This window comes from Arthrobacter sp. ISL-48 (assembly GCF_018613805.1).
Taxonomy (GTDB): Bacteria; Actinomycetota; Actinomycetes; order Actinomycetales; family Micrococcaceae; genus Arthrobacter.
In genome coordinates, this window is sequence record NZ_JAGGPL010000013.1 from 112,151 (window position 1) to 169,023 (window position 56,873).

At 63.9% G+C, this 56,873-nt stretch carries 50 protein-coding genes and 2 pseudogenes (2 of these 52 running past the window's edge); 28 read left to right on the plus strand and 24 right to left on the minus strand.

Features of this window, described 5'->3' with window-relative positions; all coding sequences use genetic code 11:
- The 4 genes and pseudogenes from J7E83_RS12950 to J7E83_RS12970 form a co-directional block, all read left to right on the plus strand.
- Positions 1–482 carry the 3' portion of a fumarylacetoacetate hydrolase family protein gene (locus J7E83_RS12950; protein WP_214962690.1) on the plus strand. Its footprint begins 457 nt before the window's first position, so the window shows 482 of its 939 coding nt (coding positions 458–939); its start codon lies off the left edge, out of view; it ends in the stop codon at positions 480–482.
- Between the two features lie 67 nt (positions 483–549).
- Positions 550–1,488 carry a zinc-binding alcohol dehydrogenase family protein gene (locus J7E83_RS12955; RefSeq protein ID WP_214962692.1) on the plus strand — a complete coding sequence of 313 codons (939 nt, stop codon included), beginning with the start codon at positions 550–552 and terminating at the stop codon, positions 1,486–1,488.
- Between the two features lie 8 nt (positions 1,489–1,496).
- Complete coding sequence (locus J7E83_RS12960; RefSeq protein ID WP_214962694.1) at positions 1,497–1,712, plus strand: hypothetical protein; 216 nt, start codon at positions 1,497–1,499, stop codon at positions 1,710–1,712.
- A gap of 513 nt (positions 1,713–2,225) precedes the next feature.
- Positions 2,226–3,393: pseudogene (locus J7E83_RS12970) on the plus strand (arylsulfotransferase family protein).
- Between the two features lie 2 nt (positions 3,394–3,395).
- Here J7E83_RS12970 and J7E83_RS12975 read toward each other — a convergent pair.
- The 4 genes from J7E83_RS12975 to J7E83_RS12990 all read right to left on the minus strand — a co-directional run bounded on the left by J7E83_RS12975 (position 3,396) and on the right by J7E83_RS12990 (position 5,547).
- Positions 3,396–3,911, minus strand: a complete 516-nt coding sequence (locus J7E83_RS12975; protein ID WP_214962700.1) for an NUDIX domain-containing protein — start codon at positions 3,909–3,911, stop codon at positions 3,396–3,398.
- A 2-nt stretch (positions 3,912–3,913) separates the two neighbouring features.
- Positions 3,914–4,423 carry an NUDIX hydrolase gene (locus J7E83_RS12980; RefSeq protein WP_311379666.1) on the minus strand — a complete coding sequence of 170 codons (510 nt, stop codon included), beginning with the start codon at positions 4,421–4,423 and terminating at the stop codon, positions 3,914–3,916.
- 129 nt (positions 4,424–4,552) lie between these two features.
- Complete coding sequence (locus J7E83_RS12985) at positions 4,553–4,876, minus strand: hypothetical protein (RefSeq protein WP_214962709.1); 324 nt, start codon at positions 4,874–4,876, stop codon at positions 4,553–4,555.
- An 83-nt stretch (positions 4,877–4,959) separates the two neighbouring features.
- Complete coding sequence (locus J7E83_RS12990) at positions 4,960–5,547, minus strand: TMEM175 family protein (protein WP_214962711.1); 588 nt, start codon at positions 5,545–5,547, stop codon at positions 4,960–4,962.
- A gap of 142 nt (positions 5,548–5,689) precedes the next feature.
- Here J7E83_RS12990 and J7E83_RS12995 point away from each other — a divergent pair, with 142 nt between their 5' ends.
- Positions 5,690–6,298, plus strand: coding sequence for an NUDIX hydrolase (locus tag J7E83_RS12995; protein WP_214962713.1), 609 nt, complete (start codon positions 5,690–5,692; stop codon positions 6,296–6,298).
- A gap of 304 nt (positions 6,299–6,602) precedes the next feature.
- Here J7E83_RS12995 and J7E83_RS13000 read toward each other — a convergent pair whose 3' ends face one another.
- The 4 genes from J7E83_RS13000 to J7E83_RS13015 form a co-directional block, all read right to left on the minus strand.
- The gene (locus tag J7E83_RS13000; protein ID WP_214962715.1) at positions 6,603–8,159 is read right to left on the minus strand and encodes a collagen-binding domain-containing protein; all 1,557 of its coding nucleotides are present in this window, start codon (positions 8,157–8,159) and stop codon (positions 6,603–6,605) included.
- 272 nt (positions 8,160–8,431) lie between these two features.
- Entirely contained in the window at positions 8,432–8,929 is a 498-nt protein-coding gene (locus J7E83_RS13005) for a GNAT family N-acetyltransferase (protein WP_214962717.1), read from the minus strand.
- Positions 8,930–8,979: 50 nt separating this feature from the next.
- Positions 8,980–9,663, minus strand: a complete 684-nt coding sequence (locus tag J7E83_RS13010) for a DUF4166 domain-containing protein (protein ID WP_214962720.1) — start codon at positions 9,661–9,663, stop codon at positions 8,980–8,982.
- Between the two features lie 2 nt (positions 9,664–9,665).
- Positions 9,666–10,472, minus strand: coding sequence for an SRPBCC family protein (locus J7E83_RS13015; RefSeq protein ID WP_214962722.1), 807 nt, complete (start codon positions 10,470–10,472; stop codon positions 9,666–9,668).
- A gap of 78 nt (positions 10,473–10,550) precedes the next feature.
- Between J7E83_RS13015 and J7E83_RS13020 the strand changes: the two genes are divergently transcribed.
- A complete protein-coding gene (locus J7E83_RS13020) occupies positions 10,551–11,048 on the plus strand; it encodes a DinB family protein (RefSeq protein ID WP_214962724.1) in 498 nt (165 codons plus the stop codon).
- A gap of 26 nt (positions 11,049–11,074) precedes the next feature.
- Here the strand turns inward: J7E83_RS13020 and J7E83_RS13025 are convergent, their stop codons facing one another.
- Complete coding sequence (locus J7E83_RS13025; protein ID WP_214962726.1) at positions 11,075–11,251, minus strand: hypothetical protein; 177 nt, start codon at positions 11,249–11,251, stop codon at positions 11,075–11,077.
- Between the two features lie 110 nt (positions 11,252–11,361).
- On the opposite strand from J7E83_RS13025, the gene J7E83_RS13030 reads away from it, so the two are divergent.
- The 4 genes and pseudogenes from J7E83_RS13030 to J7E83_RS21530 all read left to right on the plus strand — a co-directional run bounded on the left by J7E83_RS13030 (position 11,362) and on the right by J7E83_RS21530 (position 13,694).
- A complete protein-coding gene (locus J7E83_RS13030) occupies positions 11,362–11,619 on the plus strand; it encodes a hypothetical protein (RefSeq protein ID WP_214962727.1) in 258 nt (85 codons plus the stop codon).
- Between the two features lie 122 nt (positions 11,620–11,741).
- Positions 11,742–12,698 (plus strand): alpha/beta fold hydrolase, encoded by a 957-nt coding sequence (locus tag J7E83_RS13035; RefSeq protein WP_251043835.1) that lies wholly within the window; start codon positions 11,742–11,744, stop codon positions 12,696–12,698.
- Between the two features lie 52 nt (positions 12,699–12,750).
- Positions 12,751–13,185 (plus strand): annotated as a pseudogene (locus J7E83_RS21525) (alpha/beta fold hydrolase); the annotation flags it as partial.
- Between the two features lie 17 nt (positions 13,186–13,202).
- Positions 13,203–13,694: a hypothetical protein gene (locus J7E83_RS21530; RefSeq protein ID WP_311379683.1), complete on the plus strand. Its 492-nt coding sequence runs from the start codon at positions 13,203–13,205 to the stop codon at positions 13,692–13,694.
- A 12-nt stretch (positions 13,695–13,706) separates the two neighbouring features.
- Here J7E83_RS21530 and J7E83_RS13045 read toward each other — a convergent pair whose 3' ends face one another.
- Positions 13,707–14,486 (minus strand): aspartate/glutamate racemase family protein, encoded by a 780-nt coding sequence (locus tag J7E83_RS13045; protein ID WP_214962728.1) that lies wholly within the window; start codon positions 14,484–14,486, stop codon positions 13,707–13,709.
- 124 nt (positions 14,487–14,610) lie between these two features.
- On the opposite strand from J7E83_RS13045, the gene J7E83_RS13050 reads away from it, so the two are divergent.
- From J7E83_RS13050 to J7E83_RS13060, 3 genes are all read left to right on the plus strand, one after another.
- On the plus strand, positions 14,611–15,435 hold the full coding sequence (locus tag J7E83_RS13050) for a MurR/RpiR family transcriptional regulator (RefSeq protein ID WP_214962729.1): 825 nt from the start codon (positions 14,611–14,613) through the stop codon (positions 15,433–15,435).
- A gap of 137 nt (positions 15,436–15,572) precedes the next feature.
- Entirely contained in the window at positions 15,573–17,144 is a 1,572-nt protein-coding gene (locus tag J7E83_RS13055; RefSeq protein ID WP_214962730.1) for an NCS1 family nucleobase:cation symporter-1, read from the plus strand.
- Positions 17,145–17,285: 141 nt separating this feature from the next.
- The gene (locus J7E83_RS13060; RefSeq protein WP_214962731.1) at positions 17,286–17,846 is read left to right on the plus strand and encodes a DinB family protein; all 561 of its coding nucleotides are present in this window, start codon (positions 17,286–17,288) and stop codon (positions 17,844–17,846) included.
- Positions 17,847–17,901: 55 nt separating this feature from the next.
- Here J7E83_RS13060 and J7E83_RS13065 read toward each other — a convergent pair whose 3' ends face one another.
- From J7E83_RS13065 to J7E83_RS13075, 3 genes are all read right to left on the minus strand, one after another.
- A complete protein-coding gene (locus J7E83_RS13065) occupies positions 17,902–18,351 on the minus strand; it encodes a GNAT family N-acetyltransferase (protein WP_214962732.1) in 450 nt (149 codons plus the stop codon).
- Between the two features lie 201 nt (positions 18,352–18,552).
- Positions 18,553–28,317: a family 43 glycosylhydrolase gene (locus tag J7E83_RS13070; RefSeq protein ID WP_214962734.1), complete on the minus strand. Its 9,765-nt coding sequence runs from the start codon at positions 28,315–28,317 to the stop codon at positions 18,553–18,555.
- Positions 28,318–28,538: 221 nt separating this feature from the next.
- Positions 28,539–29,900 (minus strand): MFS transporter, encoded by a 1,362-nt coding sequence (locus tag J7E83_RS13075; RefSeq protein WP_214962735.1) that lies wholly within the window; start codon positions 29,898–29,900, stop codon positions 28,539–28,541.
- A 199-nt stretch (positions 29,901–30,099) separates the two neighbouring features.
- On the opposite strand from J7E83_RS13075, the gene J7E83_RS13080 reads away from it, so the two are divergent.
- Positions 30,100–31,350, plus strand: coding sequence for an Nramp family divalent metal transporter (locus tag J7E83_RS13080; protein ID WP_214962737.1), 1,251 nt, complete (start codon positions 30,100–30,102; stop codon positions 31,348–31,350).
- Positions 31,351–31,414: 64 nt separating this feature from the next.
- Here J7E83_RS13080 and J7E83_RS13085 read toward each other — a convergent pair whose 3' ends face one another.
- Entirely contained in the window at positions 31,415–31,768 is a 354-nt protein-coding gene (locus J7E83_RS13085) for a GNAT family N-acetyltransferase (protein ID WP_214962739.1), read from the minus strand.
- Between the two features lie 68 nt (positions 31,769–31,836).
- Positions 31,837–33,030, minus strand: coding sequence for a serine hydrolase (locus J7E83_RS13090; protein ID WP_214962742.1), 1,194 nt, complete (start codon positions 33,028–33,030; stop codon positions 31,837–31,839).
- A gap of 210 nt (positions 33,031–33,240) precedes the next feature.
- Between J7E83_RS13090 and J7E83_RS13095 the strand changes: the two genes are divergently transcribed.
- The gene (locus tag J7E83_RS13095; protein ID WP_214962744.1) at positions 33,241–33,570 is read left to right on the plus strand and encodes a DUF6457 domain-containing protein; all 330 of its coding nucleotides are present in this window, start codon (positions 33,241–33,243) and stop codon (positions 33,568–33,570) included.
- Positions 33,571–33,688: 118 nt separating this feature from the next.
- On the opposite strand, the gene J7E83_RS13100 is transcribed toward J7E83_RS13095, so the two are convergent.
- On the minus strand, positions 33,689–36,001 hold the full coding sequence (locus tag J7E83_RS13100) for an FdhF/YdeP family oxidoreductase (protein WP_214962746.1): 2,313 nt from the start codon (positions 35,999–36,001) through the stop codon (positions 33,689–33,691).
- Positions 36,002–36,245: 244 nt separating this feature from the next.
- Between J7E83_RS13100 and J7E83_RS13105 the strand changes: the two genes are divergently transcribed.
- The 3 genes from J7E83_RS13105 to J7E83_RS13115 all read left to right on the plus strand — a co-directional run bounded on the left by J7E83_RS13105 (position 36,246) and on the right by J7E83_RS13115 (position 43,155).
- Entirely contained in the window at positions 36,246–38,075 is a 1,830-nt protein-coding gene (locus J7E83_RS13105; RefSeq protein ID WP_214962748.1) for an ATP-dependent DNA helicase RecQ, read from the plus strand.
- Between the two features lie 130 nt (positions 38,076–38,205).
- Positions 38,206–39,402 carry a TerC family protein gene (locus J7E83_RS13110; protein WP_214962751.1) on the plus strand — a complete coding sequence of 399 codons (1,197 nt, stop codon included), beginning with the start codon at positions 38,206–38,208 and terminating at the stop codon, positions 39,400–39,402.
- A gap of 87 nt (positions 39,403–39,489) precedes the next feature.
- Positions 39,490–43,155 carry a TM0106 family RecB-like putative nuclease gene (locus J7E83_RS13115; RefSeq protein WP_214962753.1) on the plus strand — a complete coding sequence of 1,222 codons (3,666 nt, stop codon included), beginning with the start codon at positions 39,490–39,492 and terminating at the stop codon, positions 43,153–43,155.
- A 39-nt stretch (positions 43,156–43,194) separates the two neighbouring features.
- Here J7E83_RS13115 and J7E83_RS13120 read toward each other — a convergent pair whose 3' ends face one another.
- The 4 genes from J7E83_RS13120 to J7E83_RS13135 form a co-directional block, all read right to left on the minus strand.
- Positions 43,195–43,488 (minus strand): acylphosphatase, encoded by a 294-nt coding sequence (locus tag J7E83_RS13120; RefSeq protein WP_214962755.1) that lies wholly within the window; start codon positions 43,486–43,488, stop codon positions 43,195–43,197.
- Positions 43,489–43,493: 5 nt separating this feature from the next.
- Entirely contained in the window at positions 43,494–44,039 is a 546-nt protein-coding gene (locus J7E83_RS13125) for a YceI family protein (RefSeq protein WP_214962757.1), read from the minus strand.
- A gap of 111 nt (positions 44,040–44,150) precedes the next feature.
- Positions 44,151–44,945: an alpha/beta fold hydrolase gene (locus tag J7E83_RS13130; protein ID WP_214962759.1), complete on the minus strand. Its 795-nt coding sequence runs from the start codon at positions 44,943–44,945 to the stop codon at positions 44,151–44,153.
- 37 nt (positions 44,946–44,982) lie between these two features.
- Positions 44,983–45,969, minus strand: a complete 987-nt coding sequence (locus J7E83_RS13135) for a glycosidase (protein ID WP_214962761.1) — start codon at positions 45,967–45,969, stop codon at positions 44,983–44,985.
- A gap of 420 nt (positions 45,970–46,389) precedes the next feature.
- Between J7E83_RS13135 and J7E83_RS13140 the strand changes: the two genes are divergently transcribed.
- The 3 genes from J7E83_RS13140 to J7E83_RS13150 are packed head-to-tail and all read left to right on the plus strand — an operon-like array spanning position 46,390 to position 48,628.
- Positions 46,390–47,064: an HAD family hydrolase gene (locus tag J7E83_RS13140; protein ID WP_214962763.1), complete on the plus strand. Its 675-nt coding sequence runs from the start codon at positions 46,390–46,392 to the stop codon at positions 47,062–47,064.
- A 26-nt stretch (positions 47,065–47,090) separates the two neighbouring features.
- Positions 47,091–48,197: an alanine racemase gene (locus J7E83_RS13145; RefSeq protein WP_214962765.1), complete on the plus strand. Its 1,107-nt coding sequence runs from the start codon at positions 47,091–47,093 to the stop codon at positions 48,195–48,197.
- Positions 48,198–48,247: 50 nt separating this feature from the next.
- Complete coding sequence (locus J7E83_RS13150) at positions 48,248–48,628, plus strand: RidA family protein (RefSeq protein WP_214962767.1); 381 nt, start codon at positions 48,248–48,250, stop codon at positions 48,626–48,628.
- Positions 48,629–48,647: 19 nt separating this feature from the next.
- Here the strand turns inward: J7E83_RS13150 and J7E83_RS13155 are convergent, their stop codons facing one another.
- Positions 48,648–49,667 carry an adenosine deaminase gene (locus tag J7E83_RS13155; protein WP_214963019.1) on the minus strand — a complete coding sequence of 340 codons (1,020 nt, stop codon included), beginning with the start codon at positions 49,665–49,667 and terminating at the stop codon, positions 48,648–48,650.
- A 341-nt stretch (positions 49,668–50,008) separates the two neighbouring features.
- Here J7E83_RS13155 and J7E83_RS13160 point away from each other — a divergent pair, with 341 nt between their 5' ends.
- The gene (locus J7E83_RS13160; protein WP_214962769.1) at positions 50,009–50,650 is read left to right on the plus strand and encodes a transglycosylase family protein; all 642 of its coding nucleotides are present in this window, start codon (positions 50,009–50,011) and stop codon (positions 50,648–50,650) included.
- A 127-nt stretch (positions 50,651–50,777) separates the two neighbouring features.
- Here the strand turns inward: J7E83_RS13160 and J7E83_RS13165 are convergent, their stop codons facing one another.
- Positions 50,778–51,368 (minus strand): hypothetical protein, encoded by a 591-nt coding sequence (locus tag J7E83_RS13165; RefSeq protein WP_214962771.1) that lies wholly within the window; start codon positions 51,366–51,368, stop codon positions 50,778–50,780.
- 157 nt (positions 51,369–51,525) lie between these two features.
- On the opposite strand from J7E83_RS13165, the gene J7E83_RS13170 reads away from it, so the two are divergent.
- The 6 genes from J7E83_RS13170 (at position 51,526) to J7E83_RS13195 (ending at position 56,019) form a co-directional block, all read left to right on the plus strand.
- Positions 51,526–52,446, plus strand: a complete 921-nt coding sequence (locus tag J7E83_RS13170; protein WP_214962773.1) for an MSMEG_6728 family protein — start codon at positions 51,526–51,528, stop codon at positions 52,444–52,446.
- Positions 52,447–52,449: 3 nt separating this feature from the next.
- The gene (locus J7E83_RS13175) at positions 52,450–53,310 is read left to right on the plus strand and encodes an SDR family oxidoreductase (protein WP_214962775.1); all 861 of its coding nucleotides are present in this window, start codon (positions 52,450–52,452) and stop codon (positions 53,308–53,310) included.
- 77 nt (positions 53,311–53,387) lie between these two features.
- A complete protein-coding gene (locus J7E83_RS13180) occupies positions 53,388–53,798 on the plus strand; it encodes a DUF1622 domain-containing protein (RefSeq protein WP_214962777.1) in 411 nt (136 codons plus the stop codon).
- Between the two features lie 10 nt (positions 53,799–53,808).
- Complete coding sequence (locus J7E83_RS13185; RefSeq protein WP_214962779.1) at positions 53,809–54,099, plus strand: maltokinase N-terminal cap-like domain-containing protein; 291 nt, start codon at positions 53,809–53,811, stop codon at positions 54,097–54,099.
- Between the two features lie 75 nt (positions 54,100–54,174).
- The gene (locus tag J7E83_RS13190; RefSeq protein ID WP_214962781.1) at positions 54,175–54,441 is read left to right on the plus strand and encodes a hypothetical protein; all 267 of its coding nucleotides are present in this window, start codon (positions 54,175–54,177) and stop codon (positions 54,439–54,441) included.
- Between the two features lie 78 nt (positions 54,442–54,519).
- On the plus strand, positions 54,520–56,019 hold the full coding sequence (locus tag J7E83_RS13195) for an HNH endonuclease signature motif containing protein (protein ID WP_214962783.1): 1,500 nt from the start codon (positions 54,520–54,522) through the stop codon (positions 56,017–56,019).
- Here J7E83_RS13195 and J7E83_RS13200 read toward each other — a convergent pair.
- Together J7E83_RS13200 and J7E83_RS13205 are read right to left on the minus strand one after the other, a co-directional pair.
- On the minus strand, positions 56,016–56,336 hold the full coding sequence (locus J7E83_RS13200) for a hypothetical protein (protein ID WP_214962785.1): 321 nt from the start codon (positions 56,334–56,336) through the stop codon (positions 56,016–56,018). The two genes, J7E83_RS13195 and J7E83_RS13200, sit on opposite strands and share 4 nt — an antisense overlap.
- 117 nt (positions 56,337–56,453) lie before the next feature.
- On the minus strand, positions 56,454–56,873 hold the 3' end of the coding sequence (locus tag J7E83_RS13205; protein ID WP_396020544.1) for a Tex family protein. It continues 2,001 nt past the right edge of the window; only the last 420 of its 2,421 coding nucleotides appear in the window; its start codon lies beyond the right edge, outside the window — the gene reads right to left on this strand; it ends in the stop codon at positions 56,454–56,456.

Consider the following 56,873-nt stretch of genomic DNA (forward strand, 5'->3'; position numbering starts at 1 on the left):
CGTTCGTCATCGGCCGGCGCGGCCGGAACATTCCGGTGGAACGGGCCCGTGAGCACATCGCCGGCTACACAATTGCGTTGGATCTCTCGGCCCGCGACTGGCAGCGCCATCCCAAGCACCTGGTGAAGTTCGACCTGTTCGGCGGCAAGGTCTTCGACGACAGCTGTCCGCTCGGGCCGGAAATTGTGCCGGCCCGCTTCGTCGACGACACCAGCCTGCAACTGGAGTTCTGGCTCAACGGCGAGCTCCGTCAGAACGCCAATACCTCCGACCTGATTTGGCCGGTGCCCGAGCTGGTCTCCCGGATCAGCGAGCACGTGACCCTCGAACCGGGCGACGTCGTCCTCACCGGCACCCCCGCAGGGGTCGGTCTCAGCACCGGCACCTGGATGCATGCCGGCGATCAGCTCAAAGGGAAGATCAGCGGCCTCGGATCAATCAGCGTACAGATCATCCCTGCGGACACCGACCGGCAGAGCTGAAGCTCCCCCGCCGGCCACACATGGCCGCCCGCGCACCCACTCACACCCCAGACATCAGGAGCACACCATGAAGGTAGCCGTTCTGACCCAGACCGGAACAACGCCCGCCTACGCAGATTTTCCCGACCCCCAGCCCAGCAGCGGCCATGTCGTCGTCGACGTCACCGCTGCCGGTGTCCACCATCTCGACCTGGCCAAGGCATCCGGCGCCTTCGGCGATCCCGGCACAATGCCGTACGTGATCGGTGCAGACGGCGTCGGCCGGACTGCCGCAGGCCGCCGGGTCTTCTTCACCTCGCCGGTGGCGCCTCACGGCTCCTGGGCCGAGCGAACGCTGGTCGCAGAGCAGGACCTGCTCGACCTCGCCGACGGCGTCGACGACGTCACCGCCGCCGCGCTGGGCAACACGGGGCTGGCCGCCTGGCTCGCCCTCACATGGCGCGCCAACCTCCAGCCCGGCCAAAATGTCCTGGTCCTCGGCGCGACCGGGGCGCTCGGATCCGTCGCTGTCCAGTTGGCCAAGGCCCTCGGTGCGGCCACGGTGGTTGCCGCCGACAGGAACCCTGACAGGCTGGCCCGCTCCAGGGAGCATGGTGCCGACGCCACCGTGACGATCACACCGGACACCGACCTGGTGGGCGCATTCCGCGACGTCGTCGGCGAGCGCGGCTTCGACGTCATCATCGATCCGGTCTGGGGCGAGCCTGCCCTTGCTGCCATGCACGTCGCCGCCCGGGGCGCCCGTCACATCCAGATCGGACAGTCCGCCGGGGCCACCATCCAGCTGCCCGCCGGGATCATCCGCGCAGCACGCCTGGAGATCCTCGGGTTCGCGCACATCGACCCACCGGTCCAGGTCCGCCGCGACGCATACCTGAAACTGACCGAGCTTGCATCCACCGGCGCTTTGACCATAGACACCATGACCGTCCCGCTCAGCGAGTGCCGGCGGGCTTGGGAGCTGCAGCAGCAGGGCGCCCCGAGCAAGCTTGTCTTAACCCCGTGAGGGGCCAGATGACCCGCAACGCCGTAGAGATCAGGATCAACAACCGGAATGAGCTCCAGGACGAACTCGACCAAGCCCTCGAGGGAGCGGTGCGGGAGGCACTCAAGAACCCGGGGCGCGGAGTGCTGGTGACCAGGCATGACCACCGGACGTTTACCGTGGAGCTGTCCCTCGACGTTCCACACGGGACGATCTCCGAATTGGACCTCTGCCCGTCCGCATGAGGACGACCAACCAGGAGCGACGCATCGCGTGGGACTCACAGCCAGCACAAGGGCAGCGGCCAGATGTCTCCGAGCCTGGGGGCAAATGATGCAAAGATGAAAACCACGGAAGAACCCGATCATCACCCGCAGCTGGTCCCTCCGGCGTCGTGGCTGCACGGCATGGTCAGCCGACGGTCCATGCTCGCGAGTACGGGCCTGGCCGGGATTGGCGCACTGGGGGCCGGCACCTTCGCCGGCAGGGCCCTGCTCCCCGATCGGATGTCATCGACGACGGCGACGCCCCCAACGGCCACAGCATCGCCGTCGGCAGGTCAGCCGTCCGGGAGCGATGCACTACCCGACCGGGTCTTCCTGAGCACCAAGCTCACCACTCCCCACGTGACCAGCTGGGGTGCGGGCCAGACAGCTCCCGGACTCGTCTTCGCAACCCCGCAGGGGCACGGCTCCTCGGCCGTCATCCTCGACAGCGCCAGCCGGCCGGTCTGGATGGAGCCGAGCGGCGCCGGGGCGATGGACCTGCGGGTGCAGACCTTCGAAGGCAAACCGGTCCTCACCTATTGGCAGGGGACCAGCGAGGGCGGCCACGGCGCCGGAAAGGGAATTATCCTGGACACGGCCTACCGGACCGTCGCGTCCATCAGTGCGGGGAATGGTCTCAGCATCGACCTGCATGAATTCAGGCTCACCGACGCAGGAACAGCGCTGCTACTCGCCTATCCGACAGTGCAGGCGGACCTCAGTGCCGTCGGAGGTCCCGCCAAGGGGTACCTGCTCGACTGCCACGTGCAGGAAATCGACGTGCGCAGCGGTGCCGTCCTGCTTGACTGGGCAAGCGTCCGAGCACATCGGCCTAACGGAAACGTACGCCACTCCCGGCGGGAAGCTGTCGAAGGATGGGAGCAGCATGGACAACGCGTTTGATGCCTTCCATCTGAATTCCGTCGACGACGACGGGGATGCGCTGCTGGTCTCCTCCAGGCACACCCATACCCTCTACCAGATCGGCCGCAAGTCAGGGGAAGTGCGCTGGCGGATGGGCGGCAAAAAGAGCGACTTCGCCGTGGCGGATCAGGCGGTTTTCGCGTGGCAGCACGACGCCCGCCGACGCTCCGCCACGTTGATCAGCGTCTTCGACAATCACTTCGCCGAGGAGACGTCCGGTACCTCCCGGGGACTCTTGCTCGCCGTCGACGAGGAGGCGAAGACTGTGACCCTCAAGCAGGAGTTTGCCAACGCCGGGCACGGCGGCAACGCCGAAGGAAACGTCCAGCTGCTCGCCAACGGCAACGTGATGGTCGGCTGGGGCGCGGACCCCTCCGCGACCGAATTCACGGCAGACGGGACTGCCGTCTTCGAGGCCGCGGGACTCGGCAACGGCTGCTACCGGGTCTACAGGTTCCCGTGGACGGCTCAGCCGGACACGCCACCCAGCATGGCGGTCAAGAACGGCGCCGGTCAGAGCATACAGGTGTTCGCCAGCTGGAACGGGGCCACCGAGGTCGCCTCCTGGCGGGTTCTGACAGGTCCGGACAGCAGCGCCCTCGCGGCCGCCGGAACGGTGCCCAGAAGTGGATTCGAAACCATGGTGGCCGTGGCCAGCGCTAAGTACGCTGCCGTCCAGGCCTTAGCCTCGGACGGGTCAGTCCTAGGCACCTCCGCAGTGACCGCTGCGTCGTAGGGTCACGAATTGAGTGACCAGGAATGCGCCAGGTGCAGGGCGACCGGCAAAAGATCAGAATGACCGGCGATTAGTTGTTCTTGAAATGAGATTTCAGTCCACGAGAATTCCGCAACAATGTCCGGCTGGTCGGCTCTGCGCTCTATCTGAGTCCACCTGCCTGTCGGAAAGTCGTCTGCTTCCGCTACTCCCAGGAACCAGCTTCGAATCTGGATTTCGGGCTTGTACCGGCTCATGTCGTAAACGCTGTCCGCAAAATGGAAGAGCGATATCCTTCGATTCAGTCCTGTCTCTTCCTGGAGTTCCCTAGAGGCTGCTTGGGGAGGAGTCTCTCCATCTTCAATGGTTCCCGCCGGCACCTGCCGACCTGCTTCCGGAAAGTCCGGCTGTGTGAAGGTGATGTATTTATCAAGGTCGCCATTGAGTATGTAGATTGCGACCTTGCCCACGGCCGGCAACGACGACGTGGCAGGAATGCTGAACGCCGTCATGGCCCCCTTCGCGTGCTGATCTGCCATTGCTAATTTCCGCCGTTCCTGATGCCATTTACCGCCGCCGCCTCCGGATGACTCTCACAGGCAGTCCTGGAAGCAATGGCGGCATCCAGGGGGCTCGTGTTGTCTTCTACCGGGGTTGTTGGCGTCCACCAGAGGAAGGCGGTGGCCTCCTCGTTCTCCGTCAGTTCGGGGAGCGACCCAAGCCGAGTGGAATACACCGCAGCATATTCAAGACGGTCGGGACGCCTTAGGGAGAACAACGTCCGGGCTTCGAAGTTGAGGTCCTGGGCAAAAATGCCGGTCTCTTCAGCTAGTTCACGGAAGGCGGCTTGCCGGGGCGTCTCGTCACTCTCGATCATTCCCCCCGGCAGTTCCCACTGCTCCCGCCACCTGTTGAATATCATCAGTACCTTTCCGGCATGCGTGACGACTACCAGGGAGAGGGGAAGGTCCGCGGCGGGGTCCCGGTGATCCAACTCGTCTTCGGTGATGCGCTCGATCGCCAATAGCTCGTTTCCGGATCCGTCTGTCACAGGTACACAATTCATGTGGGTTCCTCAGGTGTCGGTGGGTCAGGAGTTATACGAGACACGGCTGAGCGCAGGCCCGCTGTCCGGGTCAGCATATCTGGAGGATTCAGTCGTCTCTGGCCCGGTAAGCCCTTAGCGGGCGGACCGTCGGTTGCGCGCTTGGTCGACCAGCCCCAGAAAGGCGAGGACGGATCCGGCTTCAATCAACACGATCAGGCCGAGCAACAGCCACTGGCTTTCGCGGATGAAGACGACGGCCCCGATGAGGACCAGCGTGCTTACAAGGACCAACGCGTAGATGGCGAATCCGAAAGCCACCCTGGCGCTGCGCACTCCCGTCCGGAAGCCGAAGCCCATCGGCTCGCCTCCTGGGTACCCTTCCACGCGGTCAGGGCCGGCAGGCTTGAGCTTGTCGAACTCATCCCAAGGGTCCCGGTCCTGATCCTGATTGGTCATAGTCCCATTATCCTGCGGATCCGGCCGCCTTACTTTGAGATTCGCTCACCATGAAGCCGCCGGTGTGGGCAAGCCCGGGCGGGTCAGTCCTGGCGGGCCCGGGTGACGAAATGTTCGACCCGGCGGTCGGGAATAAGCCAGATCAGCGCTACTACTGTGTAGGCCGCCAGGCCCAGCAGCGGCTGCACGATGCAGAGCCCGATGCCGGCGAGGTAAATCAGTGGAGACGATTTGCCCTTCCAGTCCCGGCCAACTGCCTGGGCGAGAGCGCCGTCCCGGCCCTGCTGGCGGATCAGCGTCTGTTCCAGGATGAAGTAGGCGATCGCCGCGCAGAGCAGGTTGATCCCGTACGTCAGCACCGGAACTTGAACGAAGCCGGACTCATCCATCCACCGGGTGCTGAAGGGGAACAGCGAAAGCCAAAACAACAGGTGCAGATTCGCCCAAAGGACTGCGCCGTTGACCCTGCTGGCCAGGTGGATCATGTGGTGGTGGTTATTCCAGTAGATTCCTACATACACGAAGCTGAGCAGGTAGCTCAGGAACGTTGGCAGGACGGCTGCCAGGCCATGCCAGCTCGGTTCATCCGGCACATGCAGTTCCAGCACCATGATGGTGATGATTATGGCCAGCACACCATCGCTGAACGCTTCCAGGCGATTCTTATTCACCAGGCTCCCTTCATCAGAGCCTCATCCTAATTCAGGGATCCTCTGCCAAGCGCCGACTGTCCGCCGCTGGGATCTGCAGCTCGCGGGCGCGCCTGCTGCCCTAAGTTAGGGATTGGAGGCGCTCTGGGCAAGGATAATCGCTATGGACAAAATGAGTCTCGCGCGACCCTGGACACGGCTAGGCAGCGAAACAGCCCACAACGGCTTCGTGAGGGTGCGCCGCGACGTCTATCGCACGGCCGATGGATCCGTCAGCAGCTGGGACGTGCTGGAAGAGCGGAACAGCGTCGCAGTCGTCGCCTTTACTCACGATCTTAAAGGCGTTGTGGTGTTCGACCAGTTCCGCGTCGGCCCGCAGAAGGTGCTCATCGAGCTGCCCGGTGGCGGCGTCGAAGACGGAGAGGATGTTGAGGAAGGCGGCCGCCGGGAGCTCCTGGAAGAGACCGGCTATCAAGCTGCCGCTGTTTTCCATGCCGGCTCGGAGTGGGCGTCTGCGAACTCGTCCCGCCGCAAACACGTGATTATCGCGGCGGGCTGTGCCCGAATCGCCCCGCCGACATGGGACGACGGCGAGATGGGCCAGCCACATGAGATGCCCGCCCATGAGTTCATCACGCACTTGCTCGGCGGTAACCTCACTGACGCCGGCCTAGCCATGCGAGGGCTGCATTTCATGGCGCGGACCGCAGACGTTCCACCATCCTTACTGGCCGTACGTGGGAAAGTCCGAGAGCTTTTGGCCGGTCCGTGACCTTGGGCAGAATTTCAGACACAGCGGTTTTGAAAAACCCCTGCAAATTCCGATCCACCACTGCCCAACTGCTGCTCTATAACCCGGCCCTCGCCGCGGACAAGCCGATCCCCGTGGGTACCAGGGTGAGGTTGATGCCTGGGGAGCAAAAATCGACCGCGCCCCAGGCACCTACACCGCCGATGCCGACGGGATCCCACTCACTTTCAGCGACGGCGCCCGGCGACACCGAGCGTCAGGTCGAGTTCCGTTTCAGCGTGATGGACCTGAGATCAGCGAGCGCAGGTCCGAGCGCGCCTTCAGCTTAGTGCCGTGCCCCGTTTCCTGCCGCTCGCCTGATGCGGGTCAGTCCCATGGCCACTGCGCCGCCAGACATGAGAACCAGAGCCACCGCCACGATCCACGTACGGTCGAAGCCCGTCTCGGCGAGCTGATCGGGTGTGGTTGTGGTAGTGGCTTGAGGCGCGGAAACAACTTCTGCGGCCCTCGTTGATGATGTCGGCACCGCAGCAGCCAGGCCGGTGGGAAGGGGGGCACTCGCGGTCGCCGACGGCGTAACCGTAACCTCCGTCGTCGCAGTCGCCGACGGCGTAACCGTCACCTCCGTCGTCGGGGTCGCCATCACCGTAACCTCCGTCGTCGCGGTCGCCGACGGCGTAGCCGTGACCTCCGTCGTCGGGGTCGCCATCACCGTAACCTCCGTCGTCGCGGTCGCCGACGGCGTAGCCGTCACCTCTGTCGTCGCGGTCGCCGACGGCGTAGCCGTCACTTCAGGTTGGTTCCTGCAAGGCGCCGCTTCGTAACTCCAGTGGTGGATTTCTCCGGCACCGGTGATGTTGATGCTCTCCGAGATGATTTGGCCACGGAGGGGATTGTTCCGGCCATAGACCAGTGCAGCGTCGGGGGCAAGCAGCATGCCGCTCATTTCCGTCGATCCGACCAGGCGGAGATCCTGCCAGCCCGGGAAGTTCCAGACAACCCAGGGGGCGAAATACCGGTCAGCGACGGTATCACCGTTGAAACGCAATCCTCCAACGTCAGCGGAGCCGTCGGGGATCACATTGATGACGAGTCGAGTAGCCGCACTGGGCTTGACTTCGTCGAACGTGACCGACGTGGCGGCGGACAACTCGGCAGCACCCACGTTCCAGACGTTCGTTTTTCCTGCTTGAAGGGCGATATGGAGCTCGCCACTACCAGTGGTAGTCACCATCGCGGTCCCCTCCCCTTCCGCGAGAGCTGCATATTGAGCGGAGACGCTACGCAGGCGGTCGAAGTAGTCGGCCGGGAAGGCCTCGACGTACGTCCCGGGAGCTGCTGTGTAGTCCAGAATGCTGTTCTGGCCTGCGCCAAGCTGCGATTTTACGTACCGGTTGGCGTCATCCGATATGAGCCGGCCATCGGGCGTGACACCCAGACCGGTTGTGTCGGTGATCTTCCCGAATCCGGCATTCAGGTCCAGCCGTTGACCAGTTGAGTAGTCCACGGTTCCTCCAACCAGGAGCTGGGTGGCAGGGCTTCCGACTGTTGGCAGCGCGCTACCGTCGGTGTTGTCCAAGAGGTTGTACAGGCCAAAACTCACGTTTCCACCTGCCGCCAGGCTTCCCTCAATTTCACCACCTGCTCCGGTTGATCCGAGGGCAGCATTGTCTTCCGCGACGACGGTGAAGTTGTGGGTCTCCGCCAAAGGATTGAGGCAGGCAGCCGAGCCTGATGCCGCGGACGCGGGAACGGGGGCGCCAATCGCAACCGCGACAAGAGTGGCGCTACCGGCGAGCAAAGCGGCACCACCGGCGATAACGCGGGCGAATCCTGACGGAGCGAGAGGCCTCCGGGCAGCGTGCATTCGAGATGTAAGCATCAGTAGGGTGAACCTTCTTTTTCTGGACACGGCAATCCTCGGATGATGCATGACGCGTCTTTTTGCAGGGGCCCGCTGTCACGTGGTCGTGAGGTCGAGGCAGCCGCCACAGAGGAACTCCATGGCATCGGCAATGCTACTGGCGGCTAACTGGTGCGAGTGATAGTTTTGGGCTTTTTTGGGCGGAATCGCGTTTTTTTGATCGAATCTTGATCGCAAATTGCGCGTACATTGTGGCCGAAGCCGAATGCTGCAAAAAGTTAAGCGGCCAGCTACGTGGCGGGCCGGACCATCCGGAACTCTGGTAGCTCGTTCCAACCAGGTGGAAGCAGCTTGCGTGCGCCGTCCGGGCGGAAACCGCTCTTGCGGTAGAAAGCAAGCGCACGGGGATTACCCTCGAGCACCCAGAGGTAGGCCGATGAGTCTCCTATGGCGGCGTTCAGCAGCGCCGCACCCAGCCCAGTGCCGTGGGTGCGCCTGAGGGTGTAGATGGAATATAGCTCCAGCCCCGCGGGTTGGTCTTCGTCGCGGCCGGGCCCGGCGTCCGCGAATCCAACAATTTCGTTGTACGAGTCCAAGGCGACCATTCGCGGGTCCGGGCTGTCCAGATAAGGCAGGCGTCTTTGGACCCGCTCGGGGATGCTGGCACGGCGGGCACTAAAGAACTCCGAAGGCAGCAGGTGCGCGTAGCACTCCTCGTGGGCCAAAGTCTGCATGAGGACGAGGGCCTCAGCATCTTCAGCGGTGGCCTGACGGATCTGGTAGCGCATATCTCAGCCTATCTTCCCTGGCAGGGGACCCAGGGGCTTAGTCGGCCAGGCTATTGCCGGCATTCCTCACGGACGGGCCTCAGCCGCTGTGGAGCTCCTTCCGCTGGCATGTCAGGAAACGTACATTTGAACTCGCCCCGGTACCCGAAGAGGAATCCGAGGATGGGGTTCCTTACCTGCATCTGGATGGTGAAGACTCCCCGGGCATCGTCGAAGGCCTCGTAGAGATCTGCCGTGCCAGTCAGGGCGGAGGGAAAGGTGAAACCCAGGAAGCCTTCATAGAACCGCTGGCCCGTGGATCGAAGATGCAGGGAATTATCAGGCAGTACCTCAAGAATGAGGTCGGTGGCCAGGTGCTGGTGGGTGCCGAGATAGTCGATGATCCCACGCCTTTCTGCGCTGTAAATCATGGTGGCATCAAAGCGGCGCTGCTTGACCGGCGACAGCTCCAATGTCCGGACGAAAGTGACAGTGGGCCGGCCGAAGCCGTCAATGTAGGGGTAGTTTTCGATGGAGAATGGAATGTTCGTTCCCTGGTCGGGGAAGAGGATGTTGCGGTACGCCCCGAGGCGCAGAAACGGTACCGTCCACCATGCTCCGCGCCGCACTTCCGAGAAGACCCCACGTCCTACGCAGGCGTATCCCGCCTCCGTATCGACATTGAATCGCTTTTGCAGCATGGGGTGAAGGCGATGGAAGTCCTCCCCCAGTGCACGGGCAAAGATCGAAGCCATGCTTACTCCTGTCCCAACGACTGGACCCGGGCCCCGGTTCTTCCGGGCGACGGAAGGGATGCCAGAGCCGACGGGGCGCGGGCGGAGAGCCGGTCCGGCGCACGCCGCAGGCAACGCCCCGCTCGCGGAACGGTCCAGTGCCGCGGGATCATCAATGAGGCTGTGGCAGCGGCTACGCCGAGGACGACGGCGGTACCCGGACGACCGCCGTCGAACCCTTGGCGGATCACGAGCGTCGCGGCCAAGAGGCCAGCCGACCTGGCCGTCGCATCGATAATCCACCGGTTGCGGGATTCCTTGGGGTCGACATCCGATTCTGCCCACAACCGCAGCCGGTCAAAGCTTATGGCCGTTGCCCAGCCCAGCAGCGGCCGGACCACCCGGCCGTCCAACACCTTGCCGAGACGGCCCATTCCTGGCTCATAGTTGTAGCCGGTGACAAATCGGATCGCCTGATCCGTGGGAATGTACCGCCAATAGCCTGAGCCCGGCCCGATGGGTGAAAGTGCATCGGAGGTGAAGAACTTGAGGACCGATGTTGCCTGCCCGTCGCCCCGAAACCTGTGGCCCAAGGAAATTCCGGTCCCGGTGATCGTGCGGAATGGAAGCAGGAACTCGTAGCGGAAGCGGGTAAGCCCCTCGGCGTCGCGGCTTGTGGGAATGATCCGGGAAAACCGCAAGTCCCACCGCGGATGCAGATCCGGGTCCTGGCTCAATGTCCAAAGGCGCTCCATGGGTACGTGGATGGCAATTTCGACGTAAATCTGTTTGCGCTCGGATGACAGTAGCCTGCTCTGATGTTCCCCCATTCCAGCATCATAAATGGCCGCCGGCATTGACCTGCCCCTTGGGAGTGCCCGGGGCGACAGTCTGGAATACTTTGGGGCATGCCCTTCCTCCCCGTAACGCTCTCCGAAGAAGTTATCAATCAGCCAGTCCAGGCCCAGTTCGAGGCATTCGTCGACGAGCACCGAAGCGCACTCAATACCTGTCTGGATGGCCTGACCGAGGAACAGGTGCGCCGATCATTGGTGCCCTCCCGGACCACCCTTTTGGGCCTGGTGAAGCACGCGACGTTCGTCGAGAAGGTCTGGTTCGACGAAGCCATCACGTGCCGGCCCCGCGCCGAGATCGGCATTCCTGCGACGCCGGACGAGTCGTTTATCCTCAACGACGACGACACTATCGCAACCATCCAGCGCGCACACAGCGAGGCATGCGAGGCATCCCGCCTCGCCGCATCCTCCTTGCAGCTGGACGACCTGGTCCATGGCAACCGCCGCGGTCCGCTCCCGCTGCGCTGGGTGTACCTTCACATGCTCCGGGAGCTTGCACAGCACTGCGGGCATGCAGACATTCTCCGCGAGCAGCTCCTCAGCGACTAAAGGCATAGGATCACGTCAACGTCTTCTTATACGACGGCGGCGTCGTTCCGGATCCGCACAGCATCATCACTGCGGGACACGACAACAAGACAGCCCGCACCGTTGCCTTCCGCGACGGCGAGACCGTCAACGAGCAGGCGCTCGGCGAAATGTTCAGGGCGATCATCGCCAACAACAGGGCTGGCGGCTGGAGGAAAATCCAAGGCACGCTGTAGCCGCGGCCTCCGCGCAGCGCGCCTCCACCTGTAGATTGTCCCAAGAGGGTGCGGGCGATTTCACACCTGACCCAATGACTGCCATCCGAAGGAGCCGCATGACAAGCACCGATTTTGAAAAGTTCCTCTCGGAATCCGTGAACCAGGAACGCGATGCCGAATCCGGCCTCGACGGCGATGAGCTCTACGGGCTGTACACGAGCTGGTGCCTGCTCAACAACGTGGAGCCCGAAACCCCCGATGCCCTGTGGACTGCCCTGAAGGGGCACCACATCAGCCCCCGCAACAACCACCTGACCATGAAGGGACCAGTGGCCGCTGACTACATCATCGCCAGCGCGCCTGATCTTGACTGATCAACGGCGGCTAAAGCTCTCCTGTTGCTCCGGCGTCGTCCACTTCTCCGCGCTAGCCTCCTGTTTCGCTGCCACGTGACTCGACGAGCTTCTTGAATTTGCGCGCGTCCGCTTTGACCTGCATGTTATCGATGTTCAGGACGGCGCCGTGGCTCCTGAACGAGGACAGCAGTCTCTGGGTTGAGGTAAGTAACGGTGTGCTGAATGATGGACTAATGTTCGCGGGTTTCGTCGTCGAAGACCTTGCTCTGGATGGGGCGGTTGTCCATGTCCGGCACGGCGGGGAGGGGCCTGCCGTGCTGCTGCTCCACGGGCACCCCCGCACCGGTGCAACGTGGCATCGGGTGGCGCCGGCACTGGCAGAAATGGGTTACAAAGTGGTTGTCCCCGACCTGCGCGGGTACGGCGCATCTCGCGGGCCCGGACCCGACCCGGGCCACGTGCCCGCCTCAAAGCGGGCGATGGCCGGGGACCTCGTGAATCTCATGAAGGCATTGGGGATTGAGAAGTTCTTTGTCGCGGGCCACGACCGCGGAAGTTACGCGGCTTTCAGGCTGGCCATGGATCATCCGGAACTCGTTTACCGGACGGCACTGCTTGACTGCCTTCCGATCGTGGAGCACCTCGAACGCGTCAACGTCGACTTCGCCACCCGGTGGTGGCATTGGTTCTTCTTCGCCCAACCGGACATTCCGGAACGAGTGATCAACGCCGATCCGGACAGCTGGTACCACGGCGACCCACACCGGATGGGCCGGGAGAACTTCCAGGAGTGGCGGGCCGCTACCCGGGATCCTTCCGTGGTGCGCGGCATGCTGGAGGACTATCGGGCCGGCCTGACCGTTGACCGCACCCACGAAGAAGAAGACCGGGCAGCAGGCCGCCGGTTGAATATTCCGCTCCTCGTCCTCTGGTCGCTGCGCGACGACCTGGAACAGCTGTATGGCGATCCACTCGTCATCTGGCGCGAATGGGCCACCAACGTCCAGGGCCGGGGCATCGACTCCGGACATCACATGGCTGAGGAAGCACCAGAAGTACTAACCGAGGCGCTCGCCGACTTCTTCAAACGCCCTTGACTCTTCCGTGGACCTCGCGGGTTTCATCAGCTTTTCCCATATCGTTGGGCAGATGATTCCTGAAAGCACGGAGACGAGCAACGGCTGGGTAGATGTACCCCACGGGAAGATCTACTGGGAGGCGACGGGAAATCCCTCAGGTGTTCCAGTTCTGTACCTGCACGGCGGCCCCGGTGGATCCCTGGGCAAAGGAGGCTACCGTAAACGGCACGACCCGGCCCGGTTCTGGACCATCGGCCTCGACCAACGTGGGTGCGGCAAAAGCCTTCCAACAGTCCAGGACGACCTGGGCAACTTGCAACAGAACACCACGCAGGCGTTGATTGACGACATCGAGGCGGTGCGGGAACACCTTGGCGTTGAAAAGTGGATTATCACTGGTGTCTCCTGGGGCAGCACACTGGCTCTCGCCTACGCCCTCAGGCACCGTGACCGTGTCCTGGGCATCGCCCTGATGGCCGTGACAACGACAAGCCGGGACGAGGCCAGTGGATTACTGAAGGCGTGGGCTGTGTCTTCCCTGAAGCTTGGAAGGAGTTCACAGATGCCGCCTCGACAAACCCTGGCGAACGTGTGGTCGAGGCCTACGCGCGCCGGCTGGCCGGGGAAGACCGCGACGACGCGCGGCATGCCGCCCTGGCCTGGGACCGCTGGGAATCCACGCATATATCCCTGGACCCGAACTGGCGGCCTGGTGCGATGTTCGATGACGAGCGCGAGCGCATGACGTTCGCGCTCCTCGTCACGCACTACTGGTCAAACGATGGGTTCCTGACCAATGGACAGGAGATCCTGCAACGGATCCACGAGCTCGACGGGCTCCCCGGCTACCTCATCCACGGCCGCCGGGACATCAGTGGCCCCGTCGTCACCCCGTGGAAGCTTCACCAGCGATGGAAGAGCAGCACGCTCGTCGTCGTCGAAGGGGAGGGGCACGGTGGTCCCGAATCCATCGCTGCACTGTCGCAAGCGGTCGAGGACATCGACGGCGGATGAAACCCCCGGCACCTACTCCACCGGCATCGTGACCTTCTGCCCGGCTAACTTGGCTCGACTAACCTGAGCAGAAGCGGGGAACGGCCAGCCGGTGATGGTCTTCGAACGAGGCGTGGCGTACGTCCGGACCTTTGACGTGGACAATCCCATGCGCACGAGCGACTCCGCGATGGTGACGGCAGCGGCCACTCCGTCCACTACCGGCACCGAAGCCCGCTGCCGGATCTGCTCGTCGAGCCCGGCCATGCCGCCGCAGCCCAGGACTATGACTTCCGCCTTGTCTTCTCTGACCGCGAGCAGCGCCTGCTCCACGATGGCCTCGATGGCCCGGTCCGGGTCCTCTTCCAGCTCAAGCACTGCCAGCCCGCTGGCGCGGACAGACGCGCAGCGCGCATCGAGTCCGGCAAGCTTCAACCGGTCTTCTATTAGCGGCACGGTCCGGTCCAAGGTGGTCACCACGGAATACTTGTGGCCCAGGAACATCGCAGTGCTGGCAGCGGCCTCGGTGATGTCGACGACCGGAACGTCGAGGAGTTCCTGCAGGCCTTCGCGGCCGTGTTCGCCGTAGCCGGCCTGGATCACGGCGTCGTACGGCTCCTCGTAGGACAGGACCGTGTCCATCACGCCGATGGCCGCGAGATAACTTTCGAAATTTCCTTCGCAGGAATCGGCGCCGAACCGGGGCGTGAGTCCGATGATTTCCGTTTCTGCGGCTGCCACCTGCCGTGCCTGGGCAGCGATGGAGTCGGTCATGGACCGGGTGGTGTTGACATTGGCAACGAGAATTCTCATGGTTCCTTTTCCTGCGTACCGGCGATCAGGGTTTGAAGGCTTTCTCTGAGAAGTATGCCCCGGATGGATTGTGTGCGCGGACCCCAGGGGTTGACGTTGCCTTGCACCGTGAGACGGTAGTTTCATGAGGATCGACGAACGAATCGGACAGCACTACCCGGAACTGAGCCCTCAGGAGCAGAAGGCTGCCGACACTCTCCTGGACCGACTGGGCGACCTCGCTACCTACAACGCGGCGGAACTCGCCAGCCTCAGCGGTGTTTCCAAAGCCACCATGAGCCGCCTGTTCCGAAGGCTTGGCTTTGCCGATTTCAACGAGGTCAAGGAGCACACACGCAACATACGTTCCAGCGGGATGCCGCTTGGTTCACAGAGCATTGACGCCAGCCTCGCGAGCCACATGGACCGGGAGATGGAAAACATCCGGCGCCTCTTCGAGCTTCTTGATGATCCCCGGCTGGCGGCGGCGACTGAACGAATTGCCGATGCCGACAGAGTCCTCCTCATCGGATACCGCAACAGTTTCCCCGTTGCACTGCACTTGCGGCAACAACTGCTTCAATGCCGCAACCACGTAAACCTGGCCCCGCAACCTGGACAAAGCCTTGGCGAGGAGCTGGCGGGCCTGGGCAAGGGCGACGCCGTGGTCCTTTTTGGCTTCCGCCGAAGGCCCGCGGAGTTCCACAGGGTCCTCAAGACGGCGGCGTCCACCGGAGCGGCAACCATCCTCATCGCAGACTCAAGCGCGAGGCGGCTGGCGGCAGATACCACCATCTGGATCGAGTGCCCTGTCGACGGCCCTCAGGCTCTCGACAGTTATGCGACGGCGATGAGTCTCGTCAGCGTCCTGGCTAACGGAGTCCTCACGCTCCTTGGCCGCGGTGGCCGTGAACGTGTCCGGAGGGTTGCCGGGATGTTCGACTCTCTGGGTGAGATCGAGTCGCTGTGAGGCGGGCAAGCGCGACGTCCCGGCGATGACGTAAAGAGAAATTGTTGCGGCAGAAACAGCAGTGAAACATCTGTTCCATCTAATTGATCTCATGAAACGGCCGGACCGTCGGCTGTCCTGATCAATCAGAGGAACACATGTCAGAGTCCCAGACGGCCGCTCCCCTTCGGGAAGACGTTCCCCCGCAAGCCGGCCCTTCTGCCGCCTACGATCCCCAGCTCAGCAACGAGGATCTCGTCCCGCTCAAGAAACAGCACTGGAGCAGTTACAACCTCTTCGCGTTCTGGATGTCCGATGTCCACAGCATCGGTGGATACGTCACAGCCGGAAGTCTGTTTGCCCTTGGACTGGCGAGCTGGCAGGTACTCGTTGCCCTGCTGGTAGGCATCGTCATCGTCAACATCTTTTGCAATCTGGTGGCAAAGCCCAGCCAGCTCACGGGCGTCCCTTACCCCGTCATCAACCGGGCGGTATTCGGGGTCAAGGGCGCCAACATACCCGCCATTATCAGGGGCCTCATCGCTGTCGCCTGGTATGGCGTCCAAACGTTCCTGGCCTCCGAAGCCTTGGTAATAGTCTTCCTGAAGTTCTTCCCCGGCATGGCACCGCTGTACGACGTCGCACACTCCGGCTTCCTGGGTCTCTCCACCCTTGGCTGGATCTGCTATGGAATCCTCTGGGTGGCACAGGCCGCGCTCTTCTGGAACGGCATGGAAAGTATCCGCAAGTTCATCGACTTCGCCGGTCCCGCCGTCTACGTCGTGATGCTGGTGCTCGCCATCTACCTCGTCTCCAAAGCAGGCATCGGCAACATCAGCCTGAACCTCTCCAGCGGTGAGCCCCTGGACTTCGCGGCCTCCATCCCTGTGATGATCTCGGCCATCGCACTGGTGGTCTCCTACTTCTCCGGCCCGATGCTGAATTTCGGCGACTTCGCACGGTACGGCAAGAGCTACAAGGCGGTCAAGAAGGGCAACTTCCTGGGCCTGCCGGTGAACTTCCTCTTTTTCTCACTGCTGACGGTCATCACGGCGTCTGCCACCATCCCGGTATTCGGCCACCTCATCACCGACCCGGTCAAGACCGTCCAGGAAATCGATACCGTCTTCGCCGTGCTGCTCGGCGGCCTGACCTTCGTCATCGCCACCGTGGGAATCAACATCGTGGCCAACTTCATCTCACCAGCCTTCGACTTCTCCAATGTCAGCCCCCAGAAGATCAGCTGGCGGGCGGGCGGGATGATTGCCGCCGTCGGCTCCGTCATCCTGACCCCATGGAACTGGTACTCGAACGACGACGCCATCCACTACACCCTGGGAGTCCTGGGCGCGCTGATCGGGCCCCTGTTCGGCATCCTGATCGCCGGCTACTACGTGATCAGCCAGCAGAAGGTGTGGGTTGATGACATGTACACCCTAAAAAACACGGGCCGGTACTGGTTCCGCAACGGCTACAACCCGAACGCAGTCAAGGCCGTGGCAATCAGCGGCGCCATTTCCATCGCCTCGGTGCTGATCCCCAAGATCCTGCTCGATACCGGCGCCAGCTCGGTGAACGCCACCTGGATCGGCAACTACAGCTGGTTCCTTGGCTGTGGGCTGGGCCTGGTGGTGTTCTGGTTCCTTGAGCGGAGGTCGCCGATGATCAGCCTGGAGCCGACCGGAACCGAATCGGACCTCAACGTCAGCGAAGGCCTCCTGAGCCCCTGATCCCAGCGCGAACGAGCAGTTGTTGCCCCTTTTCCCGCAGAATGAGGGCATCAACTGCTCGTTCGCGGACACCGTCTTACGAAAATCCGGCGGGCGCTTTTATGGTGACGTGGCCGGTCGTCGCGGGTAAGAATGAAACCCATGACTGAAGAACCAGCACGATGGACCCAGGCCACCATCTACGCCGACATGTGGGTCGACCCCGACGATGACCCCCGGGAGAGCGATGGAGTCAGTCCGGACGGTGAGCTCGCGACCCTGCAGGACTACCTGACGAACTACCGCCTCACTCTGCTGATGAAGTGTGAGGGCCTGGATGCCGGGCAAATGGCCCGCCGATCGGTTCCACCCTCCACCATGTCGCTGCTCGGCCTGCTTCGGCACCTCGGCGAGGTGGAGCGGGACTGGCACAACTGGATCGGCGACGACGATCAGCGTCCGAAGCTTTACGGCCAACGCGACGCGGACTTCGATGGAGCGGTGGCTGAACAGGCAGAGGTGGATGCTGCGTACGCGAGTCTGGCACGTGAGCAGGCCGCCACCGATGCCGCACTGGCCCAGCACCCTGAACTGGGCGAGCGCGTTGGCAAGAAGGGGATCGCCATCCGGGAATTGATGGTGCACAGGATTGAAGAGTACGCCCGTCATTGCGGGCACGCTGATCTCCTGCGCGAGTGCATCGATGGACGCGTGGGCCAATAATCGGGCCATGACCGCTCCACTGTGACTGTGCCTTATCTACGGCCAGGCCCTGCAGTTACCCTTGGAGATGGAGAACATTCAGTTCTTGTGCCGGCTCAAAGCCCAATCGTTTGTAGAAGCTCCGTGCTTGGACAGAAGGAGAAAGCACCATCCGCGCCGCTCCGATGGCTTCGGAGAACCGAATCGACGCCTGCATGAGCTCGCCCCCTAAGCCGGCATTCCGGAATGCCGGAAGCACATAGACATTTCCCACGTAAACCCAGTGCGTGGAGGCCTTGCCCGGCTTGGGCATCCGCTCGAAAATCATGAGGTTGAGCATGCCGATCAATTTCCCGTCAAGCTCGGCCACAAAGTGCTTCCGGGGGTTGGTCTGTGCCCATTGCAGGTAGGTTCGCTCGAAATCCGGATCTTCCGTGAGAGCAGGGTCTTGCTCTGCGGCCCACTTCGCCCTGAGCCTGGCAAGGCCGGGTGTGTCTTGTGCGGTTCCTTCGCGAATATTCGGCATGGAAGTACGGTACCGCGGCCGGCGAATGCAAGGATGGGCCTGCACATCAAATGCACCCCGTATCCTCGCAGCGAAGGGAACAGCATGCACAGCTGGAAACCCGAAAGGGGTATGCGGTCCGGCCGCATACCCCTTTGCCTTCGCTGTGCCTTTTCGGTCAGCTCACTTCATGGCTCACTTCTTGTCAGCTCACTTCATGGCTCACTTCTTGACGGTGACGCTGACTGTGGCTGCAGGTTCCCCGTCGCTGCCCGTCGCCGTGATGGTCAGTGGCCCCGACGGGGTGGCCGCGGGGATCAGCAGGGTAGCCTGTGCGGCGCCCTTCACATCGGTGAACACGGTGCCGAGCATGGTGGTTCCAGCTGTCAGGACAACCCGGTCCCAGCGGTTGAAGCCAGCCACCGTGAAGGTCAGGGAAGCACCAGGCTTTACCCTGTCCGCGCTGGACTTCACCGAAGGGGGCACGTCCGGCGTGATCTTCACGCTGGTGGTGCGGACCTTGTCCGCGTTCCCGGCCTCGTCGAAGGAGCGGTAACTGACCAGATAGTCACCGGTGGTGCGGATTGTCACCGGAGCCCCTGCGGCGATCGTGGTCCAAGCGCCCAGGTTGAGCCGGTATTCGATCCTGGCGACACCTGACAAGGAATCCTGGGCCGAGAACACCACGGTCACCGGGTTTCGCGGAGTCCCTGTACGTGACTCCGGCGAGGTTAGTGCCGCCGTCATCGGGACGATCTTGTCGATCTTCACCGCCACGCTGCCGGCCGACCCTGCCAGCACCACGTTGCTCTTCAGCAACCGGTGGTCCACCGCATGCGGACCGTTCGCCGAGACAGTGAACGGCTGCGCCGCAGGCTTCCACGCGCCGCCGTCGAGGCGGTACTGCGCCGCCGTCCCCGCCGGGGCGGTGATCGTCACCCCTACATCCTTGGCGTACCATCCCTCCGCTGACGGCTGTGCCTCCGAGGTGAGAGTCACGGCGGCCTTGGGAGCCGCTTCCGCCGGCACCATGACAGACTGCGCAGTGCTCACGTTCCCCGCGGTGTCCGTCGCGCGATACTCCACGGTGGCAGCATCTGCACCCACCATCACGTCCGTGCTCGCAGCCGCCGACGACGTCCACGCACCAGCGCCGCCTGTCCGGTACTCCAGGCTGGCCACGCCGGAGCCGGGATCAGCGTCGGCACCGGTCAGCCTAACCCGTCGGGCAGCGGTGTCTACGACGGCCGACGCCGACGGAACTACAGAATCGATCTTGATGTCCCGGTCTATGACGGCGGACACATTGCCCGCCGCGTCCACCGAACGGACCTTCACGGCAGGGCTGCCATCGCTCAACTGCAAGGGCACGAACACATCCCACGTGACGCCGCCGTCCCGGCTCGCCTCGATCAACGGCACCACTCCGCTGTCATCCGTAGCAGCGGCCGTCACAGTCACAGCCGACTTCCACCAGCCGTTGGAACCATCCGGCGTGTCAGGAGAAACAGTCACGGTCAACACCGGGGCGGTGGTATCAGGCGCCGCGATTGTAATCGTCGCGGTCTCCTCCGAGGTGTTACCCGCAGCATCGGCAGCACGGTAGTTGAGGGTGTGCGTGCCCGGCCCGGAGACTGAGATCACCCCCGAGTACGTGGTCCAGGGACCATCATCGAGCGAGTACGTCAACGTGCCCAGTCCCGAGCCGCCGTCCGCGTCGCTGCCGGACAGTGTTACTTCAACAGGGCCCAGTGACTTCCCGCCTTGGTCATCGAACGACGCCGACACCTGCGGCGCCGTCGCATCACGCCGTACATCCAATGTGCTGATGGCTGACTGGTTTCCGGCTTCGTCCGTCGCCCGGACCTCAACCGTGGATGTTCCCTCGCCGAGTCCGACGGCCGCCGAATACGGCAGCCAGGCACCGCCGTCGACCCTGTATTCAATGGTCACAGCCGAATCGTCGGCAGCCGATGCCACCAGGGACACGTTTCCCGTGTACCAGCCGTTATCGCCAGTGGCGTCGACAGGATCCAGACCTGCGGTCAGCACTGGAGCAGCCGAATCGGGCACCACAACCTTCACCTGCACGTTCTTGTACTGGTCGGCGAGTTCTTCGGCCGCGGTCATGTTCAGGACAGGCTGGCCGTCGAATCCGAAGTGCACCGTTGCAGCCCGCGCGTGCCGGCCCGGATCGAACAGGCCGCCGTCGCCCTTGTCGCCGGGCCCGGAAACCTCTCCGACAGTCCGCGAGTGGAAGACGATGACAGGGTTTCCGTACTCGTCGACGGTAAAGGAGTTGTGGCCTGGGCCCGCCTGGCCGGGAACGTCCGCGGTCTGCAGGATTGGGTACGGATTCTTGGTCCACGACGCCGGATTCATCAAGTCGCCGTTGTCGGAAGCCGAGAGCAAGCCGATGCAGTAGGCCGCGTCCACGGTTGCAGCCGAGAAGGTGATGAACACCTTTCCGTCCTTCTTGATGACGGCCGGGCCCTCGTTAATCGACAGCCCCTGGTTCTTCTCCCACGCCATGGTCGGCGTGGACAGCAGGATCGACTTGCTGGTCAGCTGGGACGGATCAGCGGGGTCGATGGTGGCCATGCGGAGCATGGAGGGACCAGGATTTTCGGCCCACACCACATAGTGCTTGCCGGCATTCTCGAAGTACGTCATGTCCAGTGAGAAGCCCTTGAAGGCCTCGGTGTCACCGGCGGCGGGCTTCATCCGGCCAAGTTCACGCCACTTGCTCCGGTCCATGAGGTCTGTGCCGTCCAGCTTCAGCACCATAGGCCTGATGCTCCACACACTGCTGTCAATACTGGCGGTGAAGAACACATACCAGCTGTCGCCGACCTTGTGCAGTTCCGGTGCCCAGACATACCGGTTGAGCGCCGAGGTGTTCTCGTCCCAGATGGTGACTTCGGGTGCACTGCCCAGCCCCGCGATGGTTGTTGCCCGGCGCAGGGTTACGCGGTCGTAGCCCTCGGGGTCTCCGCTGCCGACCATCGGGTAGGAGGCCGTGAAGTAGTAATACCCGTCATCCCCGAGGACAACGTCCGGATCGGCCCGCTGTGCAACCAGCTTCTCCGGGTAGGTGGGCTGCTGCACCGTGCCGTTGACGGTGTAGGTGCCCGGCTTGCCGGCCTTGGCCGCCGCAACATCCGTGGGGTTCCACTGCACGCCCATCGTTGTGGTCGAGCCGTTGCTGTACTGGACCGTTGACGTCGTCGGCAGCGCGAGCTGCCCATCGCCGTCCATGGTCACCTGGCCGAACGGGGCCACGCCGGTGTTGACGAGACGGCTGTACTTGGCGTTGGCCCGGTCATACTCGGCCTTGGTCAAGGCGATCGACGACGCCTGCAGGGCACCGGAGGGGAACGTACCTGGGCCGGACACTGGCACCGCCGGAACCTCAACCGGATCGCTGAAGGTCGTGAAGTCCTTCGTGGTGACCTGGTAGGTCTTGCCGTCGCCCAGGGACACGAAAGTCAATCGGTAGGCCGCGACGCTGTTGTCGTACTTCACCGCCACCGAAGCAGCTGCCATGTTCCGACTGTTGAACGGGACAAGCCTCTCCCCGGTGAACGTCACCAGGTCCGCCGAGTCGTAGACATAGATTGACGCCGAGTTGCTGTCAACGGTCGCAACAAGGCCGAAGGAGCCGTCCACCTTCCGGAACAATACCGGTGAACCGAACTTCGCGGTGCCCAAGGTCGGATACAGGACGGGACGGCCGTTGTTAAGGGCAGCGTAGTTGATGCTGTCCGGCGCTCCGGCAATATCCTGTGAACCGGCAAGATGAAGGGCATCAGTGCGGGCGGTGTCTCCCGACTGAATGTAGGCGCCGATCCGCCCGCCGTCGGCCGCCAACACCTTGACGGTGTAGGTGCGGACCTCGGTCAGGCCGTTGGCGGCGAAGGTCGCCGTCAGGGTAACTGGTGTTTCTACTGCCGGCCTGGTGACCTTGCCGGTGCCATCCAGCACCTGTGCGTTGGAGGACTCCCAGGATATGGCAACGTTTCCGACGGCGGCCGGCAGGATGATGTTCTCAGTCACCACGCGAATCGCCGGGTTGAAGGCATCCGCCACCAGTTTCAAATCCTTCTGGGGAGTGTTCGCCACGACGGTGAACGTGAAGGTTCGGGTGGTGGACTGACCTGCGAGCTCAAGGGCCGCGGTCAGGGTGACCGTGGCGTCCTCGGCGGCAGGCCTGGTGACCTTGCCGTTCGCGTCCAGGTGCGCCGGATCCGAACTGGACCAGGTGATCTTCGAACCCTTCGCCCCCGCCGCCGGGAGCGTCAGATCCGCCGCGATGGTGTCCGGGCCCAGGTTCAACGCGGCCGTGTCAGCGTCCAGTGCTGCCTTTGCCACCGCCGGATCACCGGAACCGCTGTAATAAGCGTTCAGGACATCCGCATCCGAGAACGCGGTGCTGAACACCGACACGTCCCGCACCCCGCCCCTGTAGAAATTATCCGGATAGGAGGACCGGCCGATATAGCCCACCAGGCCGGTGCCGAAGTCACTCACCTTACGGGTGGTGGCCACCGTGCCGATCTTGGTGCCGTTGTAATACCCCGTGATCGAACCCGGCGTGATCACCGTGGTGTAAAGCGCCCAGTCGGTGCCCGTCGCCGGACCCGGGATACCCCGGGACGTAGTCGTTGGCGAGATGCCGGCCTCGGTCCCCCACGGCGCCGATGCGTTCAACCCGTCGGTGATTACCGACTTGAACAGACCCTGCGGGTTCCGCGGATTCAGCAGCCAGTACTGTCCGGGTGGCGACGCTGCCGAACCGAAGAACATCGCGGCGTAGTTCCCCGAACCGGTGCCGTTCTTCAACCATGTGGAGATCGTCAACGTGTTCTGGACATCAAACATGCCGGCAGGCAGCTTCACGTACGCCGCCCCGCTCGTGGAGGAACCACCCGGAAGCGTCAGCTCCTTACCCGAAACCGTCGCCCCCGAACCCACGATCGTCGCCGTCTTCCCATTCCCCGAGGCATCCACCACCGACGTGCCAACGACCGAAGAAAAGTCATAGCGGGCCAACAACTGCGCACCCACAACCACCGGCGCCGACGTTGCCGACGCCGAGGAATCGCCAACAGCGTTGGTGGCCACCACGGCTGCCCGGTAGCTGCCGGCCTCCAGCCCGGTGAAGCGGCTGGACGTTACGGAGGCGTCGGCCTGGGCGGTCCTGTACACGGAGCCGTCTGCCCGATAAAGGGTCACGCTGTACCCGGAAATTGGCGATCCGCCGTCGCCCGGTTTCACCCAGGAAACGGTCACGGCGGTGCCGTCCACGGTTACTGAAGGTGCAGCCGGGGAGGCGGGGGCTACTGCTGCACCTGTCGAGGACACCGTAACTGTGATGCTCACCGCGGCTTTGTCCGGTGCCACTTCCTCTGCGGTGCTCATGTCCAGAACCGGCCTTCCGCCGTCTGCCCAGTGCACGCGCCGCAGGTATGTATCCCGGAGCGAGGTGTTAGTCGACTTCGCGTGGTAGACCAGCACCAGGTTGCCGTCCTCGTCGGTGGTGAAGCTGTTGTGGCCCGGCCCCAGCTGGGCGATCGCAGCATCGCTCTTAAGGATGGGCGAGTTGCCTTTGGTCCAGTTGGACTGATCGGTCAGGTCCACTTCCGAGGAGGCGGTGAGCAGGCCGAGGGCGTACGTGGTGTCCACGTTCGAGCCCGAGTAAGTGAGGAAAACTTTGCCGTCGCGCTTGATGACGAAGGGGCCTTCGGCCACGTTGGTGGTGTTCGTATCCCAGCCGTACTCCGAGGTCACCAGCTTCTTTGGCTCGCTGGACAGCCGGGTCGGGTCGGTGGGGCTGACCGTGGCGACCCAGATCTCGGCATCACCGGTCTGGCTGCCGATGTAGCGCTGGGACCAGGCGACGTAGGACTTGCCGCCGTCTTCAAAGTAGGTCATGTCCAGGCTGATGCCGGGGTGGCTGGCGTCGCGTTGCAGCGGCGAACCGTCTGCCTTCAGGACCTGCTTCGCCGGCTCCCAGTCAGCGGCGACCGTGGGGTCGCCACCGGTCCTGAGCTTCTGGACGTGTGCCTGCACCTTGTTCCAGCTGGCCTGTCCGATGCATGGTGCAAAGAAGATGTAGAGTTCCCCGGCCACCTCGTGCAGTTCGGGGGCCCAGAAGCAGCCGGCGATGTTCGCGCTGCCGCCGGTGGTGGCAACGGAGTGGTTGGCCGCCGTCTTCAGCCCCTCGATGGTGCTGGCCTTGCGCAGGTACATGTTCTTCGCGTTGATGACGTTGGCGTCGTCGGTGGCGATGAAGAGGTAGCTGTCCTTCCACCTGAGGATGGCCGGATCAGCCTCGGCTCCGATAAACGGAGCCGAGTAGGCCCGCTGCCGCACGGTGCCGCGGACAGTGTATTGGCCGGGCACGGCAGTGTTGACGGCTGCCACGTCCTCGGCTTTCCAGTCCACCGGAAGCGAAGCCTTCGAGCCATCGGAGTAGTCCAGCCCCGCTGCGAGGCCGCTGAGGTCGATCTGGGCGTTCCGTTCAACCTCCTGGTTCGGGACCGAAACGGCGGTGTTGGTGACCCTCCCGTACCTCTTGCCGAGTTCCGTTGCCACCGTATCGGTAACCGGGAGAACGTTGGACGGCGCGGCGCCCGCGATGCCGGTAGTCACCGCCGGGTCATCGAACGTCACGGCTCCTGTTCCCAGGTCACCGCGGCTGCCGGGGACACTGAGGCTGCCGAATGAGGTGTGGTAGGCCGTGCCGTCGTCGGCGGTCCAGGCCACCCGATAGGCCGATGCCGCGGAGTCCCACACTGCCTTCGGCTTGTTGACTCCGTTGGTGACGCCGAGGTCAACCAGGCCCACCTCGGTATAGGTCTTCAGGTCCGGGGTGGTGAAGTACAAGAGGGAGCTGGTGGCAGAGGAATCATCTGCTCCGTTCTCGAGCGCCCGGGTGGCGACGACGCCGTACCCGCCCGTGCCCAGCTCGAAGACGTATGGGTTCCGCAGGGTGCGGGTGTTCACGATGTCCAGGGCTGCGGTGGGTTGTGCCTTCGGGAACAGGATCCCGTAGTTGTCATTCAGGGCCGTGAAGGCGCTGGTTGAGGTGCCAAGGCCCAGGTGCATGCTGTAGGCGAGCTTTCCGCTGTAGGTGGCCGTGTCCACCACTGCACGCTCGTAGCTCAAAATGTACCGGGCCCGCTGTTCCGGCAGGACCGTGACGGCGAAGTCCTTGGTGACTTCGGCGTCGACCGAGCTATCGGAGGAACGCAGCTTCAGTGTGACTGTGGCGGCCACCGGAACGGCACTCGTAGTGCGCAGCACGTTGCCGGTGACGGAGACCCCGGCAGTGCTTGTGCTGAAGGCGGCGGAGTGTCCGGTCTGCGCGATGGGCAGGGTGGTGCCGGAGACGAGGGTAGGCCGGAGAACGTAGCGCTTGGCGGCAAGGGTGAGGTCGGCGACCGGGTTCTGGGCGGCAACTGTCATCTGGAACTCCCGGCTGATGATGGTGGTGCCGAGCTTGAGGGTCGCCGTCAGGGTGACCGCGGCGTCGGCGTCGGCGGGTCTCTTGACCTGGCCGCTGGTGGAGATGACCGCGGGATCCGAAGATGCCCAGCTGATGGTTGACCCCTTGGCGCCGCTGGCTGGCAGCGTGAGGTTGCCTGTCACCGGACCCGGACCGAGGTTGATGGCCTCGGCGTCAGCCTTGACAGCGGCGTCGACGATAGCCTGGTCCACGGTGCTGAAGTAGTAGTCCTTGATCTGTTCGGCAGTCTTCGCCGTGCTGTAGGCGAGGACGTCCTTGACGCCGCCCTTGTAAAAGGCGTCGGGATAGGAGGACCGGCCGATGTAGGACACCAGGCCGGTGCCGAAGTCACTCACCGTGCGGGTGGTGGCGACGGTGCCGATCTTGGCGCCGTTGAAGTATCCGGTGACCTGGTTGGGTTCGATGACAGTGGTGTAGAGGCCCCAGGAATTGTCAGTGACAGGACCGGCAACGCCCTGCGCAGCGTTGGTAGGAGAGATGCCGGCCTCGGTCCCCCACGGCGCGCTGGTGCTGTTTCCGTTGGTGATCACGGATTTGAAGAGGCCCTGCGGGTTGCGGGGATTCAGCAACCAGTACTGGCTGGGTGGTGAGGCCGCCCCGCCGAAGAACATTGCGGCGTAGTTCCCGGAGGCAGTCTCGTTCTTAAGCCATGCGGAAATGGTCAGCGTGTTCTGGCCGTCGAAGGTGCCGGTTGGCAACTGCACGTAACCCGCTGTGCTGTTGGCCGCTCCTCCGGGGAGGGTGAGGACGTCGCCGTTGACCGTCGCTCCGGTGCCCTTGATAGCACCGTCCCGTCCCCAGGGGGACGAGTCCGGCACCACCGTGCCGGTGACCTTCGAGAAGTCATAGTGGACAAGGGTGTCGCTGCCGGCAGGGATCACCGAGATGGTGGCCGTGGCGGTCAGGTCCGTGCCGGTCACGGCGCCGGTCACGGTGACGGTGCCCTGCCGGGTGTAGTAGTCCGCGGGCACCGGGGCGTTCCAGGCAACGGCAAGGTCCTTGGTGCTGCTGTCCGCAAAAGTCACCGTAGCGGTCCTGGGCAGTTTTGCGGGGGTTCCGACGACGGTGGCCGCCTTGACGCCGGCGACGGATGTCGCCTTGGGCAGGTAGGCGCCCATCAGCGCCTTCTGCTCGGCGGCAGTGATTGGCATGATGGTTCCGTGTCGCGGTGCCGGGGACGGCAGGGAGTATCCGGTCGGAACCGTCCAGGTAGCGTTCTGCAGGCTCGGAGAGAACAACGGAATGTACTTGCGGCCGCCGAACTCGTCAACGAACAAGTAATAGCCTGGACCGTTGACGTCGCCGTCGTTGGCTTTGAACACCGTCGGTCCTTCGACGGCGGCAGTGCCTGCTTTCTTGCCGATGCAGGTAGCGTCGAGCTTCCAGGTGTCGGAGGTGGCCGAGGTGACGGTCGTCACCGCGGTGAGGCTGGTGGAGTGCTCCTGCATGATGTCCAGGCAGCCGCTGGCTTGGGCCTCGTCCTTGGTGAAACGGTAGTAGGTGCCGTTCTCCGCGATCACAGTGCTGTCTATCCTGGACTGGCCGGTGTTCTGCCACACCTTGGCCGGACTGAAGGTCACGAAGTCGCGGGTGGTCGCATACAGCATCTGGTTGGGCTGGCTGTCGCTGTGGTCCGCCGTGTTGTAGAGCTTGGATGCCCAGAAGACAACATATTGCCCCAGTGTGGTGTCGTAGTAGGCCTCAGGTGCCCACGTGTTGCCAGCATTGTCCGGGGATACCTTGACGTGGCGCTGCTCGGACCAGTTGACCAGGTTCGTGGACTCCCAGATCTCCATATATTGGCTGCCTTGGCGCTGCGATGCGTCCCAGGTGGTGCCGCTGCCGATCGAAAGGTCGGTGGCGATCATGTAGAACTTGTCACCCTCCGGGGAGCGGACAATGAAGGGGTCGCGGAGGCCTTTGGTGCCCATCGTGGAGGTCTTCACCGGCTGGCCGCCGTTGAGGGTCAGCCAGTTGCGCGCATCGTTGCCGTTGCTGGCGCCGAAGTAAATATTCTCACCGACAAGCGAGTCGCCGGTGAAGTAGGGAAACATGTACGCCTCCAACTTCGGCGTCTCCGGGAGGGCCGGAACGACGGCGCTGAACGCCTTTGTGGTGACGGCGTCGTTCCTGGTGATCGTGGCGGTCAATGTCACCTGGTCATTCGGCTGGCCGTTAGCGGGGCGGTGAACGAGGCCGGTCGGGTCGACCACCGAGCTGTCTTCGGAAGCCCAGGCAATTGCGGTGCCCTGCGCCCCGGTGGTGGGCAGCGTCAGGTTTCCACGCACGTCGGCAATGTTGGTGACCAGGAGGGCGCTGGCGGCCGCCTGCACTGCAGCTTGGTCCTCGGTGGTCACCGCCTGTGCCTGTTGTGCAGGAACGATCACCAGCGTCGAGGCAATGCAGAAGGTCGCAATGCTCGCCGCCATTCTTAGCCAAGTACCGCTCGCGGTCATGAACACTCCTCTGTGTTTGACTCCCCCGCACTGGTATTAGGGGGACGTCCCGCCTAATCCTGCTCGGGCAGGACGAGCGGTGTGAGCGCTCACAATGTTTTGAACAGTAGAGCGCCGGGACGCTTTAGGCAAGAGTTACAGGCGAATGGGAAAGCGAATTCCAAAAAAAGCCAAATCATTACGGCCAGGGCCGTCCTGCAGCCCCTCGACGTTGACAACGGCTACTCCGTCCGCTCCCGCCACAGCAGCGTGATCAGGAAAGTAACCACGCCCAGGACCACCATGGCTAAGACCATGAGGCCCCAGCTCGACTGATCCACGCCGCCACCGGCGAACACCCCGATCAGCACCGTGGCCGTGATGGCGCCGACGTAGCGGCACGTCTGGAAAATCCCGGCGGCCACGCCCCGTTCCTGGGGCCGGGTGGACACGAACATGCCCTGGTTGGACGCGATGCTCACGGCCCCGTATGGAACGCCCATGAGGGCGGTCAGTGCAAGGACCAGTGGAATGGCCAGCGAGGTGGTCAGCAGCCACATCAGCCCGGCCACCGTGGTCAACAGGCCGACGCCGGAAATCAGCACCTGCCGCACGCCGAACCTCTGCATAGCCCGGACTGCCCACGGCGTCGCCAGGACGGACATGGCGGCCAGGGGCAGCATCAGGAGTCCCACCAGTCCGGGATCGTAGCCGGCCACCTCCTGCAGCAGCTGAGGCAGTCCGAAGAAAACAAAATAGTAGACGCTGCTAAACACGGCGAAGCCTAAGTACACCAGCATGAGCGGGCGGTTCCGCCCCAGGAGTCGGAGGTCCAAGAACGGCGGGTTGAATCGGAGCTCGCGCCAGACGAACAGCGCCGCCATCACCGTTCCCCCGCCCAGCAGCCACCAGCGGTAGCCCGGCACCACGTTCAGCAGGGCCATCATCACCAGGAGCAAGGACCCCACGAAGCCCAGAATGCCCGGAATGTCTGAGTCCCGGACCAGCTCGGCAAGGCTTCCGCGCTCGCGGGCACCGTCCTCTGGTGCAACCTGGCGCACGATCAGCAGAGCCGCCAAGGCCAAAGGCACATTGATCAGGAACAGCGCCTGCCAGCCCACCAAACCAACCAGCAGGCCGCCAATCACCGGACCAACTGCAGCGGCGGAGGTGTTGGCCATCTGGATGCGGCCCAGGGGACGGGACGATTCCATCCCGTCCCGGCGGGCCATGGCTCCGATCATCACCACAGCACTGGGGTATGCGGTTGCCGTGCCTAGCGCCATCACGGCCCGGGCCACGCAAAGCAGTGCGAAGTTCGGCGAAAACGGAGCAAACGCGCATGTGACCGCCACCAGCCCCATGCCCAGCATGAACATCCGGCGCGGCCCGAACCGGTCCGCGAGCCTTCCCATGAGCGGCTGTCCGGCAGCAGAGCTGAGGTAGAAGGACGTAATCACCCAGGTAACGGCTGCGACGTCGAGCCCGAAGTCCGCCCGCAGCACGACAAGTGCCACCGCGATCATGGACGAATTCAGGGGGTTCAGCGCCGTGCCCAGGCTGAGGCCAGCGACCGCCAGGCCGGTCCGGGATTTGTTGCTCACGGAAACAGTCTGGCGCACGCCCTTGTGGAACTACGACTTCACCAGTCGATCCTGCGTGTTCCCGTTTGTTCTTCTACTGGCGGAAACGCAGAACGAGCGCCGGAAGCCGACGGGGCCGGGAGACCGAAACTCTACTTTTCGGTATGCCTAAATTGGGCTATCCTCGTTCTATCAGTACCCCCAATGACGAGGATCAACGATGGCTGTTACCACCCTTCCGAAAGTACCGGCAACTGGCCGCAAATGGTCGCGTCTGCTGCTGATGGGGCCTGCCTTCGTTGCCGCCATTGCGTATGTGGATCCGGGAAACGTCGCCGCGAACCTGACGGCTGGTGCAAACTACGGCTATCTGCTCGTCTGGGTCCTCGTGGCGGCAAACGCGATGGCCGTCCTGGTGCAGTACCAGTCCGCCAAGCTTGGACTTGCTACGGGGCTGAGCCTTCCGGAGATCCTCGGTAAGCGCCTGGGCAACGGGCGCCGCAGGCTGTATTGGGTCCAGGCCGAGGTTGTGGCCGGAGCGACGGACATGGCAGAAGTCATCGGCGGGGCGGTGGCACTCAACCTGCTGTTCGGACTCCCACTGCTGGCAGGCGGCGTCATCATCGGCCTGGCCTCCATGCTGCTGCTCGCACTGCAGTCATCCCGCGGTCAAAAGTCATTCGAGTACGCCATCCTCATTCTTCTGGGAGTCATTGCGGTCGGTTTCGTTTCAGGACTCTTCGTCAATCCCCCGGACGCCGGAAGCGCCCTGACCGGCCTGGTGCCGCGTTTCGAAGGAACTGACACCGTCCTGCTTGCGGCCAGCATGCTCGGTGCCACGGTAATGCCGCACGCAATCTACCTGCACTCCGCCCTCGCCCGGGACAGGCACGGCTTCTCCGAGGATCCGGCCGTGCGGACACGCCTGATCCGGGCCACACGGGTGGATGTTGCAGGCGCCCTCATGCTTGCCGGCGTCGTGAACATCGCCATGCTCCTACTGGCCGCTTCCAGCCTGCGGGGTATCGAGGGAACGGACACGATCGCCGGGGCCCACGCCGCCGTCACCTCGGCCCTGGGCCCGGTCATCGGCGTCGTCTTCGCGATCGGACTGCTGGCATCTGGCCTGGCATCCACCTCAGTCGGCTGTTACGCCGGCGCCACCATTATGGGTGGGCTGCTCAAGTTCAAGGTGCCGCTGCTCACCCGCCGCGTGATCACCCTGATCCCGGCACTCGCCGTCCTCGGCGCGGGCGTCGAACCGACTCTCGCCTTGGTCCTCAGCCAGGTCCTGCTCAGCTTCGGCATACCGTTCGCCCTGATTCCGCTCATCCGCCTCACCGGCAAACGCGACGTCATGGGCATCCACACCGACTGGTGGGCACTCAAGATCGCCGGATGGACCAGCGCAACGCTTATCGTCGGCCTCAACTGCGTCCTCATTGTCCTGACCATCGCCGGGCAATCCTGACAGGGCTTTCCTGACAGGGCTTTCCACTTGCAGCCTGCATGTGCTTCAGGCTGGAGCCGGCCTCCTACGCCCGGGCGCGCGAAGCCAGGGCGTCGTTCAGGAACTCCAGGTGGGCAGGTGTGGTGGCAGTGATGTGGTCTGCATACCCTGGGTGCTTGGTGAGGAACTTCTTGATGAAAGGGCACACCGGCACGATTCCCACTCCCGCTTCCACCGTCTCATCCAGTGCCACCTTGGCGAGCTTGCCCGCGAGCCCCTGGCCTCCGTATTCCTCATTGATCACGGTGTGATAGAAAATCCGCTGTGGTGAGCTGCCGCCGTCGTACTCTTTGTACGCGGCCTTGCCGATCACGTTTCCGGCCACCAGGACTTCAAATCGCTCTCGTTCCGGGTTGTGGCGGATGGTGACATCAGTCATCGGGCTCTCCTTGGTTCGACTCTTGGTAAAGCCTAACCTCGGAGCCCCTAACCTTATTTCGTCGCGGGCTAGCACGCCAGGCTGAGCGCTTCCACGGCAGCGCCCGACATCTCAAGAGACTGAGGGTCATCGAAGCCAATCAGCCAAGGGGATGGTGCGCGGGCCACCGCCATGGCCACCTGGCGGGACCCGTCAGCGCTGATCAGGGCGAGCGCGGCGTATCCCCGCACCACCCCTACATGGCCAAAATAGTCGTTGTTGGAGCACACGTCATACAGCCTGACGAGACCAAGGCCGTACTGGTTATATTTTGGATGATGCATCTCCTCGACGCTTTGGCGCATCAGCAGAGTCCCTTTCTGCAGGGCGGCGAAGTAGGTGTTGAGTTCAGGGACCGTGGAGATCATCCCGGTGTCGGGAGAACCACTGTGGATGGGAGAAAGAACGTTGTCCACCAGTTCGTCATTTTCCGACCGGGTGTAGCCATGGATCATCCTCTGCGGAGCAGGCCCGTCACCGGTCATCAGGGTGTCCTGCAGCCCCAATGGCTCCACGCTGTCCGTGTCAATGACCGCCCCGATGTCCTTGCCCCGCAGCTTCTCGACGAGCAGTGCCAGAGCCGCATAGTTGGTGTTGGAGTAGCTGTAAAGGCTGCCCGATCCTCCGGTCCAGGGGTCAGCCGCGGCGGCAGCCAGCCGCTCCTCATGGCTCCTCTTATCGTCCCCTGGATCGCTCATCTTACGCAGAACGTCCCAGTAGTCGGGCATCCCGGACCGGTGGCTCAGCAGACTGCGTATGGTGATGGGTCCGGGCGGCTTGATGAGGCTCTCGAAGTCCGGCAGGTACTTCTGGATGGGGTCATCCAGTTTCACTTTCCCCTCTTCCACCAGCTTCATGACTGACACTGCCACCATCGACATTGTGACGTCACCGATCTGGGTCCGGTCCGTCAACTGGACGGGTTCCTGGTTCTCGAGGCTTCGGACGCCCGCGGCCGAGGACCATTCCCCCAGCCTCGACTTCATCTGGATGATGACCGCCGTCGCTCCCGCAGTGCGCACGTCTTCGCTGTAGTGTTCCAGCACGGAGACGTAGGCGGGCGTCGTCGGAGTAGCAGAGCCCGTGGCTGACTGGGCAGCCGGAGACTGCGGGTCAGGCGGATCGGGGGCACTTGTACAGCCTCCAAGTGAAGCCACCAGCGCCGCCGCCGCGACGGCAGCCGCAAGGCGGGATGAGACGGAACCATGGACGGCAGCCTGCATCTCAAGTCCCTTCAAGGGCCAATAAGCAGCTGGACTCCTAAGGGACCGCCAGTTGCACCGGCATTTTCAATGTTCCTCAAGGCTGATAGGGGTGTCAAGGACGCGCGCTCGCCCGGTGACGTAGCCGGCCAACCCTTGTAGTGTCATGAGCACCGGGCAAGGACTCCCCCTGCCGCCCACCAGCAACTATCCCGGCACTAAGGAGAGAGCATGGCAGTCGACGACGACGAAGCACGCGTCCTGGACGAATGGAGCCACCGGCTTGCCCAGGCACTGCAGATCCTCGATCTTGAAGTTGATCAGGAACTGCTCCTTGATCTCGCCAGGAAATCGGCAGGCTCCGTGATCCACGCGGCGGCACCGGTCACAACGTTCCTGGTGGGCTATGCGGCCGGACTTGAAGCCGGGACCGGAAGCGCCGGCTCCAAGGACTCCTCCACCGCTGCTGTCGCCAAAGCGGCTGACGTCGCATTCCAGCTGTGCGAGGACGGTCACGACGGCGGCCCGGCCAGCGAAGGCTGGGCCGACACCGCGCAGTAAGGGTGACATGAGCCCAGACCCGGGCTCCCTCAGCGGCGCTGGCCAGCATCAGCTGCGCTGGCCTGCACCGCTCCTGCGGGTCAAGGCCGGTCATTCGAGGCCAGTAATGTGTGGCCCCTTATGCCGGCGCCTGCTCCTTGGCGGGCTCCAGCCGCACGATCACTGCCTTGGACACCGGCGTCTGGCTTCCCTCGGCAACGCTGTCCAGCGGAACCAGCACATTGGCCTCCGGATAGTATGCCGCAGCGCAGCCGGTGGCCGTGGGGTACGAAACCACGCGGAAGTTCCTCAGTACCCGCTCCGCGTTGTCCTTGTAAACACCGTGGACATCCACGTATTGGCCGTCGCTGAGCCCGAGTTCGGCCAGGTCCTGGGGGCTCACGAACACCACGTCCCGTCCCTTCTTAATGCCCCGGTATCGGTCGTTGTGACCGTAGATGGTGGTATTGAACTGGTCATGCGAGCGCATGCTCTGCAGGATCAGGGTTCCCGCCGGACGCTCCACGTGCTCCAACTCGTTAACCGTGAGCATGGCCTTGCCGGTAGGCGTGTTGAACGTGCGCGAGTCACGCGGCCCATTGGGCAGCACAAAGCCGCCCTCCTGCCGGATCTTTCGGTTGTAATCCTCACACCCGGCCACAACGTGGGAGATGTGGTCCCGGATGAGGTCGTAGTTCTTTTCGAAACCGGCCCAGTCGGCCTGGATCGAATCTCCCACCACTTCGCGGGCCAGCCTGCTGACGATCGCCACCTCGGACAGCAGCCCCGGAGCCACCGGCCGGACCGTGCCATGGGACGGGTGAACAGCGCACACAGTGTCCTCCACGGACACAAACTGCGGCCCGGATTCCTGTTGGTCGAATTCAGCGCGGCCCATGGTCGGCAGGATCAGCGCCTCTGCCCCGGTGACCGTATGCGACCGGTTAAGCTTCGTGGAAATCTGGACTGAGAGCTCCGTGTTCTCCATCGCAGCCACGGCAGCCTGGGTGTCCGAAATGGCTCCCACCAGGTTGCCGCCCAGTCCGACGAAAACCTTGATCCCGCCGTCGCGCATCTGCCGGATGGTTTCCACGGCATCCACGCCGTGCTGACGCGGCGGGTCGAAACTGAACTCCTTGCCCAAGGCATCCAGGAAGGCGGGCGGCATCTGCTCCCAGATGCCCATGGTGCGGTCTCCCTGGACGTTGCTGTGCCCGCGGATGGGTGAGGCGCCGGCTCCTGGCTTGCCCATGTTGCCCCGGAGCAGCAGCAGGTTGATGATCTCCTTGATGGTGGCCACGGCCTTTTTGTGCTGGGTGATGCCCATGGCCCACGTGATGATGACCTTCTCCGCCTTGAGGTAGCGGGCGGCCAGTTCATCGATCTCTTCGGTCCGCAGACCTGTTGCTTCCAGCACTGCGGCTTCGTCGAGCTCGGCGAGGTGTGCCCGGAGCTCGTCGAGCCCCTGGCAGTGTTCCTCAAGGAACTGGTGGTCCAGCACGGTTCCCGGGTTCTTCGCCTCGGCATCGAGGACCCGCCTGGAAACGGCCTGGAGCAGGGCCATGTCCCCGCCGATCCGGACCTGCATGAACTGATCCGCAATCTGGGTGCCGCGGCCCACGATTCCCTTGACCGTCTGCGGGTTCTTATAGCGCATCAGCCCGGCCTCCGGCAGCGGGTTCACGGCCACGATCTCGCAGCCGGCCTCCTTGGCCTCCTCCAGCGCGGTGAGCATCCGTGGGTGGTTGGTGCCCGGGTTCTGCCCCATGATGATGATCAGGTCTGCCTTGGCGAAGTCATCGTAGGAGATGGTGGCCTTGCCGATGCCGATGGTCTGGCCCATCGCCCAGCCTGACGATTCATGGCACATGTTGGAACAGTCAGGCAGGTTGTTGGTCCCGTACGCCCGCACAAACAGTTGGTAAAGGAACGCGGCTTCGTTGGAGGTCCGGCCGCTGGTGTAGAACGTGGCCTGATCTGGGCTGGGCAGGCCAGTCAGCTTGTCCGCGATGACGGAGAACGCCTGCTCCCAGCTGACGGGGCGGTAGTGATCCTCCCCGGCACGCTTGTATACCGGCTCCGTGAGCCGCCCTTGCATGCCGAGCCAGTACTCGGTCCTTTGCCGCAGTTCACTCACCGGGTGCTCGGTCCAGAACTCGGAGCCGATCACCACTGGCGTGGCCTCCCAGGTGACAGCTTTGGCGCCGTTCTCGCAGAACTCGAACGTTTTGCGGTGTCCGGGATCGGGCCACGCACAGCTCATGCAGTCGAACCCGTCCTTCTGGTTCAGCGCCAGCAGGGTCTTCCGGGACCGGTCCGGGCCCATGTGTTCAATGGCGGGTTTCATCGAGTGATAGACGCCGGGGATGCCCGCGGCCCACGTCTTCGGGTGGCCGGTAACCTCGATTTTTGCCTCGTCAGGTTCTTCAACCCGCGGGTTCTTGCGCGCCACGCTGCACTCTCCTTGATTCGCAGACCGCTGCCGAAAACCAGCGCCAGCGCCGGTTCGAACAGTCACTTTCCACAGTTGTTCAGGCAGCGGTGTAAGTCAAGAAGGACGCCTGGCTCAGGGGACAGCACCAGGCCCAGGGTCAGCACTCGGACAACTCGTACGACGGCGGCTGTTTGCTCGCGCTAGGCTGGTCACCACAGGCTGAAGCAAGCGGCCACAGGACCCACCCTCCGGAGCCACCACCATGTCCGAGTCCCCTGCCGTTGCTTCGGATGCCGCCAGCAGCGTCGATGCCCTGAGCGCTCTCGCGGCCTCCGCATTCTCCCTTCCGCAACTCCGCGACGGCCAACTGGCAGGCATGGCCGCATTGGCGGGTGGCCGCGACGTCCTGGCCGTAATGCCCACCGGCTACGGCAAGTCGGCCATCTACCAGGTGGCCGCCGTCCACCTCCACCGGAGCGGCACTGAGCGGAGTGGCACTGAGCGGAGCGACACCGGGCTGAGCGGCACCAACCTGAGCCGCACCAACGCGGCCGGCCCCCGTAAGCCCGGCCCCGCCGTCGTGGTTTCACCGCTCATCGCCCTGCTGGAAGACCAGCTGGACGGGCTGGCCGAAGAGCTGGGCCCGGCCGCCGCCGTCGCCATCAATTCGTCTCACAGTGACGCCGAGGTGGAAGATGCCTGGCAGGCTGTGGAGGACGGCAGCGCCACGTTCCTTTTCCTGGCACCGGAGCAGCTGGCCAAGCAGGACACCGTGGAACGCATCGCGGCGCTGGACGTTGCCCTTTTCGTAGTGGATGAGGCCCACTGCGTCTCCTCCTGGGGACACGACTTCCGCCCGGACTATCTGAGCCTGGGCACCGCCCGCGAGCGCCTGGGCAATCCACCGGTAGCCGCGCTCACGGCCACCGCCTCCCTGCCGGTGCGGGAGGAGATCGCCGAACGGCTCGGCATGAAGGACCCACTGGTGCTGGTCCATGGCTTCGATCGGCCGCAAATCAGCCTGGCTGTGGTCCGCCATCAGGAGGACAAAGCCAAGCGGCGCACCGTGGTGGAGCACGTCACGGAACCGGCCAGTGCAGGCCCGGCCGCCGGATCCACCACCGGGAAGTCCCACGGGTTGCTGTACGCCGCCACCCGGAAGGACACCGAAATGTACGCCGCCAAGCTGGCCAAGACCGGGCTGCGCACCGAGGCGTACCACGCGGGCCGAGCCGGCGCGGACCGCGAACGGATCCACGAGCAGTTCATGGACGATGACCTGGACGTCGTCGTTGCCACCACCGCCTTCGGGATGGGGATCGACAAACCCAACGTCCGCTTTGTGGTCCACGCGGACGTCCCGGAGTCGCTGGACGCCTACTATCAGGAGATCGGACGTTCCGGGCGGGACGGGCAGCCCGCGGCCGCCGTCCTGCACTACCGCGCCGAAGATCTGGGCCTGCGTAAGTTTTTCGGCACCCACACCACGGACGAGGAATCGCTGCTGGCCTTACTCAAAATCCTGCACGCGGCCGATGGGCCGGTGCCCAAAACCTCTCTCGCCGAACTCACCGGTTTCCCGGCCAGGCGCGTCACCGGGCTGCTCAACCAGCTGCAGGAAGCGGGCGCCGTCAAGACCGGCAAGCGCGGTGTCCGGCTCACGTCCAAGGCCAAGTTGCCCACCCTGGTGAGCCGGGCCGTCGAACTCGCCGAAGCGCGCCAGCGGGTGGACCAGTCCCGCATCAACATGATGCGCGGCTATGCCGAGACAGACGGCTGCCGGCGGCAGTTCCTGCTGGGCTACTTCGGCGAAAACCTCCAGCAGCCGTGCGGAAACTGCGATTCGTGCGCTGATTCCGCTTCGCTCGATTCCGGCGGTCCCACGGCCGGAAAGAACGACGACGGCGGTCCGGCCACCGCAGCTGCCGCCGAGCCGTTCCCGCTCCAGTCTGCCGTGGTCCACAACGAGTGGGGGCCGGGTCTGGTGATGCGGCACGAGGACGACGTGATCACGGTGCTGTTCGAGCAGGAAGGCTACAAGACACTGTCCCGGACCGCGGTGCTGGAGCACGGTCTCCTGAAGCTGGCGTAGCGCCTACAGCACCTCCAGGTCGCGGACAGCACCTGCCCGGTAGGCTGGAAACCAGTACTGAGTCGTGTGGAGGTCCGGCAGCACCACCTTTCACGGCACGCCTGTCCGCCTGCACGAAAGGCCCCGCATCGTGGAAGTACCGGCTTTTGTCTGGACCCTGACCGTCACTGCAATTCTGGGCCTCTTGGCCTTCGATTTCTTGTTCCATGTGCGGAAGGCCCACACGCCTTCCCTCAAGGAATCGGCCCTCTGGTCCTCGCTGTATGTAGGGATTGCGCTCCTCTTCGGACTTGGCGTGCTGTGGTTCGGCGGCCCCACCATGGGCGCCGAGTACTTCGCCGGGTACGTCACCGAGGAGGCCCTGTCCGTGGACAACCTCTTTGTGTTCCTGATCATCATGGCCAGCTTCCGGGTGCCCCGTGCGTACCAGCAGAAGGTGCTGCTCTTCGGTATCGTCGTATCGCTCATCGCCCGCACCGGGTTCATCTTCCTGGGCGCGGCACTGATCAACAGCTTCGCCTGGGTGTTCTACCTCTTCGGACTCATCCTGCTGATCACCGCTGGCAACCTGCTCAAGCCGGACACCCACGAAGAGGATTCGGAAGGCGTGGTGGTCCGGCTCGCCAAGCGCTTCCTGCCGACGTCCCAGCACTACGACGGCGACAAGCTATCCACGGTGGAAAGCGGCAAACGCGTCCTCACCCCCATGCTCTTGGTGATGGTGGCCATCGGCGGCACTGACCTCCTGTTCGCGCTGGACTCCATCCCCGCCATCTTCGGCCTGACGCAGAACGTGTTCATCGTTTTCACAGCCACAGCCTTCTCGCTGATGGGCCTGCGCCAGCTGTTCTTCCTCATCGACGGGCTCCTGGACCGCCTGATCTTCCTCTCTTATGGGCTCGCCACCATCCTGGGTTTCATCGGCGTCAAGCTAATCCTGCACGCACTGCACGAAAACACCCTGCCCTTCATCAACGATGGCCAACACGTCAACGTGGTGGAGGTCAGCACGGCTGTGTCCCTCGCCGTAATCCTGGGCGTCCTGGTCGTCACCATCCTGGCCTCAATCTTCAGCCCGAAGGGCAAAGCCAAAAACGCGGTGTCCGGCGCCAGGCGGCATGCTGTCGAGTACCTGGACCTCACCTACGAAACGGACATGGCGGAACGGGACAAGATCTTCGCCAGGATGTGCCGGGAAGAGGACCAGATCCGCAAGCTTCCCGAGAAATACAAGAGGTTCATCCGCAACGAGACTGAGTTCCTGAATCTGCTGCGGAGCGCCCATGCCGAGCACGACAAAGCGCAGGTGCGGGCGGCACAGGGCTAGCGTCGGCTTATTGTCAGCCCCTCTTGCTAGATTCAAAACAGGGCCAGGGGAACCGTCCTCCGGCCAGGCTGTCAATGGGGAGGCCCCATGTTCCTGCTTGATCCTGCCAGCGTTAATCCCGGCAGTATTGATCCCGGTCCTGTCGCGCCGCAGGACCTCGTGTTTTCCGCCAGCGATCTGGTGGCCGCCAGCGAATGCGAGTACCGCACACTCCGCATACTGGACGAGAAGCTGGGCCGCTCCCCCAAGGCGGAGTTTCCCGACGACGAAATGCAGCGGCGCGCAGGAGCGCTTGGCGACAAGCACGAGGCCAAGGTCCTCGCCGGACTGATCAACCAGTACGGCGCACGGGACGCCAGCCGCGGTGGGGGCGTCTATTCGATCGAACGCGGGCAGAACGTGCGCACGGACCTGCTGGCCAAAGGTGCGGAAACCGAACTTGCCCTACGCGCTGGAGCGGATGTGGTTTTCCAGGCCACCTTTTTCGACGGCGAGTTCCTGGGCTACGCCGACTTCATCGTCAACGAGGCAGCCGGCACCGGCATCCCCGGGCGTTACGAGGTGTGGGACACCAAGCTGGCCCGCCACGCCAAGGTCGGGGCACTCCTGCAGCTGGCCGCTTACGGTGACCAACTGATCGCGATGGGCCTGGACCCATCGCCGAAGGTCACCCTGGTGCTGGGCGCCGTGCTGGACGGCGAGTACGTCCGCAGCGTCCATTCCCTCACCGATCTTCTCCCAGTCTTCCGCGAGCGCCGGGACCGCTTCCGTGCCTTCACCGGCGCCCATCGTGCGGGGGGTTCGCCGGTTCAGTGGCTGCAACCGGGCATCACGTATTGCGGGCGGTGCCCATACTGCGCCGAGCAGGTCCAGTCCCACCGCGACCTCCTCATGGTCGGAGGCATGACCTCGGTCCGGCGCAAGAAGCTCAACGCGGACGGTATCACCACCATCGAGGATCTGGCGGACCTTCCCGCGGGCAAGGCCACCGGTTCACTGGCCAGGCTCCGCGACCAGGCCCGGATGCAGTTGGGACGTGACCTTCCGGACGGTTCCCGCACCTTCATCAAGGATGGCGAGGAGCACACTGTCACCTTCAAGATCCTGCCCGAGAACGCCCTGGAAAGCATTCCGGCGCCCAGCCCCGGTGACATCGTTTTCGACTTCGAGGGCGACCCCCTCTGGCAGGATCCAGCGACCGGGAAGTGGGGGCTGGAGTACCTGTTCGGCGTGATCGAGGCGCCAGTTGCTGAGCCGGATCCTGCTGCCTCGCAGGTGTTCCGGCCGTTCTGGGCGCACTCCCGCTCCGAGGAACGGCAGGCCTTCCTGGATTTCCTGGCCTACGTGGAAGAGCGCCGCTCCCGGTATCCGGACATGCACGTCTACCACTACGCCGCCTACGAGAAATCGGCGCTACGCAATCTCTCGGTCACCCACCTCGCGGGCGAGGACATCGTGGACGACTGGCTCCGCAAAGGAGTCCTCGTGGACCTCTACGCCACTGCAAGGCATTCGCTCCGGATCTCCGAGCCGTCCTACTCCATCAAGAAACTTGAGCCCCTGTACATGGGAGACAACCTCCGCTCCGGCGACGTGAAGGATGCCGGCGCCTCCGTGGTGGCATACGCCGCCTACTGCGCGGCCCGGGATGACGGCGACCCCGCCAGGGCTGCCGAAATCCTCGCCTCCATCTCCGATTACAACGAATACGACTGCCTCTCCACGCTCCGCCTCCGGGACTGGCTGCTGGGGCTGCGCGGATCCGGCCCTTCTGCCACTCCGGGCGTTGCCGGCCGGAAGCACGGCGACGGCCTGGACCTGCCGCAGCGGGTTGCAGCCGTCGAAGCTGAACCCGCTGCGGCGGAGGCCCGGCTCCAGGAATACCTGGCCGGCCTGCCCGGCACCCGTCCCTGGACCAACGACGAGCGGGCCATCGCCATGATCGCTGCTGCCACCGGGTACCACCGGCGCGAACGCAAGCAGTTCTGGTGGGAACACTTCGACCGCACCGAATCCGAACTGGACAACTGGTCCGACCACCGCAACGTGTTCGTGGTCGACACAGCCGAGATCCTCACAGACTGGACGCTGGCCAAGCCCGGTGTCCGGATGCGCACCCGCACCCTGAGGCTGACCGGGACCATGAGCGAAGGGTCGGATTTCAGGCCCGGGAGCACCTGGTGCCGGCTTTACGATGCCCCGGTTCCGGACGGCCTGGCGGACCCGCAGGGCGACGGCGGTGCCCGCGGCTTCACATTCGGCACCCTGGTCACGGAGGTGGAGGATCACCCTGACATTCCAGGCAGGACCATCATCACCATCGAGGAAAAGGAAACGGGCAAGGTCCCGGCCTACCCGCATATTCCCCTCGCCCTGACCGAGGACGAGCCCGTCCGCACCGCCAGCATCGAGGCAGCCCTGGCTGAGCTGGCCCAGGTTGTGGGCGCTTCCGTGCCCCGCCTTCCGGAACACCCCGGCGTGGACATCCTCCGCAAAATCCCGCCACGGTTCCACGCACTCCCAGCCCCTGCCTCCGTAGGAATGGACAGCACCGGTCATGATGCCTCGGGCCGGGACTACATCACGGCGATCACCACATCACTACTGGATCTGGACCACTCCTACCTTGCCGTGCAAGGACCTCCCGGGACAGGCAAGACGCACGTCGGCTCGCATGTGATAGCCCGGCTGGTGGACCAGGGCTGGAAGATCGGCGTCGTGGGCCAGTCCCACAACGTAGTGGAGAACATGCTGTGCACGGCCATCGAAACCGCAGGCGTTGATCCGTCCCTGGTGGCCAAGAAGCTGTCCGCGCCGCATCAGGTGCCGTGGCAAAAGACTGGGGACAAGGACGTCGCCGCGCTGCTCGCGACCCAGGGCGGATGCCTGGTGGGCGGCACGGCCTGGACCATGACGGGGAGCTCCGTTCCGGCCGGCTCCCTCGACCTGTTGGTAATTGACGAGGCCGGCCAGTTTTCGCTGGCCAACACCCTGGGCGTGGCCAGGGCAGCCAAGCGACTCCTACTCCTGGGCGACCCACAACAGCTCCCGCAGGTCACCCAGGGGTCCCATCCGGAACCAGTGGACGAGTCCGCCTTGGGCTGGCTCGCCGCCGGCCACGCCACCCTGCCCGAAGAGTTGGGCTACTTCCTGGCAGACAGCTGGCGGATGCACCCGGAACTGTGCCGCGCAGTGTCGGTCCTGAGCTACGAGGGCAAGCTGGAATCAGCTCCAGCCGCTTCCCTCCGCAACTTGGCCGAGCTGCCCCCGGGCGTGGAAACGGTGTTCGTTGAGCACAGCGGAAACACCACGAGCTCCAGCGAAGAGGCAGCCGAAATCGTCCGGCAGGCGCAGAAGCACATCGGGCTGAAATGGATACCGGACGGAGACAGGCCGGCGCGGCCACTTACAGCAGAAGACATCCTGGTGGTGGCGGCCTATAACGCCCAGGTCCAGCTGGTCCGCCATGCCCTGGAAAAGGCGGGGCTGGACGGTGTCCGGGTGGGCACCGTGGACAAGTTCCAGGGGCAGCAGGCACCCGTGGTGCTGGTATCCATGGCGTGCTCGGCCGTCGCCGAGGCCCCGCGAGGCGCCGAGTTCCTGCTAAACCGGAACCGGATCAACGTGGCAGTGTCACGTGGCCAGTGGCGCGCTGTGCTGGTGCGCTCCCCCGAGCTCACCAACTTCATGCCTGCCAAGCCTGCGGCGCTGGAGGAACTGGGCGCCTTCATCGGGCTGAGTCCGCAGCCATGAAACCCTGTACTGTCCCTGAAACGGGGTAAGTTCAGGACGTCAGCGGGCCCTAAAACTCCGGAACGTCCCTTCGGCGGCGGAGACAGAGTCCTCCACCCGCTCCACCCGGCCGGGAGTATCGTCGGAATTCAGCCATTCCAGGAAATCCTGAATCCTCTGCCGCGGTCCTTCGGCAACCACTGACACCGAACCGTCGTCGAGGTTCTTCACCGTCCCCGTCAGTCCCAGTTCCTCAGCCTTGCCCATGGTCCAGAACCGGAACCCGACGCCCTGCACCACGCCGAACACGCGGGCAGAGAGCCGGACATCACCGGATGGGACGTCGGAGCCCATGGGCGTCAGGACTGCTTGACCAGCGCCGCTTCGACGTTGATCTTCACCTTGTCGCTGACCAGCAGTCCGCCGGCTTCCAGTGCCGCGTTCCAAGTCAGCCCGAACGATTTGCGGCTGATCTCGGCCTCGGCCGAGAACCCTGCACGGGTGGCACCGAACGGGTCCACGGCCACGCCGGTGAATTCGACTTCCAGCTCCACTGGTTTGGTGATTCCCTTGATGGTGAGATCGCCCGTGAGGGTGTAGTCCTCGCCGTCGCCCTCCACCGATGTGGCCCGGAAGGTCATCTCGGGGTCGTTCTCCACATCGAAAAAGTCCGCGCCGCGGACGTGCGCGTCCCGGTTGGCGTCTCCGGAATCGAAACTGGCCGTCTTGACTGCGGCGTGCAGCGAGGCCTCCGCCAGGGACTGGCCGATGTGGGCCTCGGCGCTGGCGTCCGTGAAGCGCCCCCGGACCTTGCTGATGCCGGCATGACGGACGGTAAAACCGATCTCACTGTGCGACATGTCCAGGGTCCAAACGCCCGGGGTGAGGCCTGAAGGAAGAGTCATTGTGCATCTCCTGAGTCCGTGGAATCTGGTCAAAGCGACCAGATCCACAGTGCTGCAGCGGGCAGCCCAAGTCAAGGAATCCCGGGCAGCCCAAGTCAAGCACCGCCGGACTCAGGCGGGATGCGCGTGGAGGAACCGGCGGACCGCGGCGTTGAATGCCTCCGGTGCTTCGCACGGGGCCAAATGCCCGACGTCGGGAAGCACCACCAGTTCGGAGCCGCGAATGTTCCGGTGCATATCGCGGGCGACGTCCAGGGGCGCGCGGACGTCCTCCGCCCCGTAGAGCAGGAGCGTGGGCACTGTGATGACTGGAAGGACATCCCGGTAATCCGAACGGCCCATGGCGTTGAGCATGGCGCGCATGCCTGCCGGGTGGAAGTCCGCGATGATGGCGGCCGCCTCCTCCAGGAGGGCAGGACCGGCCCGCTCGGTGAACAGCGTGGGCAGCCAGTCCTGGACAAAAGCCTCGGCCGGCTGTCCAAGCTCCGCACTGATTTGGGCGATGCGCCGTTCCACTTCCCGGGGTGGCAGGGATCCTGCCCAACCCGCGTAGGCGGACGCCAGCACCAGGGAGGCGGCCGCCTGCGGATGGCCCTTGTAGAGTTCAAGGGCAACACACGATCCCCACGACAGGCCTAGCACGTGCGGCTTTTCCGACACGACGGCGCGAAGGAAACGGGCCAAGGCGTCTCCGAAGTCCGGCCCGGTCAGCTCAGGAGGCGGATCATCCGACTGGCCACACCCGGGCGCATCCCACGCGATGACGCTGAAGTCATCCGAGAGCCCGTCCAGCTGCCGCCACCAGATGCGGCTGTCTTCATACGCTCCATGAAGCAACACCAGCGGCGGGCCTTGGCCAGCCCGCTGATAAGCGATGCGCAGGCCCGCAACCTCCACGGAGTCCATGCCTCATTCTAGGACTCCGCGGGGCCGCATCAGAGGGTCAGTTGATGGTGATGTCCCTCGTCCGGTGGTCGTAGCGGATGGTGACGGTGCCCCCGCCGTGGTGCAGTTCATGGTTGGGACCGTCAAACGTGCCGAATGCGCCGTAGTTCTCTTCCCACGAGCGGTTCAAGGCGATCTTGAACATGTAGTAGCCGGCGGGCAGCTCGGCACTCACCTTCCACAGCTGGTCCAGGGCGTCGAGCTCCAACTGGGCCTCGTCATACTGCGGCGCCCAGTTCTCCGGCGCACCCAGGATCGTGTTGAAGTCACCGGCCACCGCCACGGCTTCAGGCTGCGGGAAAGTCTCGACGTCGGTGGCAGTGGCGGGTGCCGTTCCATTGGCAGCGGGGGCTTCCGCCTTCGCCTTGGGGGCTGCCTTGCGCGTGCGCACGGCCTTGACGACGGGCTCCACCGCGTCCTCGATCAGTTTGGCGGCCTTGCCGACGGCTTCGGCCGCTTTCTTGGTCGGCGCTTTCTTGGCGGGGGTCTTCTTAGCTGGAGTCTTCACGGTGTCCTCCTTGGCGTCGGCCGTTTTTGTCGTAGCGGATCCGGTGTCGGGGGTTGTGCTGGCTGTTGCCGTGCCGGCTGCAGCGGCCCGTACCGGTACAAAGTCGGCGGGAGCGGCCGGAACAGGAAGGTCAGCCGGGACAGGGGTGCCGGCGTCGAGCGCTGCCGCAAAGGCGGCTGTATCCGGGAACGCGACGGTTGCGCGCATGCCGTCATCAGTGATGGTCCAGCCGGAACGGCCCTTGACCAACCAGCCAGCCTTGACCAGTTTGGCGGTCGCCGAGGTCAGCGTCTTGTGTCCACGAGGAATGCCGCCGCTGAGCAGCTCGGCCTCGTGCGGGCTGAAAGGCACGCGGGCTGTGGCTTCGGCGAGCACTTCGCCGGCGTTCAACGGATCGCCGCTCCACGCGCCTTCGGTCAGGACATCCAGGACAGTCTTGAGTCGAAGGTAGGTGTTTTCTGCGATGGACGTGGCCATGGTTCCCCTTTTTGTAAAGCGATCGGTCTCTCAGCATCTTGCCAAGAGCAGGTTAAATCCGGCGACTCACAACGGTAAATTCCGCGTGTCGTACCCGACTGTGACGGGCATTCACCAGTAAGTGAGGCCGGAGTCTCGGCTATGGGCTGTCTGCTCAACCCTGGAGCGCTGATTGGGTGCCGCCGACTTCTTCCCAAAACGCTTGCCGCACCAGTGTAACGGGATGCTGCGCGGCGTGAGCGCGTGAGTTTTATAGCAAATGATTCTTGTTTAAGATAGACGACGGAAATTGTAGACAGTCAACGATTTGGAGCCCTAGGGTTGACCCAGACGACGCTGTGACGATCCGGAAGTTGCGGGTCGGGCCAGCTCCCCGCAGCAGCATCTTGCCAGCAAGAATCTCGAACGAACGGACGAATCATGAAAACCGCTAACTTCCGGCCGGAGTACATTTCTTTCGATTGCTACGGCACGCTCATCAACTACCAGACCGAGGCAGCCACCCGGCCACTCCTCGCAGACCGCGTCCCCGAAGAGCTCATGGCCGCCTTCATGCGCGATTGGCGCCACTTCCGTTACGACCAGGTGTGCGGGGACTACTACCCTTACGAGCAGGTTCTCCAAGACGCCTGGGACCGCGTCTGCCAGAAGTGGAACCTCACGGGCACCGAGGACGCCGGAAAGCAGTTTGGGGCCGCCGTCCGCAGCTGGGGAGCCCACGACGGCGTCATTGAACCGCTGAAAAGGATGGGCGAAAGCTACAAGCTGGTCATTCTTTCCAACGCCGACGACAGTTTCCTCCAAACCAGTGTGCCCAGGCTCGAAGCGCCATTCCATGCCGTCTACACAGCCGAGCAGGCGGGCTTCTACAAGCCGCGCTACGGGGCTTTTGAATACATGCTGGAGCAGCTCGATGCCTCCCCGGAAGATTTCGTGCACGTGTCTTCACACACCCGCTATGACCTGATGCCGGCCCATGACCTGGGCTTCAGCAACCTGGTCATGCTGGACCGCGGCTACGACCCCCACAGCCCCGCTTACAACTACAGCACCGTCGCTTCCCTCAACGAACTCAACAAGCTCCTGGGCCTCTAAGGGAAACACCACGAGTGAATACGCCAATGAGCCTAGTGCTGCCTGAACCGCCCAGCGGCATCGAGACCCCGGCAGTCTATATTGACCTTGATGTTGTCGATGCAAATATCGAACGTATGCAAGCCTCCCTGGCGCACAGCGGTGTCAGCCTGGGTCCGCACATGAAATCCCACAAGTCGGTCAACCTGGCCCGGCGCCAGCTGGAGGCAGGTGCCGCAGGGATTACCGTCTCCAGTGTTGGCGAGGCGGAGGTCTTTGCAGAGGCCGGGTTCGACGATATCTTCGTTGCCTACACGGTCTGGGCCGGCAACCCGCTCCGCGGCAAGCGGATCCGGGATCTGCACGAGCACGTACGGTCATTCTCCATCGGAGTGGATTCGGTGGCCGGAGCGCAACAGCTGGCCCTTGCAACTCAAGGATCGCCACGTCCGCTGCGGGTGCTCGTGGAGATTGACAGCGGTGCTCACCGAACCGGAGTGCCACCACACGAGGCCGGTGATCTCGCCGCGGAGTGCCTGCGACTCGGTCTCGACGTTGCAGGGATCTTCACTTATGCAGGGCACGCAGGCAAGTCCAGGGACGCCCGCCCGGAAGGGGCAGCCGACGAGGTGCAGGCTGCCGAACAGGCCATCGCGTCTTTCTCCGCCCAAGGCGTGCCCGTGGGAATTGTGAGTGCAGGTTCAACCCCGACGGCCCACTTCTCGTCCCGGGCACCGATGACGGAGTTGAGGCCCGGTGAGTACATCTTCAACGATGCCGACAACGTGCGCCTCGGTACCTGCGAAAGTCTCGCCGACGTCGGACTCCTCGTGGCAACAACAGTGGTAAGTACCGCTGTTGAGGGCCAGGTGATTATTGATGCCGGAACGAAAGTGCTCGGCAGGGAAGGCAACCCCGACAAGGGCTTCGGACTCGTCCCCTCCATTCCCGGCAGCTTCCTCCGCTTGCTGAACGAGCACCATGGCTATCTTTCAATACCCGACGGCGTCGAGCGCCCTTCCGTTGGGGACGTCCTAACGGTCGTCCCCAACCATGCTTGCCCGGTAGCCAACCTCTTCGATGAGTACGTGGTCCTTCGGGGCGGCTCAGGGATCGGCCGATGGCCCGTGGACGCCCGCGGCCACCTGTCATAGGCGCAAAAGAACCGTCCGTTCGTCCCACCAACAGAAAATTTGAACAAAAAATGACCAAAGTCATCCCCGCCATCGAAGGTGTGCAGCCCGGAGGAGATTCCTACTCCCAGGTCGTCGAAGCAAACGGGCTTGTTTTTCTTGCCGGCCAGGTAGGAAGTGTAGGAAGCCGCCCGGAAACGTACCCGGCTGATTTCGAAGCAGAAGTCCGGGCCACGTTCGCCAGCGCAGCCAAGCTTCTCAACGGCGTCGGGCTCGGGCTCGACGACGTCGTGCGGTGCGTTATCTACCTCACCGACTTCACAGATTTCGCCGAGATGGACGCCATTTTCCGCGATATCTTCCCCAGAAATCCTCCAGTCCGGGCCACTGTTGGAGTCGCAAGCCTTGCCCGCGACTGCAAATTCGAAGTCGAGATCACCGCAGCCCGGTAGGCATGCCCGGAGCGGGAGGCTAGCTGCCGTTGAGCTCGTCCAAGAGCTCGGCTTTCCGTTCCTCGGAGGCGAAGGAGGAATGAATGGAGTTGGCGGCGAGGCGGGCCTGGTCGAATTCGGACAGCTCGAACACAGCATTCAACTGGACGAAGTTGTCATCCACATAGCCGCCGAAATAGGCCGGATCATCCGAATTGACGGACACGTTCAGCCCGGCCGCGAGCATGGCAGGCAACGGGTGGTCTGCCAAGGTGTCCACGGCACGCAGCCTGACGTTGGAAAGAGGGCAGACGGTAAGCGGAATCCGGTCCTCAACCAACCGTTCCACCAGTTCCGGGTCCTCCATGCAGCGGATGCCGTGGTCAATCCGCTCCACCCCCAGGATGTCCAGCGCCTCGAGGATGTAGGACGCCGGCCCCTCCTCCCCTGCATGGGCGGTCAGCCGCAGGCCTGCCTCCCGCGCCCGTGCGAAGAGCCGTTCGAACTTGGCTGGCGGGTTGCCCACCTCGGCCGAGTCCAGTCCGATTGCGGCGATGGGGGCGTTCATGGCCAGCAGCTCTTCCAAGACTTCCAGGGCGGATTCCTCTGACAGGTCCCGCAGGAACGCTGCGATCAGCAGTGTGGAGATGCCGAACTCCTCGACGGAAGTTGCCAGGGCGGAGGCCACTCCGTTGACACACGTCTCCAGCGGGATGCCGCGGGCGAGGTGCGCCTGCGGGTCCATCATGATCTCGGCGTGCCGCACGCCAGCGTTGGCAGCGCGGGCAAGGTAGGCGCGGGTCATATCCGCGAAATCCTGTTCCGACTGCAGTACCGCCATGTTGGCGTAGTAAAGGTCCAGGAAAGACTGAAGGTCGGTGAACTCGTACAGTCCACGCAGCTCCTCAAGCCCGGCGTAGGGCAGCTCCATGCCGTTGCGCTCGGCGAGCTCGAAGATCAATTCCGGCTGCAGCGTGCCCTCGATGTGCAGGTGCAGCTCAGCCACCGGCAGCCGCCGCAACGCCTTGTCGGCAACCGGCAACGCGCCGTCGTCGCCCATCACGTCGGGCTGGGTCTGGTCGGAGTTCTGGGTCGGTTCCATCTGGCAAGAATATGCCTCCCGGAGGCTGTGACGCGCCCTCCGCTTTGCACCCACTGGCCCCACTACCACTCGACCAACCAAGCCAGCACCACCAATGCCTCTCGGTTTGATAACGACGAGGTGATGTCCTAGCGTGAAAGGCGTGCCCGTACGCGGGCCAAAGAATGCCCGGTGCTGCCTCCACCAGAACTGCCCGGCCGGCAGACACCGTATTGACCTCTCATCGTCAGGGGCGGGCAGTGGCGCGACGACCTCCGGGGACGGACCGAGCGCAGGTGGCCCTCAGGAGCATCGCACCCATGAAGGACACCACCATCCGTACTGCCGCGCGCCGCGGAGTCACCCTTGCCGCCGTTTCCGCGGCAGGCCTGGCACTATCGGCCACCGCCGCCAACGCGGCCACCACCACGTCCACCTGGGACTCCTTGGCACAATGCGAAAGCGGCGGCAACTGGGCCACCAACACCGGCAACGGCTACACCGGAGGCCTGCAGTTCAGCGACAGTACCTGGTCAGCCTACGGCGGCACCGGCTCCGCCGCGAACGCCAGCAGGGACCAGCAGATTGCCGTCGCCGAGAAGGTCCAGGCATCCCAAGGCTGGGGAGCCTGGCCCTCCTGCGCCTCCCAGCTTGGCCTGAGCGGAGGCGCGACGGCTGTGGCACCGCAGAGTGTCCCGGTACAGAGCCCGCCAGTCACCCAAGCCCCGGCCAACCAGGCCCCAGTCACGCAGGCGGCACCGGCAACAACTGTTCCGCAGCATGCTGCAGCCGTGGCCTTGAGCGGCGAGACCTACACAGTGGAGCCGGGCGACACCATCAGCAAAGTGGCCGAGAAGCTGGGCATCGCGGGCGGCTGGGAGACCCTGGCGGATGCCAATCTCGACACCGTGACGGATCCGGATCTGGTGTTCGCTGGGCAGATCCTGCAGCTGCCGGCCTAGGCTTCCCTCGTTCCCGTGACTACGACTCCCTCGTACTCATAACAACGACGCCGGAGCGTCCCCTTCATGGGGAGCTCCGGCGTCGTTGTTTGCGTTTGGAAGTGGGATTGCGACCTGTGGCTTCCCGTCAGGCCGTAACGGGAAGTTCGCGGACGATCCGCACCTTCCAGGAGGCGTCGTCGCTGGTGTCCAGCAGGGCCACGGTACCGTGGGCAACATTGACTGCCACGCGCTTGACCGCCAGCAGCTCAAGGTAGAGGTGCTCGTTCATCCGGCTGGGAGTATCGATCATGTACTTCATGGCATCGCGGACCTTGCGGTAGTTGGCGCTGCGTTCGCGGTGCAGGTGCAGCTCGAGCATCTGGGCCTGGCGAACCTTGGGCTCGTGCCGGTTAAGCCATGAGACGGCCGCGTGGACGGCCACCACCAGGGCCAACGAAACGGCGTAGATCCACCAGCCGCTGGACAGCAGGAACAGTGGCAGGTTTGCGATCGCCACGAGTGCAATGACGATCCGCAGGGCAGCGATCCGCCGGAGGGTCCGAGCAACGGAGGCCACGGCGGCACGGAAGCCGTGTTGCTCCTTACGCGCTGCCGCCGGGTCGAGGGTGAATTCGTCGAGGACAAGAATGCCCTTGGCCTCCGGGCTGAGCATCTGCCCGAACTTGGGCGTGAAAGGCTGCACGGTACCGGGGGTCAGTTCAGGTGTAGTTGTCATGTGAATGCTTCCAGGACGCTGGGGTGGTTTCGGTCATCTTAGTGGTTGGTGCGAGACCCTGTATGCATCGGTCCACTATGTGAACACCTTGCTGTGAACCCATGTGGCGCCGGGCACTGCAATTGGCACTTCCGCCGCCTGCCGTCAGACTGAAGGAATGCAAACCTTCCTTCCGTACCCCGATTTCCGGCGAAGCGCCGCAGCGCTGGACCCCGCCAGGCTCGGCAAGCAGCGCGTCGAGGCGCTGCAGACCCTCCGTGCGCTGGTGATCCCGGAGTACGGCTGGCAGAGCCACCCGGCCGTGCGCATGTGGATGGGCTACGTTCCGGCACTCACCCTTTATGGCCTGGCGACGGTGGACGAGTGGTCCTCCCGAGGCCACGCCGACAACACCCGCGCCAACATCACCGAATTTGCGCCCCAGGCCGCCCATCCGGACTATGCCTCCAAGATCCCGATGCCGCCCTGGCTGGGTGACCCGGATTTCCACCTGAGCCACCGCTCAAAGCTGCTCCGCAAGGAACCTCATTTCTACAGGTCGGTATTCCCCGACGCCGAGCCGGACCTCGACTACATCTGGCCGGAGCCGAAGCACGAGTTCCTGCCGGCGGACCCCGAGGGCGACGTACTGTGGATCCTGCGCGCTCCGCACCCGAAAGTCGACCCCCAGTCACTCGACACTGTTGCCCTGCCGCCGGTCCGACGTGGCACAGCCGCTGCCCACGGACAGGGCGGCAGCCAAGATGACTACTCCCCGGTTTACGTGGACGATGGTTCACGCCGGCCGTCTAAGCAGCCGCGCAAGCTTCCGCCAAAACAGCTGGTTAAGAAGCCCACCAGGAAGCGACAGGCACAAGAGGACGCGTTCGCCACGCTTCCCGGCAAGACCGCCGTCGCGGTCCCCTTCGAAGACGGCAGTAAGTTCGCCGTGGGGCAGGTGCTCGGCCGGCCCATCACCCTGGATGACGGCAGGTTCGGCCGCAACTTCAGCGTCACGGAAATCATCGACCGGTCCGCGTTCGATTACCCGGCCCTCCTGCAGGATCCACGGGTGTTCTTCCCCGTCCCGGCTCCCTGATCCATGACCGTCCTGCTTGCCGGCTGCGGCGACCTGGGCACCGAAGCCGGCCTGCGTCTCGCCGCCGCCGGCCACCGCGTTGTGGGCTGGCGCCGGTCACCGGAGAAACTGCCTCCTGGAATCGAAGGTGCGGCGGCTGACTTGGCAACAGCGGATCTGCCGCCCATACCGGCAGACACCACCGCCGTCGTCGTGGCCGTCGCCGCGGACTCTCCGACGGAGGACGCCTACCGGGCGGCCTACGTTGACGGGCTGGACCACGTCCTGGATGCGCTGGAGCGCGACGGCATCAGGCCGCGGCGGGTGCTTTTTGTATCCTCCACTGCTGTATATGGTGACGCAGGGGGTGGCTGGGTTGATGAAAGCACGACGGCGGCTCCCGGCGGATTCTCAGGCCGCATCATCCAAGAGGCTGAGGACCTGCTGCACGAACGGTTGCGCGGAACGGAAACTGCGGGAATCGCATTGCGGCTAGGGGGAATATACGGGCCAGGCCGGACCCGGCTGATAGACCAAGTGCGCAGCGGCTCCGCGATCATTCCGGACGGGTCACGCTACACCAATCGGATCCACCGGGATGACGCAGCAGCGGCGATCGTTCACCTGACAACCATGGAGTCCATGCCTTCCCCGGCATATATAGGAGTGGACAACCATCCCGCCGAGCTGGGCGAGGTTCTTCGGTTCCTGGCCTCTGTGCTCGGGGTTCCCGAACCTCCCACCGGCCCGGCCGGGCAACCGCGGGGCGGGAACAAGCGCTGTAGCGGCTCGCTGCTCCGGAGTACCGGGTTCGACTTCGCGTTTCCGACCTTCCGCGAGGGCTACCGGGAGATTCTGGCGGGAACGGGCGTCCGGCACCGCTAGCCTTTGACCGTCTACTCTGGAGCCAGGGAAGCCAGGATACAAAGAGTCACAGGGCAGTGTGTCAGAGGCAGGGGAACATGGACTTTCAGCAACTCATTGAGACAGTGGGCAGGTTCATGGACTTCGCCGGTGTAGCTGTTATGGTCATCGGCGCGTTGGTGTCCATACCCATGGCCCTGCGGGGTTACCAGCCGCGGAGGATGCCTGCAGGCTCTGAAAAACTCACCGTTTACCGCGCCTATCGCCAACTGCTGGGCAGATCCATCCTGCTGGGGCTCGAGCTCCTGGTCGCTGCCGACATTATCCGGACCGTCGCCGTGACGCCTACGTTCGAGAGCGTAGGGGTCCTGGCCATTATCGTGCTGATCCGGACCTTTCTAAGCTTTTCGCTCGAACTGGAAATTACCGGCCGTTGGCCATGGCAGAAGGAGCCTTCCGAGGGGTCATCTGATCGCGCAGAGGCTTCATCGGCAGTAACGTCCTCTTAGGCTGGGAGGCATGGCACTCATTCACACAGCTACCCTGAATCCCTCAAAAATTGAACTCCTCCGCATGTGGCTCCCCAACCAGCCCTGGTTCGGGGAGGGCGAGCCAACAGATCTAAGGCGCCTGGGTTCTTTCCGGTTTGATGATCCCGACGGCGAAGTAGGCATAGAAACGCTGCTCATCACCAGCAAGGGCGCAGTCTTTCAGGTCCCGTTGACGTATAGGGACACTCCGCTGCAAGAAGCGGAAGCAAGTCTCATCGGGACCTCGGAACACTCCGTTCTCGGCAGGAGATGGGTCTAAGATGCCACTGGCGATCCTGTGTACGCGTCCACCTTGGCGACGACCATACTAACGGGACAGCCTCAAGCCGACCAGATGCTTGAAGTCGACGGACTGCTCAAGCTGATCCCTGAAACGGTTCATCTGCAGGGTACCGTTGCCTCCGGTCTTGGCATTCCCGTCGTCTCCTCGGCGGGTCCGGAAAAGGCAGGCGGGGCAACAACCATTCATACAGAGCATCTCGACCTGTCCGTTAGCCGCGAACTCGACCTCGGCGGACGGACTTCCGGGCATAAGATCCTGACAGCCACGTGGACTGGGCAGGCAGTCCCGGTGCAACTTGCATCTGCGGTTGAAGTTTGACCGCTAAAACGGGTTCAGATTTACTCTGAAGACGGAACCTTGGGGTAAATTGTCGTACCCCTTTGAAAGAGTAGGGGTATGGGAAGCAGGGCGGCAGTGGAGGCGTTGGAGGCCATCGAGGCTTCCGTTTCTGCGCTTGCTGTTTTTGTCCACGGCGCCTCTGGCAGCCTCGGTTCCACCGGTCCTGACCCGCTGCGGGACCAGGCTGATGCGTGCCTGGAAGGGCTGGCCGAGGTGACCCGGGCGGAAGCCGGTATGGCCGCCTTGAAAGTGCACCTGGCCGCCCGGTACGCCGGCGCGGCAGAAGCCATCGCAGCGCCGCCCGGGTCCCCGCAGGAGAACACGGCCCAGGAGATGGCGGTGGTCGCGGAAGTAGCGTGTGTGCTGACGGTCAGTGAACGGGCCGCCGGTGCGCTGCTGGCCGAATCACAGACACTGGCCAAGCGCCTGCCGCTGACCCTGGCCGCGTTGCAGGCCGGGTCGATCTCGTGGCAGCACGCCCGGATCGTATGCGACGAAACCACGGGCCTGGATCCTGCGGGAGCCGCGGCCCTGGAGGCGCATTTCCTGGACCCTGACCCGGTGAACCCGGCACGGGACTGTCCTGCCGGGGAGCTCATCCCGTCCCGGTTCCGGTACAAGGCCCGGACCTGGAGGGAACGGCACCACCCGGTGTCCATCGAAAAACGCCACCGCAAGGGCCTGCAGGACCGGCCCACCCCGGACCGGGACGGGATGGCCTGGCTCTCGGCCTACCTCCCTGCCGGGCAGGCCGCAGGGATCTGGGACCGTGCCACCACCGCCGCCAGGGCAATGCAGGGCCCCGACGAGCCCCGGACCCTTACCCAGCTGCGCGCCGATAACGCCGCCAACTGGCTCCTGGGCGGCGTCACCGAAGGGACCCCATCCCCCAAGGCGCAGGTCCTGCTCACGGTCCCGGTGCTCTCCCTGATCGGTGCCGGTGAGGAACCGGCCACCCTTGACGGGTACGGGCCCATCCCGGCCTCCATGGCAGCGGAACTGATCGCCGACGGCGCCGAGTCCTTCCACCGGGTCCTGACCGACCCCCGCGACGGCGCACCCTTGGAAATCGGCCGCACCAGCTACCGCATCCCCACAGCGACGCGGCAATGGCTCCGGATGCGGGACGGTAAATGCCCGTTCCCTGGCTGCAGCAACCATTCCCTGGACAACGAAGCCGACCACCTCCTCGCCTGGGCCGATGGCGGCACCACCGGCATCACCAACCTCGGCCAGCCCTGCCACAAACACCACAGACTCAAACACACCAGCGCGTGGAAACCCACCCCAGCCACCAAAGACGGACCACCCGGGTGGGTATCACCTTCGGGTCGTTACTATGCGAGCGAGGAACAGGACTGGGAACCACCCGGCTGGACCTCACCCGCGGACGCCACGCCGCCAGCGAAGAACAAGACTGGGAACCGCCACCGGACTGGCCGGATGAAATCTACAACCCTGACGCCGAGTCACCCGAAGATCCCGGGTTACCTGAAGAAGCCATCCCGGACTGGGCGGATATCCTTCTGGCGTAGGTCCCCTCCGCTGCTGAACTAGGCGTCCTGCCAGCCGCGGTCCTCCGTAAAGGTCGCCACCAAGGTTCCGACGCCTGCCTGAAGGGAATTCGAGGGATCAAAGTACAAGGCAGCTTCCGTCGCACGGCTATGCGTGATCAGTTGCTCTGCCTCCAGCTTTGCTTCCGGCACAGTAGCGCCAATGATGCCTGTTCTCGCCGGCAAGGCAGGCGTGTGCACAATCTCCGCATCCGTCTGCGTCAGAGGGACGGTGGTCCCTGCGTTGATCTCGTCGTGTGGGAACTCAAACTCGGCATCGTCGGAAGCGGCAGGGATGGTGTACTCCAAGAAGTAAGTCATAGTCCCAGCCTTGCAGAAACTGACCAGCCCCGAAAGTTCCCGCTGCGAGCGACCACTGCCGGGTTTGTGTCACTAACCCAAAACTCGGCTTCAAAAACTCGGCGGCTAAGGAGGCCTCTATTTTCCGAGGCCTGCTTTGCGGAGGGCCTCGGCCATCGCTGTGTTCACCGGCACAGGGCTGACCGCGGGCGGCCTGCCGCCCGAACGATTGCCCGCCGATCCTCTGCCTGCTTCCGCGTTCTGCGGCCGGGGAGCTTTCCCGCCGCCTCCCCCAATGGCGGACCCCCTGTCTGCGCTGGACCCTCGTGCCCCGGAAGCCGACGGCTCATCATCGAGCCTTAGTGTCAGCGAAATCCGCTTCCGCTCAGGATCAGCTTCCAGCACCTTCACCCGAACAACCTGCCCGGACTTGACCACTTCGCGCGGGTCTGACACAAAGCGGTTGGCCAGTGCGGAAACGTGAACAAGCCCGTCCTGGTGGACGCCGACGTCGACGAACGCTCCGAAAGCGGCAACGTTGGTGACGGTTCCTTCGAG

What these genes read in the sequence shown, in the direction of transcription:
- J7E83_RS13190 (WP_214962781.1), top strand. Translation starts at nt 54,175, where the DNA reads ATGCTTGAAGTCGACGGACTGCTCAAGCTGATCCCTGAAACGGTTCAT.
- J7E83_RS13105 (WP_214962748.1), top strand. Translation starts at nt 36,246, where the DNA reads ATGTCCGAGTCCCCTGCCGTTGCTTCGGATGCCGCCAGCAGCGTCGAT.
- J7E83_RS13170 (WP_214962773.1), top strand. Translation starts at nt 51,526, where the DNA reads ATGCAAACCTTCCTTCCGTACCCCGATTTCCGGCGAAGCGCCGCAGCG.
- J7E83_RS13155 (WP_214963019.1), bottom strand. Translation starts at nt 49,667, where the DNA reads ATGGGCGACGACGGCGCGTTGCCGGTTGCCGACAAGGCGTTGCGGCGG.
- J7E83_RS13045 (WP_214962728.1), bottom strand. Translation starts at nt 14,486, where the DNA reads ATGAGAATTCTCGTTGCCAATGTCAACACCACCCGGTCCATGACCGAC.
- J7E83_RS13065 (WP_214962732.1), bottom strand. Translation starts at nt 18,351, where the DNA reads ATGCCGAATATTCGCGAAGGAACCGCACAAGACACACCCGGCCTTGCC.
- J7E83_RS13055 (WP_214962730.1), top strand. Translation starts at nt 15,573, where the DNA reads ATGTCAGAGTCCCAGACGGCCGCTCCCCTTCGGGAAGACGTTCCCCCG.
- J7E83_RS13185 (WP_214962779.1), top strand. Translation starts at nt 53,809, where the DNA reads ATGGCACTCATTCACACAGCTACCCTGAATCCCTCAAAAATTGAACTC.
- J7E83_RS13125 (WP_214962757.1), bottom strand. Translation starts at nt 44,039, where the DNA reads ATGACTCTTCCTTCAGGCCTCACCCCGGGCGTTTGGACCCTGGACATG.
- J7E83_RS13135 (WP_214962761.1), bottom strand. Translation starts at nt 45,969, where the DNA reads ATGGCCACGTCCATCGCAGAAAACACCTACCTTCGACTCAAGACTGTC.
- J7E83_RS13165 (WP_214962771.1), bottom strand. Translation starts at nt 51,368, where the DNA reads ATGACAACTACACCTGAACTGACCCCCGGTACCGTGCAGCCTTTCACG.
- J7E83_RS13145 (WP_214962765.1), top strand. Translation starts at nt 47,091, where the DNA reads ATGAGCCTAGTGCTGCCTGAACCGCCCAGCGGCATCGAGACCCCGGCA.
- J7E83_RS13120 (WP_214962755.1), bottom strand. Translation starts at nt 43,488, where the DNA reads ATGGGCTCCGACGTCCCATCCGGTGATGTCCGGCTCTCTGCCCGCGTG.
- J7E83_RS13195 (WP_214962783.1), top strand. Translation starts at nt 54,520, where the DNA reads ATGGGAAGCAGGGCGGCAGTGGAGGCGTTGGAGGCCATCGAGGCTTCC.
- J7E83_RS13130 (WP_214962759.1), bottom strand. Translation starts at nt 44,945, where the DNA reads ATGGACTCCGTGGAGGTTGCGGGCCTGCGCATCGCTTATCAGCGGGCT.
- J7E83_RS13095 (WP_214962744.1), top strand. Translation starts at nt 33,241, where the DNA reads ATGGCAGTCGACGACGACGAAGCACGCGTCCTGGACGAATGGAGCCAC.
- J7E83_RS13005 (WP_214962717.1), bottom strand. Translation starts at nt 8,929, where the DNA reads ATGCGCTACCAGATCCGTCAGGCCACCGCTGAAGATGCTGAGGCCCTC.
- J7E83_RS13090 (WP_214962742.1), bottom strand. Translation starts at nt 33,030, where the DNA reads ATGCAGGCTGCCGTCCATGGTTCCGTCTCATCCCGCCTTGCGGCTGCC.
- J7E83_RS13050 (WP_214962729.1), top strand. Translation starts at nt 14,611, where the DNA reads ATGAGGATCGACGAACGAATCGGACAGCACTACCCGGAACTGAGCCCT.
- J7E83_RS12955 (WP_214962692.1), top strand. Translation starts at nt 550, where the DNA reads ATGAAGGTAGCCGTTCTGACCCAGACCGGAACAACGCCCGCCTACGCA.
- J7E83_RS13070 (WP_214962734.1), bottom strand. Translation starts at nt 28,317, where the DNA reads ATGACCGCGAGCGGTACTTGGCTAAGAATGGCGGCGAGCATTGCGACC.
- J7E83_RS13085 (WP_214962739.1), bottom strand. Translation starts at nt 31,768, where the DNA reads ATGACTGATGTCACCATCCGCCACAACCCGGAACGAGAGCGATTTGAA.
- J7E83_RS12960 (WP_214962694.1), top strand. Translation starts at nt 1,497, where the DNA reads ATGACCCGCAACGCCGTAGAGATCAGGATCAACAACCGGAATGAGCTC.
- J7E83_RS13015 (WP_214962722.1), bottom strand. Translation starts at nt 10,472, where the DNA reads ATGGGGGAACATCAGAGCAGGCTACTGTCATCCGAGCGCAAACAGATT.
- J7E83_RS13200 (WP_214962785.1), bottom strand. Translation starts at nt 56,336, where the DNA reads ATGACTTACTTCTTGGAGTACACCATCCCTGCCGCTTCCGACGATGCC.
- J7E83_RS13010 (WP_214962720.1), bottom strand. Translation starts at nt 9,663, where the DNA reads ATGGCTTCGATCTTTGCCCGTGCACTGGGGGAGGACTTCCATCGCCTT.
- J7E83_RS12975 (WP_214962700.1), bottom strand. Translation starts at nt 3,911, where the DNA reads ATGGCAGATCAGCACGCGAAGGGGGCCATGACGGCGTTCAGCATTCCT.
- J7E83_RS13000 (WP_214962715.1), bottom strand. Translation starts at nt 8,159, where the DNA reads ATGCTTACATCTCGAATGCACGCTGCCCGGAGGCCTCTCGCTCCGTCA.
- J7E83_RS12985 (WP_214962709.1), bottom strand. Translation starts at nt 4,876, where the DNA reads ATGACCAATCAGGATCAGGACCGGGACCCTTGGGATGAGTTCGACAAG.
- J7E83_RS13020 (WP_214962724.1), top strand. Translation starts at nt 10,551, where the DNA reads ATGCCCTTCCTCCCCGTAACGCTCTCCGAAGAAGTTATCAATCAGCCA.
- J7E83_RS13035 (WP_251043835.1), top strand. Translation starts at nt 11,742, where the DNA reads ATGTTATCGATGTTCAGGACGGCGCCGTGGCTCCTGAACGAGGACAGC.
- J7E83_RS13080 (WP_214962737.1), top strand. Translation starts at nt 30,100, where the DNA reads ATGGCTGTTACCACCCTTCCGAAAGTACCGGCAACTGGCCGCAAATGG.
- J7E83_RS13060 (WP_214962731.1), top strand. Translation starts at nt 17,286, where the DNA reads ATGACTGAAGAACCAGCACGATGGACCCAGGCCACCATCTACGCCGAC.
- J7E83_RS13140 (WP_214962763.1), top strand. Translation starts at nt 46,390, where the DNA reads ATGAAAACCGCTAACTTCCGGCCGGAGTACATTTCTTTCGATTGCTAC.
- J7E83_RS13030 (WP_214962727.1), top strand. Translation starts at nt 11,362, where the DNA reads ATGACAAGCACCGATTTTGAAAAGTTCCTCTCGGAATCCGTGAACCAG.
- J7E83_RS13175 (WP_214962775.1), top strand. Translation starts at nt 52,450, where the DNA reads ATGACCGTCCTGCTTGCCGGCTGCGGCGACCTGGGCACCGAAGCCGGC.
- J7E83_RS13150 (WP_214962767.1), top strand. Translation starts at nt 48,248, where the DNA reads ATGACCAAAGTCATCCCCGCCATCGAAGGTGTGCAGCCCGGAGGAGAT.
- J7E83_RS12995 (WP_214962713.1), top strand. Translation starts at nt 5,690, where the DNA reads ATGGACAAAATGAGTCTCGCGCGACCCTGGACACGGCTAGGCAGCGAA.
- J7E83_RS13160 (WP_214962769.1), top strand. Translation starts at nt 50,009, where the DNA reads ATGAAGGACACCACCATCCGTACTGCCGCGCGCCGCGGAGTCACCCTT.
- J7E83_RS13115 (WP_214962753.1), top strand. Translation starts at nt 39,490, where the DNA reads ATGTTCCTGCTTGATCCTGCCAGCGTTAATCCCGGCAGTATTGATCCC.
- J7E83_RS13180 (WP_214962777.1), top strand. Translation starts at nt 53,388, where the DNA reads ATGGACTTTCAGCAACTCATTGAGACAGTGGGCAGGTTCATGGACTTC.